Annotated in this window: 52 protein-coding genes (1 of these 52 running past the window's edge); 30 read left to right on the top strand and 22 right to left on the bottom strand. The window is 60.5% G+C overall.

The window, feature by feature from the left end:
* Positions 1–263, bottom strand: the 5' portion of a protein-coding gene (locus tag BHQ40_RS09280) for a response regulator transcription factor (protein WP_171905816.1). The gene continues 196 nt to the left of window position 1, outside the view; only the first 263 of its 459 coding nucleotides appear in the window; its start codon is at positions 261–263; its stop codon lies off the left edge, out of view.
* Between BHQ40_RS09280 and BHQ40_RS09275 the strand changes: the two genes are divergently transcribed.
* The gene (locus BHQ40_RS09275; RefSeq protein ID WP_083276814.1) at positions 262–822 is read left to right on the top strand and encodes a BLUF domain-containing protein; all 561 of its coding nucleotides are present in this window, start codon (positions 262–264) and stop codon (positions 820–822) included. The two genes, BHQ40_RS09280 and BHQ40_RS09275, sit on opposite strands and share 2 nt — an antisense overlap.
* Before the next feature lie 16 nt (positions 823–838).
* On the opposite strand, the gene BHQ40_RS09270 is transcribed toward BHQ40_RS09275, so the two are convergent.
* Positions 839–2,125, bottom strand: coding sequence for a Xaa-Pro dipeptidase (locus tag BHQ40_RS09270; RefSeq protein WP_070155138.1), 1,287 nt, complete (start codon positions 2,123–2,125; stop codon positions 839–841).
* A gap of 471 nt (positions 2,126–2,596) precedes the next feature.
* Between BHQ40_RS09270 and BHQ40_RS09265 the strand changes: the two genes are divergently transcribed.
* On the top strand, positions 2,597–2,794 hold the full coding sequence (locus tag BHQ40_RS09265; RefSeq protein WP_070155136.1) for a hypothetical protein: 198 nt from the start codon (positions 2,597–2,599) through the stop codon (positions 2,792–2,794).
* On the opposite strand, the gene BHQ40_RS09260 is transcribed toward BHQ40_RS09265, so the two are convergent.
* The 4 genes from BHQ40_RS09260 to BHQ40_RS09245 all read right to left on the bottom strand — a co-directional run bounded on the left by BHQ40_RS09260 (position 2,760) and on the right by BHQ40_RS09245 (position 4,680).
* A complete protein-coding gene (locus BHQ40_RS09260; RefSeq protein ID WP_070155135.1) occupies positions 2,760–3,269 on the bottom strand; it encodes a MarR family transcriptional regulator in 510 nt (169 codons plus the stop codon). The genes BHQ40_RS09265 and BHQ40_RS09260 overlap by 35 nt on opposite strands.
* A 32-nt stretch (positions 3,270–3,301) precedes the next feature.
* The gene (locus tag BHQ40_RS09255; protein ID WP_070155134.1) at positions 3,302–3,718 is read right to left on the bottom strand and encodes a hypothetical protein; all 417 of its coding nucleotides are present in this window, start codon (positions 3,716–3,718) and stop codon (positions 3,302–3,304) included.
* A gap of 48 nt (positions 3,719–3,766) precedes the next feature.
* A complete protein-coding gene (locus BHQ40_RS09250) occupies positions 3,767–4,144 on the bottom strand; it encodes a hypothetical protein (RefSeq protein ID WP_070155133.1) in 378 nt (125 codons plus the stop codon).
* Positions 4,145–4,218: 74 nt separating this feature from the next.
* Positions 4,219–4,680, bottom strand: coding sequence for a helix-turn-helix domain-containing protein (locus BHQ40_RS09245; RefSeq protein WP_070155132.1), 462 nt, complete (start codon positions 4,678–4,680; stop codon positions 4,219–4,221).
* Between the two features lie 238 nt (positions 4,681–4,918).
* Here BHQ40_RS09245 and BHQ40_RS09240 point away from each other — a divergent pair, with 238 nt between their 5' ends.
* Together BHQ40_RS09240 and BHQ40_RS09235 are read left to right on the top strand one after the other, a co-directional pair.
* Complete coding sequence (locus BHQ40_RS09240; RefSeq protein ID WP_070155130.1) at positions 4,919–6,490, top strand: flavin monoamine oxidase family protein; 1,572 nt, start codon at positions 4,919–4,921, stop codon at positions 6,488–6,490.
* A gap of 36 nt (positions 6,491–6,526) precedes the next feature.
* Positions 6,527–7,033 carry a RidA family protein gene (locus tag BHQ40_RS09235; protein WP_070155128.1) on the top strand — a complete coding sequence of 169 codons (507 nt, stop codon included), beginning with the start codon at positions 6,527–6,529 and terminating at the stop codon, positions 7,031–7,033.
* An 83-nt stretch (positions 7,034–7,116) separates the two neighbouring features.
* On the opposite strand, the gene acs is transcribed toward BHQ40_RS09235, so the two are convergent.
* From acs to BHQ40_RS09210, 5 genes are all read right to left on the bottom strand, one after another.
* Positions 7,117–9,060 (bottom strand): acetate--CoA ligase, encoded by a 1,944-nt coding sequence (acs, locus tag BHQ40_RS09230; RefSeq protein WP_070155126.1) that lies wholly within the window; start codon positions 9,058–9,060, stop codon positions 7,117–7,119.
* Between the two features lie 20 nt (positions 9,061–9,080).
* Positions 9,081–11,039, bottom strand: a complete 1,959-nt coding sequence (locus BHQ40_RS09225; RefSeq protein WP_070155123.1) for a TonB-dependent receptor plug domain-containing protein — start codon at positions 11,037–11,039, stop codon at positions 9,081–9,083.
* A gap of 219 nt (positions 11,040–11,258) precedes the next feature.
* The gene (locus BHQ40_RS09220; RefSeq protein ID WP_070155121.1) at positions 11,259–11,642 is read right to left on the bottom strand and encodes a response regulator; all 384 of its coding nucleotides are present in this window, start codon (positions 11,640–11,642) and stop codon (positions 11,259–11,261) included.
* Positions 11,639–14,128 carry a CHASE3 domain-containing protein gene (locus BHQ40_RS09215; protein WP_070155119.1) on the bottom strand — a complete coding sequence of 830 codons (2,490 nt, stop codon included), beginning with the start codon at positions 14,126–14,128 and terminating at the stop codon, positions 11,639–11,641. Before BHQ40_RS09215 ends, BHQ40_RS09220 begins: the two co-directional genes overlap by 4 nt.
* Positions 14,128–14,772 (bottom strand): response regulator transcription factor, encoded by a 645-nt coding sequence (locus BHQ40_RS09210; protein ID WP_070155117.1) that lies wholly within the window; start codon positions 14,770–14,772, stop codon positions 14,128–14,130. The genes BHQ40_RS09215 and BHQ40_RS09210 overlap by 1 nt, the downstream gene beginning before the upstream one ends.
* A gap of 123 nt (positions 14,773–14,895) precedes the next feature.
* Here BHQ40_RS09210 and BHQ40_RS09205 point away from each other — a divergent pair, with 123 nt between their 5' ends.
* From BHQ40_RS09205 to BHQ40_RS09180, 6 genes are all read left to right on the top strand, one after another.
* Complete coding sequence (locus BHQ40_RS09205) at positions 14,896–15,555, top strand: Hpt domain-containing protein (protein ID WP_070155115.1); 660 nt, start codon at positions 14,896–14,898, stop codon at positions 15,553–15,555.
* A gap of 125 nt (positions 15,556–15,680) precedes the next feature.
* On the top strand, positions 15,681–16,655 hold the full coding sequence (locus BHQ40_RS09200) for a hypothetical protein (RefSeq protein ID WP_070155113.1): 975 nt from the start codon (positions 15,681–15,683) through the stop codon (positions 16,653–16,655).
* 14 nt (positions 16,656–16,669) lie between these two features.
* Positions 16,670–17,143, top strand: coding sequence for a hypothetical protein (locus BHQ40_RS09195; protein WP_070155232.1), 474 nt, complete (start codon positions 16,670–16,672; stop codon positions 17,141–17,143).
* Between the two features lie 65 nt (positions 17,144–17,208).
* A complete protein-coding gene (locus BHQ40_RS09190; protein WP_253183306.1) occupies positions 17,209–18,306 on the top strand; it encodes a DUF11 domain-containing protein in 1,098 nt (365 codons plus the stop codon).
* Positions 18,307–18,370: 64 nt separating this feature from the next.
* Positions 18,371–23,377, top strand: coding sequence for a carboxypeptidase-like regulatory domain-containing protein (locus BHQ40_RS09185; RefSeq protein ID WP_253183305.1), 5,007 nt, complete (start codon positions 18,371–18,373; stop codon positions 23,375–23,377).
* Positions 23,378–23,909: 532 nt separating this feature from the next.
* A complete protein-coding gene (locus BHQ40_RS09180; protein WP_253183304.1) occupies positions 23,910–24,317 on the top strand; it encodes a pseudoazurin in 408 nt (135 codons plus the stop codon).
* A gap of 27 nt (positions 24,318–24,344) precedes the next feature.
* Here BHQ40_RS09180 and BHQ40_RS09175 read toward each other — a convergent pair whose 3' ends face one another.
* Complete coding sequence (locus tag BHQ40_RS09175) at positions 24,345–25,127, bottom strand: FkbM family methyltransferase (protein WP_070155109.1); 783 nt, start codon at positions 25,125–25,127, stop codon at positions 24,345–24,347.
* Positions 25,128–25,342: 215 nt separating this feature from the next.
* Between BHQ40_RS09175 and cysD the strand changes: the two genes are divergently transcribed.
* Genes cysD through BHQ40_RS09160 form a run of 3 tightly spaced genes read left to right on the top strand, consistent with a single transcriptional unit; the run spans position 25,343 to position 28,949 of the window.
* The gene (gene cysD, locus BHQ40_RS09170) at positions 25,343–26,272 is read left to right on the top strand and encodes a sulfate adenylyltransferase subunit CysD (protein ID WP_070155107.1); all 930 of its coding nucleotides are present in this window, start codon (positions 25,343–25,345) and stop codon (positions 26,270–26,272) included.
* Positions 26,272–28,206 carry a sulfate adenylyltransferase subunit CysN gene (gene cysN / locus BHQ40_RS09165; protein ID WP_070155105.1) on the top strand — a complete coding sequence of 645 codons (1,935 nt, stop codon included), beginning with the start codon at positions 26,272–26,274 and terminating at the stop codon, positions 28,204–28,206. The genes cysD and cysN overlap by 1 nt, the downstream gene beginning before the upstream one ends.
* A gap of 2 nt (positions 28,207–28,208) precedes the next feature.
* Positions 28,209–28,949: a 3'(2'),5'-bisphosphate nucleotidase CysQ gene (locus tag BHQ40_RS09160; RefSeq protein WP_070155103.1), complete on the top strand. Its 741-nt coding sequence runs from the start codon at positions 28,209–28,211 to the stop codon at positions 28,947–28,949.
* Positions 28,950–28,982: 33 nt separating this feature from the next.
* Here BHQ40_RS09160 and bktB read toward each other — a convergent pair whose 3' ends face one another.
* Positions 28,983–30,161 carry a beta-ketothiolase BktB gene (gene bktB, locus BHQ40_RS09155; protein WP_070155101.1) on the bottom strand — a complete coding sequence of 393 codons (1,179 nt, stop codon included), beginning with the start codon at positions 30,159–30,161 and terminating at the stop codon, positions 28,983–28,985.
* A 251-nt stretch (positions 30,162–30,412) separates the two neighbouring features.
* A complete protein-coding gene (locus tag BHQ40_RS09150; RefSeq protein ID WP_171905815.1) occupies positions 30,413–30,877 on the bottom strand; it encodes a polysaccharide biosynthesis/export family protein in 465 nt (154 codons plus the stop codon).
* A 402-nt stretch (positions 30,878–31,279) separates the two neighbouring features.
* On the opposite strand from BHQ40_RS09150, the gene BHQ40_RS09145 reads away from it, so the two are divergent.
* The 6 genes from BHQ40_RS09145 (at position 31,280) to BHQ40_RS09120 (ending at position 36,874) form a co-directional block, all read left to right on the top strand.
* On the top strand, positions 31,280–31,528 hold the full coding sequence (locus BHQ40_RS09145) for a hypothetical protein (protein WP_139139251.1): 249 nt from the start codon (positions 31,280–31,282) through the stop codon (positions 31,526–31,528).
* A gap of 105 nt (positions 31,529–31,633) precedes the next feature.
* Positions 31,634–31,840: a hypothetical protein gene (locus BHQ40_RS09140; RefSeq protein WP_070155095.1), complete on the top strand. Its 207-nt coding sequence runs from the start codon at positions 31,634–31,636 to the stop codon at positions 31,838–31,840.
* Complete coding sequence (locus BHQ40_RS09135) at positions 31,837–33,216, top strand: ATP-binding protein (RefSeq protein WP_070155093.1); 1,380 nt, start codon at positions 31,837–31,839, stop codon at positions 33,214–33,216. The genes BHQ40_RS09140 and BHQ40_RS09135 overlap by 4 nt, the downstream gene beginning before the upstream one ends.
* On the top strand, positions 33,213–34,601 hold the full coding sequence (locus BHQ40_RS09130; RefSeq protein ID WP_070155091.1) for a GumC family protein: 1,389 nt from the start codon (positions 33,213–33,215) through the stop codon (positions 34,599–34,601). The genes BHQ40_RS09135 and BHQ40_RS09130 overlap by 4 nt, the downstream gene beginning before the upstream one ends.
* Positions 34,601–35,494, top strand: a complete 894-nt coding sequence (locus BHQ40_RS09125; protein ID WP_070155089.1) for a cyclic di-GMP-binding domain-containing protein, MshE-related — start codon at positions 34,601–34,603, stop codon at positions 35,492–35,494. Before BHQ40_RS09130 ends, BHQ40_RS09125 begins: the two co-directional genes overlap by 1 nt.
* Positions 35,495–35,521: 27 nt before the next feature.
* Positions 35,522–36,874: a hypothetical protein gene (locus tag BHQ40_RS09120; RefSeq protein ID WP_070155087.1), complete on the top strand. Its 1,353-nt coding sequence runs from the start codon at positions 35,522–35,524 to the stop codon at positions 36,872–36,874.
* 119 nt (positions 36,875–36,993) lie between these two features.
* On the opposite strand, the gene BHQ40_RS09115 is transcribed toward BHQ40_RS09120, so the two are convergent.
* Positions 36,994–38,091, bottom strand: coding sequence for a glycoside hydrolase family 5 protein (locus tag BHQ40_RS09115; protein WP_083276812.1), 1,098 nt, complete (start codon positions 38,089–38,091; stop codon positions 36,994–36,996).
* A gap of 378 nt (positions 38,092–38,469) precedes the next feature.
* On the opposite strand from BHQ40_RS09115, the gene BHQ40_RS09110 reads away from it, so the two are divergent.
* The 6 genes from BHQ40_RS09110 (at position 38,470) to BHQ40_RS09085 (ending at position 44,831) form a co-directional block, all read left to right on the top strand.
* A complete protein-coding gene (locus tag BHQ40_RS09110) occupies positions 38,470–39,660 on the top strand; it encodes a glycosyltransferase (RefSeq protein WP_070155224.1) in 1,191 nt (396 codons plus the stop codon).
* A 183-nt stretch (positions 39,661–39,843) separates the two neighbouring features.
* The gene (gene rfbF / locus BHQ40_RS09105) at positions 39,844–40,617 is read left to right on the top strand and encodes a glucose-1-phosphate cytidylyltransferase (protein WP_070155085.1); all 774 of its coding nucleotides are present in this window, start codon (positions 39,844–39,846) and stop codon (positions 40,615–40,617) included.
* A gap of 6 nt (positions 40,618–40,623) precedes the next feature.
* Entirely contained in the window at positions 40,624–41,670 is a 1,047-nt protein-coding gene (locus BHQ40_RS09100; RefSeq protein WP_070155083.1) for an NAD-dependent epimerase/dehydratase family protein, read from the top strand.
* Positions 41,667–42,230: a dTDP-4-dehydrorhamnose 3,5-epimerase gene (gene rfbC / locus BHQ40_RS09095; RefSeq protein WP_070155081.1), complete on the top strand. Its 564-nt coding sequence runs from the start codon at positions 41,667–41,669 to the stop codon at positions 42,228–42,230. Before BHQ40_RS09100 ends, rfbC begins: the two co-directional genes overlap by 4 nt.
* Positions 42,231–42,246: 16 nt before the next feature.
* A complete protein-coding gene (locus tag BHQ40_RS09090; protein ID WP_070155079.1) occupies positions 42,247–43,560 on the top strand; it encodes an NAD(P)H-dependent oxidoreductase in 1,314 nt (437 codons plus the stop codon).
* Positions 43,561–43,694: 134 nt separating this feature from the next.
* Positions 43,695–44,831 (top strand): NAD(P)/FAD-dependent oxidoreductase, encoded by a 1,137-nt coding sequence (locus BHQ40_RS09085; RefSeq protein WP_070155077.1) that lies wholly within the window; start codon positions 43,695–43,697, stop codon positions 44,829–44,831.
* 31 nt (positions 44,832–44,862) lie between these two features.
* On the opposite strand, the gene BHQ40_RS09080 is transcribed toward BHQ40_RS09085, so the two are convergent.
* The 5 genes from BHQ40_RS09080 to BHQ40_RS26160 form a co-directional block, all read right to left on the bottom strand.
* The gene (locus tag BHQ40_RS09080; RefSeq protein ID WP_139139250.1) at positions 44,863–46,041 is read right to left on the bottom strand and encodes a glycoside hydrolase family 5 protein; all 1,179 of its coding nucleotides are present in this window, start codon (positions 46,039–46,041) and stop codon (positions 44,863–44,865) included.
* Between the two features lie 228 nt (positions 46,042–46,269).
* Positions 46,270–47,097 carry a sulfite exporter TauE/SafE family protein gene (locus tag BHQ40_RS09075; RefSeq protein ID WP_070155221.1) on the bottom strand — a complete coding sequence of 276 codons (828 nt, stop codon included), beginning with the start codon at positions 47,095–47,097 and terminating at the stop codon, positions 46,270–46,272.
* Between the two features lie 111 nt (positions 47,098–47,208).
* Entirely contained in the window at positions 47,209–47,766 is a 558-nt protein-coding gene (locus BHQ40_RS09070; protein ID WP_253183303.1) for a GNAT family N-acetyltransferase, read from the bottom strand.
* Positions 47,767–47,852: 86 nt separating this feature from the next.
* Positions 47,853–50,549, bottom strand: a complete 2,697-nt coding sequence (locus tag BHQ40_RS09065; protein WP_070155075.1) for a TonB-dependent receptor plug domain-containing protein — start codon at positions 50,547–50,549, stop codon at positions 47,853–47,855.
* Positions 50,550–50,596: 47 nt separating this feature from the next.
* Positions 50,597–50,893, bottom strand: a complete 297-nt coding sequence (locus tag BHQ40_RS26160) for a hypothetical protein (protein ID WP_171905814.1) — start codon at positions 50,891–50,893, stop codon at positions 50,597–50,599.
* Positions 50,894–51,391: 498 nt separating this feature from the next.
* Here BHQ40_RS26160 and BHQ40_RS09060 point away from each other — a divergent pair, with 498 nt between their 5' ends.
* Complete coding sequence (locus BHQ40_RS09060) at positions 51,392–51,763, top strand: UrcA family protein (RefSeq protein WP_070155073.1); 372 nt, start codon at positions 51,392–51,394, stop codon at positions 51,761–51,763.
* Positions 51,764–51,809: 46 nt separating this feature from the next.
* Here BHQ40_RS09060 and BHQ40_RS09055 read toward each other — a convergent pair whose 3' ends face one another.
* Positions 51,810–52,574: a competence/damage-inducible protein A gene (locus BHQ40_RS09055; protein ID WP_070155071.1), complete on the bottom strand. Its 765-nt coding sequence runs from the start codon at positions 52,572–52,574 to the stop codon at positions 51,810–51,812.
* A gap of 105 nt (positions 52,575–52,679) precedes the next feature.
* Here BHQ40_RS09055 and map point away from each other — a divergent pair, with 105 nt between their 5' ends.
* Together map and BHQ40_RS09045 are read left to right on the top strand one after the other, a co-directional pair.
* Positions 52,680–53,507: a type I methionyl aminopeptidase gene (map, locus tag BHQ40_RS09050; protein ID WP_070155217.1), complete on the top strand. Its 828-nt coding sequence runs from the start codon at positions 52,680–52,682 to the stop codon at positions 53,505–53,507.
* 80 nt (positions 53,508–53,587) lie between these two features.
* Entirely contained in the window at positions 53,588–53,803 is a 216-nt protein-coding gene (locus BHQ40_RS09045; protein ID WP_070155069.1) for a hypothetical protein, read from the top strand.
* A 124-nt stretch (positions 53,804–53,927) separates the two neighbouring features.
* On the opposite strand, the gene BHQ40_RS09040 is transcribed toward BHQ40_RS09045, so the two are convergent.
* On the bottom strand, positions 53,928–56,063 hold the full coding sequence (locus tag BHQ40_RS09040; RefSeq protein WP_070155067.1) for a TonB-dependent receptor plug domain-containing protein: 2,136 nt from the start codon (positions 56,061–56,063) through the stop codon (positions 53,928–53,930).
* A gap of 91 nt (positions 56,064–56,154) precedes the next feature.
* On the opposite strand from BHQ40_RS09040, the gene BHQ40_RS09035 reads away from it, so the two are divergent.
* Positions 56,155–56,685 carry a homogentisate 1,2-dioxygenase gene (locus tag BHQ40_RS09035; protein ID WP_253183302.1) on the top strand — a complete coding sequence of 177 codons (531 nt, stop codon included), beginning with the start codon at positions 56,155–56,157 and terminating at the stop codon, positions 56,683–56,685.
* Positions 56,682–57,671, top strand: coding sequence for a cytochrome c peroxidase (locus tag BHQ40_RS09030; RefSeq protein WP_070155064.1), 990 nt, complete (start codon positions 56,682–56,684; stop codon positions 57,669–57,671). The genes BHQ40_RS09035 and BHQ40_RS09030 overlap by 4 nt, the downstream gene beginning before the upstream one ends.

Genomic DNA, 57,671 nt, shown 5'->3' with positions numbered 1-57,671 from the left:
AGCTTCAGAGCGTCCGCATGCTGTTCAGCATTTCCCGAAATGACGACGATCCCGCGCACGGCCGATGTGAATTTCTCGATCAGGGGAAGCCCGGCGGCGTCGGGCAAATTGAGGTCGAGGGTAATGACATCAATTTGCTTCCCAGCAAGCGTGGCGGAAGCCTCCTCGAAGGACGCGGCTTCCGCCACGACTTCGATGCCGCGCTGATCGGCGAGGAGCAGCTTCACCATATGCCGGGCGACGGCGCAATCGTCGATTGTCATGACCCTTATCAACCGCATCTCGCCCCTTCCGCGTTACGATGGCGTTAACCATTGTGCGAATGCTGCGTTGCAAAAAAAGAGGCAATTAGACATTCGTCGTAAGGCAGACCGATCTGGATTTATTGATCTCGACTATTATGGTGCCGCCATGCGCACCGGTCTGAATTCATGGCTGTATATCAGCGAAAGCACCTTGAGTTTCGGCGAGACGCCTTCCGCAATAGAAGCAATCGTCAAAGTCTCGCGTTCGCGTAATGCGACACTGGACGTCACAGGAGCACTGCTCTTTTCCGGGACGCGGTTCGTGCAATTTCTGGAAGGGCCATTCGACAGCATTTCGGCGCTGCAAGCCAGCATCAGGAATGATGCGCGGCACAGGAATGTGACGACGTTAAGCGTCAGGGTTCTCAATGAAAGGCAGTTCGGCGGCTGGGCGCTCGCCTTTGAAGGCGAATCCGCTTTTGTCGAAAAGGTTCTGGATAAGGCGATGGCGCATCATCAGGCGGGGTCGCGTCAGGGCGTCGACAGCCTGCTCACCCTGTTAAAACGCTTTTCTTGACGGCTGCCCGCCACGGTCAGCGCACCACTTCACCGCCCTTCATGACATGATCGACATGTTCGAGCGCGCCGACATCCGCCAAAGGATCGGCGGCGACGGCAATCATATCGGCATAGCGGCCAGGCGCGATCGCTCCCACATCGGCGGACCACTCCAGCAGCTCCGCCGCTACCACCGTCGCCGCCTGGATCGCCTGCATCGGCGTCATGCCGTACCGGACCATATATTTGAACTGCCGGGCATTCAGGCCGTGCGGATAGACGCCGGCATCCGTGCCGAAGCTGATCTTCACGCCAGCCTTCACAGCCTTGCGGAATCCCTCTCGCTGCGCATCGGTGGTTTCCCGATTTTTGCGGAGATGATCCTCCGGCCACCCCTCTTTGGCGCCGATCTCATTGATATAGTCGCCATTATAGACATCCATGTCGAGAAACACGCCCTTGGCTTTTGCCAGAGCGATCCCCTCATCGTCGATCAGCGACGCATGTTCGATTGCGCGGACGCCTGCACGGATGGCGGCCTTGATACCTTCCGCCCCATGCGCATGGGCAGTAACCCAGCCGCCATTCGCCCTCGTGGCGTCAACGGCCGCGCGCATCTCCTCGTCCGTCAGTTCCTGCACGCCAGGTTCGGTTCCTTCCGCAAGAACCGCCCCGGTGGCGATCAGCTTGATCGAATTAACGCCATGCCGGAACAGATAATTGATCTTCAGCCGCGTATCATTGGCATTGGTAACGACACCCACGCGCATATCGTCGGGAATTTTCACGTCCGGGGCGAAACCAGTCACCTCACCGCCGCCGCCCGGAACGGTGATATAGGCGCCGACCACATTCATTCGCGGTCCCACTACGTCGCCCCGGTTGATCGCGTTGCGCAGCTCCACATCGCTGAACGCCCGGAAACAGCCCACATCATGCACCGTCGTAAAGCCCGCCATCAACGTGGCGCGCGCATTGCGGACGCCGACATAGGCGATTTCCTGCTGGCTGTGGAGCAACGGCTCCGCGACGTTGTTCGTCTGCCCCCAATCGGCAAGATGCGTGTGCATATCGATCAGACCGGGCAACACGGTAAAGGCGGACCAGTCGACAAGCTTCGCCCCTGCAGGCGGAGGCGCATAGGGCGTAACGGAAACGATACGGCCATCGTCAATACGGATAAGGCGGTCGGTCAGAACCTCTCCCTTTTCCGTGTCGACCATCCTGCCTGCCCGCACATACTGTGTTTCGGCAAAGGCGGGGCCGCAAACCAGGGCTACCGCCATCGCGGCCACAACGGCTTTTATGGGATATTTTGTCATGGCCGTTGCTCCATTCGCTCGCCTGCAGCACTCACCATACTGGTTAAACTATTGTCAGCAATGCGCTTTATCTGTTCGTCAATCCGATCCGGCTCTGACGGCGGTCATGGGTGTTACTATGAAAGGCCATGCCGCCTGCGACTGACGCTGCCGTCAGGCAGAGACTATACAGGCATTGGCGCGTTCAGATAGCTGTTCCGTTTCACCCGCCCGCCGCGCCCGGTCCAAACGCTGGCTGGCGTCAAGATCAGGAACGCAATCATCTATCCTTTCCTAAAGACCTTCACTTACGCATACGGCGCAAGCAGGGCGGCAATAGTGACCCAGTTTGCGACGTCGACCATCGTCTCATTGCTTTCGGCGCGCCGACATGGTTCTTGCGCACTATAAGGATACCAAAGATGACTCGGAAACCGGTCCGGCGCACAACGCCTTCCCCATCCGGCGTCAGCGACCATGGAGTTCCGCCAAATGGTGGGGATGGCAATATCGAACGACACCGCAGGCGGCGCGAAGCCGGAAGTGGCGGACATCGCCCGGCGGGCGGAGGCGATAGCATTGATGCTCGACGCCCTGGCCATGCTGGACAGCATGGGCGAACATCTGGCGGCATCGCATCTGAGCCTCGCGATCATCAGCCTTGGCGGGGAGCCGCCATTTCCTGAGTGACTGGCGCAGTTCCGCCGGAAATGCGGGCAAGATAGGCAGCCATATCGGCAAATGCCTGTGGCTCAATGTGGATGAAAAAGCGCCTGCGGTCTTCATGGTCGGCAGTGCGGCCGATCAATCCCGCGTCAGTCAGATGTTTGATCCAGCGCAGCGCCGTGCTGGAGGGCACCCGCGCGGCAACGCAGAGACTGCTGACGGACACCCGTTTCCTTTCGGCCGCGGCGACGAAAAGGTCGAGCAGGATATGCCAGGCCGGATCAGAGAAGGATGCGGGACCGAAAAACGCGCCCCGCAGATCGCTTTCCTTCAGCAACCGGCGCGCGACAAGCGCCAGATTGCTGCCCTCGCCATCTGTGAAGATTTTCGATCGCCGGTCGCCATCGCCGCCCTCGCGCGAGATGCTGTCCATATCGTCCAGCAAATTGCGCAGACGCGCTCTGGCCTGCGCAATTTGCGCGGGATTACCGATATCCACTTCATTATCCTTCTAAACTTTGGCGACCCGGCCTATGCGCGCCTGAGTTCGGCGCGACGGTCCAGCAATGTGCCGACCACCATCACGAACAGCATGGGTACGCCCCATATGCTGATCATCGCGTAATAGGCCTGACCGAGAACCACTGGCGACAGCATGATGGCGAGGTGCGCCGCAACCGTGTTGAGTTGAAACGCCGCACACCAGATCGGCCACCGCCTCGTGCTCAGGAGAGCTATGACCAGCAGGCCGATAAATACCATCAAATCCACCAGGAAAAGCACAGGGATGGCCTTGCCGTAGGATGGCATCAATTTGCTGAGCGCCCAGGACATGGGCCATGTCGACAGCAGGATGCCGCCGCCCCATCGTCCCGTCCGCCCGCCATAAAGGGCGGCGTAGAGGCACGAAACGACCACCGCGATGGTGAAAGCGATTGGGACGATCACGGCTTGACCGGACCATGATATGCCGAGCCGGTCAAGCCGAATTATCCCCTATGCCACAGCCTGCAGATGCGGTTCATTCACCTGGCTGTTCGGCGGGGGCAAGCATCCCCAGTCGGTTTCCGCCTGATTGGTCTGCATGCGTATGCCGGTCGCCGTGCGATGCGCGGTGATAAACTCCTCGCGGCTTTCGATCATGGTCGACGCGCATTTGTTGAGGCCGTTGAAAAGCTTCTGCCCCTTTTCGGGCGCAAGTCCGATGTCGCGGGCGGTTTCGATCATATTGGCGTTCAGCCGGAGGGTCTCGACGACGGCGGCGTCCAGATTTGCGTAGATAGTCTTGATCTGATCAGTCAGCGCCTTCCCACGGCGATAATCCAGGTGAAGTTCGCTCTTGGCCGAACGATTGGCCCGTTGGATCTGAGGCATGCAAATTCTCCCTCGCGCCGACGCATCGGCACGTCAAATGGATCGACGATGTGGTGGTCTGGATGGGTTTCGGATCAAGAAACCATGTAGTTGATCCAATACCCGGCGGCGACCAGAGCGCCGACAGAGCCGGCAGAGATCACCGCAACACGCAGTATTGCGAATATTTTCTGGTTGATGGTCAGGTCATGACGGTCTCCCCCTATGGGAGGGAGGAAAGGAACCGGCGATCGCCGTAATTCCTGTCCACCCTCGCCCCCAGCAGATGGGTCCATAATGGGGGAAAGGGGAGGTTCGGCAATGGGTGCCGCTTGGCTACCCGAAGTCTGGGGATGCGCATTTTCATAAGCCGCCAGCATTCGCGCGGCCTCACCCCGTGACGAAACGCGCAACGTCTTGATCGCTGCTTTCAAATGCTGGTCAACGGTGAGCGGTGAAATGCCCAACAGGCGAGCAATGCCCTTCGAGTTATGCCCGGAAACGACCAGACGCAGGCAGTCGCGCTGTCTCTCGGTGAGTTGCTCTATATCATCCACCCGCAGGCCGTAACAAATCCCGGCATCGAAATCGATCCGCTCATTGCGCCGTTGCGGCCGTTACGGACATGATGTTTTAAGGAGGAAATCACCATTCTCGCTGCTGCTTGACCGCTCATTAACCACGCACTAGCCTCGCTGTATCAACCGGTTCGAGGGGCGTAACGGGTATGATTCCATCCAAGCAGACAGGTGTCGCCAGCAAGCAGGCGGAACAGCTTTTCAGGGGGGTGGGCGCATGAGCATCACCCGCCGCGATTTCCTGAACCAGGTCGCCATCGCTGGCGGCTATGCCGCAACCTTTTCCGCCATGCAGGCTCTGGGCATGATCCCGCGCGCGGAAGCATCGACCCTGCCCTCAATGCCCGCCGATTTCGGCAAGGGGCGCAAAGTCGTCATTGCTGGCGGCGGAATAGCGGGCCTGACCGCTGCCTATGAACTGCGCAAGGCGGGATTCGAACCTATCGTGCTGGAGGCTGCGAAGCGCCCCGGCGGACGCAACTGGACAGCGCGCAAAGGCACGACGGTCGAATTCATCGACGGTACGAAACAGGAATGTTCGTGGGAGGAAGGGCATTATTTCAACATGGGCCCGGCCCGCCTGCCGTCCATCCACAAGCATGTGCTGGGATATTGTTCCGAACTGGGCGTCGAACTTGAAGTCGAGATCAACACATCCCGCTCCGCGCTGATGCAGTCGGCCGCGATGAATGGCGGCAAACCCGTTGAACAGCGCCGGGTGATGCATGACACGCGCGGGCATCTTGCGGAGTTGCTGGCCAAGGCCATTGATCAGCACACGCTGGACGACCTCATGACGCCGGAGGAGCTGAAGAAGCTGCGCTATTTGGTCAAGGGCTTCGGCGACCTTGACGCAGACATGAAATATAAGGGCACAGAGCGCGGTGGATATGCGGTCGCGCGCGGCGCTGGGCCGGTTCAGCAGAAATTCCACACGCCTATTCCTTTGTCGGAACTGCTTGAAGCCGACATGACCAAAGGGGAATTTTACGAGGAACATATTGATTGGCAGGCGACGATGTTCCAGCCGGTCGGCGGCATGGACCGCATCCCATACGCCTTTGCCGCATCGCTGGGCGATATCGTCCGCTATGAGTCCCCGGTGAGCGAGATCCGGAACACCGCCAGGGGTGTGGAGGTAACCTGCACACAGAGCGGCAAACCGGTGAAGCTGCACGCCGATTTCTGCATATGCACCATGCCCGCGCCGATCCTGAAAAGCGTAAAGGGCCTTTCTCGCCAGACGATCGCCGCCGCCACTGCGATCAAGGCGAATGCGCTTTACAAGGTGGCGTGGGAAGCGCCGCGTTTCTGGGAAAAGGAAAATAACATCTATGGCGGCATCTCTTTCCTGAAGGAGATGGTCGACCTGGTCTGGTATCCCAGCGCGAAGCTTTTCTCTGACAAGGGCGTAATCGTTGCCGGATTCAATCTTGAAAGAGAGGATGACGGTTCGCTCACTCCATTCGGGAAGCTCGACATGAACGGCAAGCTCGCGGAATCTCGCCGTTCGGTCGAAATTCTCCACCCCGGCCATGGCGGCGACCTGACAAAGCCGATCTACATCAACTGGGCGCAGATTCCATATCAGTTGGGCTGCGTTGGCCAGACCGATTTGCCCGGCACTGAGGGCGCCTACGCGCAGCTTAACGAACCGGACGGACGGGTCTGGTTCGCGGCGGACTGGCTAAGCCGCCTCACCGGATGGCAGGAGGGGGCCATTCTTTCGGCTCACCGCGCCATCGCCGGTATCGCTGGCCATGTGAAAGGAACCGCGGCGGCAGCATGATGCTGAGCCGCCCAAACCCGGCAAGGAGTTTTTGGGATGAAGAAGGCATATATTGTTGCAGCGGCACTGGCCGGCCAACTGGCGTTCGCGGGCCAAGCCTCAGCCGCGGGCATAGAACGCCACACCAATCCGCCGCCCGCGATCATCCTGGACGGCGTGACCATTCCACCCAATTCCGAAATCGTGATCCTCAGCGGCGCGATTGCTTCCCCCATCGAGGAGGGGAAAACCGACAGTTTTGAGGCGTTCGGCGATACGCACACCCAGGCCGTCAACACCTTCACCAAGATAAAGGCTTCGCTGGCGAAAATCGGCTATTCCATGTCCGACATCGTGAAGCTGACCGTGTTCGTCGCCGGGGACCCGAAACTGGGCGGCAAGATGGATTTTGCCGGGTTCAACGCCGCCTATAAGGAATTTTTCGGGACGCCCGAAAACCCCAACCTCGCCGCCCGCTCCACAGTTCAAGTGGCGGGGCTGGCTGGTCCCTATTTCCTCATCGAGATAGAGGCGATCGCTGCAAAGGCTCCCGAAGGGAAATAGTCTGCGGGCGAGAGTTGCGCCCAGAACATCAGGGAACATCGAGTAGCGGCGCACAATCGGCGCCGCTACCTTCATTTCATGTCCTAACCTACGCGGTTCGCCACCAGATTATCGACAACCGACGGATCAGCCAAAGTCGAGGTGTCGCCAAGCGCTTGCGGAGAGATTTCCCCCTCCGCAATTTTGCGCAATATCCGCCGCATTATCTTGCCGGAACGGGTTTTGGGCAAGCCGGGCGCGAACTGCACGACATCCGGCGTTGCGATTGGGCCAATTTCCGTACGAACCCATTTGATTAGCGCTTTGCGCAACTCCTCGCTCGGCTCCTCATTCGCATTCAGCGTCACATAGGCGTAAATGCCCTGCCCCTTAATGTCGTGCGGCATGCCGACCACAGCGGCCTCCGCGACAGTTTCATGAAGCACCAGCGCGCTTTCCACCTCGGCCGTGCCCATGCGATGGCCGGACACGTTGATGACATCATCGACCCGCCCGGTGATCCAGTAATAGCCGTCAGCATCGCGCCGCGCGCCGTCCCCGGTCGTATATTTGCCGGGGAAAGTCGAAAAATAGGTCTGGAAGAAGCGATCATGATCGCCATAGACCGTCCGCATCTGGCCCGGCCACGACCGGGCGATGACGAGGTTGCCCTCACAGGCGCCATCGAGGATCTTGCCATCGCCGTCCACGATCTGTGGTTCGACGCCCGGCATGGGCAATGTTGCGCTACCCGGCTTGAGATCGGTCGCGCCGGGCATCGGCGCGATCATCGCTGCGCCTGTCTCGGTCTGCCACCAGGTGTCGATGATCGGGCAGCGCCCCTCACCCACAACGCTATGATACCAGCGCCAGGCTTCGGGGTTGATCGGTTCGCCCACCGTGCCGAGCAGGCGGATCGAAGACCGGTCCACCGAGGTAACGAAATCATCGCCCTCTTTCATAAGCGCGCGCAGCACGGTCGGCGCGGTGAACACCGTATGCGCCTTGTGCCGTTCGGCGACTTGCCAGATACGGCTTGGCGTCGGCCAGTTCGGCAACCCTTCATACATCAACGTCGTCGCGCCATTCGCGAGCGGACCGTAAACGATATAGGAATGGCCCGTCACCCAGCCGATGTCGGCCGCGCACCAGTAGACGTCGCCCGGCCTGTAATCAAAACACAGCTCATGCGTCAGGCTAGCCCATAGCAGGTAACCGCCAGTCGTATGCAGGACGCCTTTCGGCTTACCGGTCGAACCGGACGTATACAGGATAAAGAGCGGGTCCTCGGCGGACATAGGTTCAGCGGGGCATTCAGAAGAAACCTTTGCGGTTTCTTCGTCAAGCCATAGGTCGCGGCCCGGCTCCATCACAATCGCGCCGCCGGTCGCCTTCACGACGATCACCTTCCGCACCGAATTGCAATGCTTCAGCGCCTCGTCGACATTGGTTTTCAGCGGAACCTTCTTGCCACCGCGCCGGCCTTCGTCGGCGGTGATAACGATATTGGAATCGCAATCCGTAATCCGGCCGGCAAGCGCTTCCGGCGAAAACCCGCCAAACACGACGCTGTGTATGGCGCCGATGCGCGCACAGGCGAGAAGCGCGAAGGCGGCTTCCGGAATCATCGGCATGTAGACGGTGACCCGGTCGCCCTTCTTCGCGCCCGCGCCTTTCAGCACATTGGCGAAACGGCAGACATTTTCATGAAGCTCGCGATAGGTGAAGATACGCGGCGTTTCGCTGGGATCATCCGGCTCCCAGATAATCGCAACGTCATCAGCGCGTGTCGCCAGATGCCGGTCGATGCAATTGGCGGACACGTTAAGCACGCCATCGGCGAACCATTTGACGCCGAAATCGCCCTCGGCAAAGCTGCTCTCATTCGCCCTGGACGGCGGCGTCACCCAATCGAGACGGCGCGCCTGCTCCAGCCAATAGCCCTCACCATCGTCAAGCGAACGGGCATGATCGGCAGCGCGGCGATCCTTCGTCATCGAAGTGCCAGAGGACCATTCTGCGGGCACTGGAAAAAGATCTTCGGACATTTGCTGCTGCTACTCCTGGCCTAATAAGAAAATCCAAAACCAATCCACAATGTGCGCGGCGTGCCCAGATCCATTGATCCTCCGACATTGCGCGTCACGACAGTCGCGTCGAAAAGATTCTCTCCCCGCGCCGTCAGGGTCATGCCATGACCGAGCGGCAGTTTTACAACAGCATCCATCGTGAATGCATCCGGCAATATGTCGGTCTGCAGGTCATCCTCATATTGCTTCGCCACATAGCGTAGCGTGGTTGAGAGAGACGGTCCTGTTTCCGATTGCCAGGCGATAGTCGCGCTGGCGGCATGGCGCGGGGTCTGTGACGGGCGGAGGCCGTTGAACAACTGCCCCGGCGCCTTCACGGTGCTGTGGCTGTAGGCATAGGAGCCCGACAGAGACAATGCTGGCGTCAGGTGCGCGTTCGCCGTCACCTCCACGCCCTTGGCGACGATGGCGTCGACATTCTCGCGGATGCGGGTGATAGCGTCGATCGTCCGGTTGGAGATAGCGTTGTCCAGCCGGTTATAGAAGGCGGTGACGCCAAGGCTCACACCCTTCACCGGCGTCAGGTCGACGCCGGCCTCCACGCCCTTCAACTTCTCCGGCACCAGCGCTGCGTTCGCCCGCGTTGTGATCGGAAAGACCGTGAACGGGCGGTAGAGTTCGTTGAGGGTCGGCAGCCGGAAGCCGGTATAGCCCGCACCGCGCAGCGCCACCGCATCGCTCAGCCGAAGCAGAGCGCCAGCGCGGCCGCTGAACTGCCAGTCGCTGCGGTCGGCATAGCGCGTATCGCCGGTGACGGTTCCGGCCGGGTTGCGCGTTTCGAAGAAGCCGTCAGTGATCGTCCATCGGTCGGCGCGCGCACCGCCGGTCAGGATCAGGCGGCCGATCGTCCAGTCATCCTCGACGAAGAAGCCGGTGGTGCTCTGCTTTCCGCCCGCATGGCGACGCGCCGTCACCGGATTGGCCGCGAGATTGGCGTTATAGGCGACCTCATACATATCGCCGTTCGACAGGCGCGTATCGACGCCCACCCGCAGGACATGCGCATCCCCGATGGGCGGCCGGATTTCAATCTTGCCGCCCAGACCCGTCGAAGGCGTGTTGCGCTGGTCGAGCGACTTACGGAAAGTTGACGAGCTGATGACGATGTTACTGAAATTACGCGCCTGGATATAGGCTAGGGCATCCACCTTCCACGGCCCACGCGCGACGAAGCGGATGCTGCCATCCTGGCCCTGGCTCATGCTGTCCGCGCCTGCGAAGCGCAGTGTACGGTCGTCATGAAAAACTAGACCTCGAAACTGAACCTCCATGTCGGGGGCGAGTGGCGCGACGGCGCGCAGGCCGACCGACCAGCCATCATAGGCAGCGGGCGCGGTGGCGGCGACGCGCTGATCGCGCGGTGTTGTCAGGAAGCCATCGCCGCGGTCCCACCGGCCCGACAGCGAGATGAAGCCGTTGCCGACATCGGGCGTGAAGCTTGCCGAAACTTCGGTCGCGTCCTTGCTGCCGTAGAAGGCGCTGCCGGATACCGTGGGAAGCTCCTCCCGCGTGGCGCTCGCCAGCTCGATCGATCCGGCAACCGCCCCGGCGCCGAATGCGCCGACACCACCACCGCGCGTCACCCGCACCATGGAAAGCCGGTCAGGGACCAACGCGCTGAACGGGATATAGCCGAAGAAAGGATCGGCCATCGGAACACCGTCCAGAATCACCAGGGTACGGCTGGACGCATTGCCTCCAAGGGCGCGCAAGGTCGCGCCCTGCGCCGACGGGTTGGCCGAACGGCTGTCCGAACGGCGAAACTGCTGGAAGCCCGCAACATCGCCCAGCACGCTTTCAATCCGGCCGGATGCGGAATTGGTCAATCGATCACGATCTATCGTCACTGACCCATAGGCGGGCGTGCCGGGGGGCAGAGGCAGGCCCTGGCCAAGCACCACGATGTCCGAGCTTGTATCGACCGGCTCCTGAGCCATTGCGGAGCAAGAAACGGCAAAGCCTGAAAACAGGCAGAGAATTGCTGGCAAACTATCGGCCGGTTTCATCATTATCCTTACTGCTCCTCCCCTGGCCCTCCCCCTTACGAACGAAGGCAGCGCCCGTCGATAGGACACTGCCTCCAAACGCCATATTGTTCCTTGGGTCATGAAGCCGGTCGGCGACCCGCTCATTCGGGCACGGGCAGCGCCCAATTGCTACCGCTCGGAATATTCCCGCACGGTCCTTGCCAAGCTCATAGGGTCAAAGGGCTTGCTTATCACACCGATCGCACCGGCATCGACATAGCGGTTCATGTCGTCCTGCCGCGCGCTTGCCGTCACGAAAACAACGGGTACGGCGCGAACATCCTCCCGCGCCCGCATCGCGCCGAGCATATCCATGCCGGACATGCCGGGCATCATCATGTCGATCAGCGCAATGTCGGGAATCCAGCCATCGCGACCAAGCAGTTCAAGCCCCTCATACCCGGATTCGGCCAGTTTGACGTCCATGGCCTCATCCAGCCCCAGCGCCATTTCCACGATGATCCTGATATCCGGTTCATCATCCACATAGAGGATTTTCAGCCGTTCAGTCATAGGCCCTCCTCTCCCTTCCGACGCTCCACGATAGACAGCACAGTTTCGACAAGATTTGGCAACGAGCGTTTGGATTTCGTCAGCACCGCCTCAACATCCCGCGCCAGCGCCAATCCACCATCCTGTGCGGAATAGATGATGACGGGCGTCGCAGGCCCCTGCCGCGCGTTCAGATCAGCCAATATATCATGACCCGATCCATCCGGCAGAGCCAAATCTATGATCGCTATGTCCACCCGGTGCTCCGCAAGAAATGCACGGGCGGAGGCCACGTCGGTCGCCTGGGCTATCCGCGCAAGGCCGCTCAGCGCCTTGGCGGTGATTTCCAGCAGATCGCTGTCATCATCCACATGCAGCACCAGGGGGATATGCCCGGAGGTACGTTTGATGGCGGACTCGATCGCGTCACTCAGGCGCGCGGATTGTATCGGCTTTTCTATCCAGTCGATAATGTCGAGCGAGGCTGTCTGCGCCGCCTCCAGCGGCGGATCTTCACTGGAGATCGCGATGACCGGCAAATTCCGGGCGCGGGGATGCGACCGTATCACTCCCAAAAGGGGCAATGCGTCATCAGCGGCAAACTGAAAATCCAGGACCATCGCGACGTAGGACCGGCCCTCAATCGCCGCCAGCGCAGCCTCCGGTGAACTGACGGCATCCGCGCGGATCGCGCGCTCGGCGAAACCAGCGCTTATCGTTTCTGCGCCAACCGCATCGGCATAGACCAGCAGGCGGGGAGCACCGTTCAGGTCCTCCTGCCCGGTCAGAACATTCCATAGAGGAATGTTGAAGGCAAAGACGCTTCCTCCGCCAGCCGCATCCTCCAGCCAGATGTCGCCGCCATGATTCCGCACAATCTCACGCGAAATCGCCAGGCCAAGGCCCGTACCCTGCGTGGCGGAGGTCGAGGAGCCCAGCCCCTGAGCGAAGCGGGTAAACAAACGCTCCCTGAGACCGGGTTCAATGCCAGGTCCCTGATCCGCGACCCTGATGTTTGCATGGCTTCCCTGCGTTCCGCAGAGCACCGAGACAGTGGACCCTTCCGGAGAAAATTTTACGGCATTGGACACCAGATTGGTAACAACCTGTATAAGACGATCGCCATCGCCGCGAACGATGACGGGAGCATCGTTATCGCCAATCTCTATGCGAATATTCCGCGTGGCCGATAGACCGCGCATCGCATCCGCCGCCTTCTCCACGATCGTCCGAAGATCAAGCGGCTGGAAATCGAACGTCATCTGGCCGGACTGCAGTTTCTCAACATCCAGCAGATCGTTCACGATGCGGATAAGCCGGTTCGCATTGCTCTCCGCAATGACCACCAATCGCTGCGCGCCTGGCGCAAGCTCCTCCGCGACACCGCCGCGCAGCAGCCCCAAAGAGCCGACAATGGACGTAAGCGGCGTGCGAAGTTCATGGCTTACTGTGGACAGGAACTGGTCCTTCATCCGTTCGATTTTCTCTCGCTCGGAAATATCGCTGAACGATGTGACGATATGGATGCCATCCTCCAGAGGCATGACGCCCAACGTGATATCCACAGGCACGACGCTGCCATCGCTTCTGCGCGCCCCGACATTCGGGCGGGAGGGTTCGGCTATATGATCGCCGGTAACGCCCAGCCGGTCCAGAAAGGCCCCCTCTCCCGGCGCGATATTGGCGATGATGGAGATATCCCTGCGCAAAAGGTCCGTGGAGGGATAACCGAACAGATGTTCAGCCGCTGGATTGAGGATTTCCATGCTGCCGCTGGGATTGATCAATATCACCGGGCTTGGCGTATTCTTGAAGATCGCGGTCTGGCGGGTCAGGTGATCCATCGCTTGCCGCTGCGCGGTATAGCTGTCCCGGCGGCTTGCCCACAGCATATAGGCGATGATGAAGGCAGCCAATGAGGCAAGCGCCACGCCACCCCATATGATTTCAAGGGTGTGGACCGTCCGGTTGCTTTCCGATTCCAGATCCTGCGCAAGCGCCGCATTCCTTGCCATCACCATCTTGGACACATGCGTACGCAGCGCGTCCATAAGCTGCTTGCCGCGGCCATCCATGACCACGCTCGCCGCAGCATTTAGCCCCTGCCGCTGCCTGACGTCGATGACCCGCTTCATCTCGACAAATTTCTGGTCGATCAATTGGCGCAATATCTGGAGATCTCGCGCCGTTCCCGGCTCGTTTTTCAGTAATTGGCTGAGGTTGGCCAGCGTGCCGTCCATTTCGCGGAGCGCCTTATTATAGGGCTGCAGGAAATCGGGATTGCCGGTGATGACATAGCCGCGCTGACCGGTTTCTCCGTCCTTCATTTCCGAAAAGACCGATTCAATCGCCAGCCGCTGCCGGAAGGACAGATTGACGGCAGCGGTCGTATCCGCTGTGCGCCGATATTCAGTGCCAAACCATAACGCAGTCGAAACGAGTGCAATCGAGATAAGAGCGGCCACAAGCAGATTACGCCAGAGATTAGGCGTTCCACCGGCCATCATCACGTGCCCTTGTCCTCCGGATTGAAGAAGGCTCGAACCGCCAACATCGCCTGAAGCCGGTTATTAACCTCTAGCTTCCTGAATATTGCAGTCAAATGTGCCTTTATGGTTGCTTCGGAAAGATCCAGGTCGCCCGCAATCTGTTTGTTGAGATGCCCGCGCGCGAGCGCTGAAAGCACGCGCATCTGGGCGGTGGTAAGGCTCTCAATCCGTTCCTTCAGCTTTGTGAGGTCCCCTGTCGTCCCAAGATTCGCAGGGAAAACGATCTTCCCATTCAAAAGGGTTTCGATGGATCGCGCCAATTCATCGAGCGGCTGGGTTTTGGAAAGAAAGCCGGCGGCGCCGATAGCGCGCGCGGCAGTGACAATCGCCTCCTCATCATGGGCGGAAATGATGGCGATGGGCGTCGTGCCCAATACATGCTGCATCCGGAAGAAGCCGGAAAAGCCGTCACTGTCAGGCAACCGGTAATCCAGCAGCATCAATCGATAGGCTTTGTGCGCGCGTACCGCGCTTTCCGCCGCCTCTATGCTGTCGACCGCATCGACAATCATGCCCGGAAAGCGCGCACGAATTGCTATCTGCAATCCTTCGCGGACCAGCGGATGATCATCCGCCAACAATATTCGCCCCTCACGCACCATATTTTTGACCGCCTCAGCAGGTAGTGCCGCTTTTTCAAAAACATGCTCCCTTGACGAACGCCTGTCGAGGATTAATCAAGCAGATCGAACCAGAATGGCACTACTGGTGATTTTGAGGCGACAATGAGCCATCAAAGCGCGCTTACCGTCTTGAGCCATGACGACACACTGCAGCAGTGGATTACTGGCGTATTGGCGCCTTTCGGATGGTCGTGCTTGCAGGCTTCGAATAGGGAGGTTGCGGCGGCCCATGCAAAGGACGGCGCGGCGATCATCCTGCTGGACGGCGCTGCAGGCGCAAAAACCATAGCCGCTGCGATCACCGAAATACGCGCATTGCCAGGTTTCGCTGCTGGAATACCCGCCATTTTGTATGCGGAGGCCGATTTTGAGCCTGTGGGCGGCCTGAACGATCGGATCGATCCACCGTTGGACCAGGCCCGGTTCATGACCATGCTGGAAAATTGGAGCGGGCCAGTGGCGGACCATGCCTTCCGGGATGCCGAAAACCCGCAATATCGGATGGTCCGGCTGGCTGGACGGAAGCGCGCCGCTTCGCTGTTTGCCGGTTTCGCCCGCTCGCTTACGGAAGCGTTGAATGCTCTGGACGAGGGACAGAATATCGGGCGTATCGCGCATAATATTGCGGGCATGGCGGGCACCATGGGATTTGCCGCGCTAAGCAAACAATGGTCCACGGTCGATCATGGAGATTTGTCGGCCCTTCCGGCCGCCCATGAAGCCGCTCGCAAAGTGCTCGAAAGCCTCAACCGGAACGCGTAATCCCCTGTAAAAAAGGAGCAGCGAACTAGACGTTAGTCGAACTGTACCCTTTTTGTTCCAATTGTTGCTGAATTTGTTAACTCCGAAAGCCCCTTCATTCCCCGGTATTCCAGCGGGAACATTGAATGCGGGCGGTTATAACAGGGAAATGGCGGCAAAGGGCGCATGCTTCGGCATTCTGCGCGGCCTTTTTGCTGTGCGCCGCGTCCCCGCTCCACGCACAGGCATCGGCCGGCGCCCAGATCACCAATGTCGCATCGCTCCATTTCGCCGTGGATGGCGAGAACGCCAGCATTTCCTCAAATCTGGTCGCCACGCGCGTTGGCGAGATATTGGATGTCAGACTGCAGGCGCTGGGCACCGGCACGGTTGAGGTATCGACCGGGGAGGCGGATCGCGGCATTCCCTTCCTGCTCACCAACAGCGGCAATGGCAACGAAGCCTTTGTCCTGAGCGCCACGGCGGGCGGCGCGGCATTGCCCGCCAGCACTTTGTTCATCGATGCCGACCGCAACGGCGAATTCGATCCGGCGATCGATACGGCCATTGGCGCTGGTGGAACAACGCCGGGCATTGGCCCCGGCGCAACCCTGCAACTTCTCGTCATCATCCCCGCGTCGAATCAGGCCGGTGCGGGGGTCATCTCGCTTCACGCCCAGTCCGCCACGGGCACCGGCGCACCCGGCACGACCTTCGCCGGGCGTGGCGACAATGGCACTGACGCAGTTGTCGGATCGACGTCTGCGGCCGCCACAGCGGAAACCCCTTTCACTGCGACCGAAGCCGACGCCAGCGTCGTCAAGTCGCAGCAGGTCGTCGCGCCCGATGGAACCTCCTCCCCCGTGTCGGGCGCGACGATCACCTATCGGCTGGAAGTCATTACCCGTTCCGCAGCGCGGCTGACTGCGGCGCAACTGTCCGACCCCATTCCTGCAGGCACAACCTATCTGCCCGGATCGCTCAGCATTGACGGCGCAGCGCTCAGTGACGCCGCCGATGCCGACAATGGCCGTTTCGACGGCTCCTCCATCCTTGTTGCCCTTGGCGACATTGATCAGCCCACGACCCGCGTCGTGACATTCCAAGTGAAAATCCAATGAACAGGATATCCATCATGCGCTTTCCAATTGGCCTGTGCACGGCGCTCGCCGCACTGACGGCGACAGCCCCGGCCTTTGGCGCCGGACTGACCGTTACCAACACCGTTTTCTCGCAGCAGCGATCGACCGCCCCCGACGGCACGACGAAGATCGCACTGACCCCCGCCACACGGGTCACGCCGGGCGACCGCGTTGTCTATCAACTCGCTTACCGCAATGGCGGGGCGCAGCCGATCGAGGGCTTGACCCTCAACAATCCACTACCGGATGCGCTGACCTATCGCGGCCCGGCGCAGGGATCGCCCGCGCCCGAAGTATCGGTAGACGGCAAGACCTACGGCCCTCTCGCGACGCTTAAAGTGCGCGGCGCAGACGGCGCCTGGCACGCTGCGCGGCCGGAAGATGTCACCCATGTCCGCTGGCGCATCGCCAACGCCCTGCCCGCAGGCGCGGCCGGCAAAGTCGCTTTCGAAGCCGTTCTGAAATGACCGAACGGGTCTTCCCCACATCCCAACCACGTAGCGTCGCATCGATTGTGAATCAGGAGGTTTCAGTGTTCAAGGCAATCACACAGATTGCAATGCTGTCAGCGGCGGCCGCCATTTCGGCCTGGAGCGGCGCAGCACAGGCGGCCGGCACGACTGCCGGCACCAGCATCGCGAATACAGCGAGCGTCACCTATACCGTCGGTGGCTCCACCCAGACGGCGCAATCAAACACCGCAACTTTCCTGGTCGACCGCAAGGTCAACCTGACGGTTACGGAAGTCGGCGGCACGGCGACCTCTACTGCGATCGGCGCAACGGATCAGGTCACCACGTTTCAGGTCACCAACCTCACCAACGCCGTGCAGGATTTCATCCTGACGGCGGAGCAGCAGGTCATCTCCATCCCGATGCTGGGGACCGACAATTTCGACGTCACCAACATGCGCGTGTTCGTCGATTCGAACGGCAACGGCACCTATGATGCAGGCGTCGACACCGCGACCTACGTGGACGAACTTGCACCGGACGCCTCGGTAACCGTCTTCATCGTCGCCAATATCCCGAACACGCCCGGTGCGGACGTTGCGATCGTCTCACTCGTCGCACAGGCGGCGGCGGGCGGTCAGGGCGGGACTCAGGGCGCCGCGTTGACTGCGACATCCCTGCTGACCGCAGATTCGCCGACCACTGTCGACATTGTCTTCGCCGATGCCGCCGGTCCCTACATTGATCCGGCGCGCGACGGCAAAGGCCGCGCCTTCGACAGCTACAAGATCGCGACCGCCGCCATTTCCATGACCAAGACGGCAACGGTTGTCAGCGATCCGTTGAATCTCGGCATCAATCCGAAGGCGATCCCCGGCGCAGTGATCGAATATTGCCTTACCGTCAGCAATGCCGGTCCCGGCACCGGAACCGGCGTGGTTCTGGCCGACGCCGTGCCCTCCGGGACCACCTACATCTCCAATTCGCTGACGGTCGGAACGCCGGGTATCGCGGGCGCCTGCACACTGCTCGGCACGACGGAGGATGACGACACCAGCGGCGCTGACGAGAGCGATCCCTATGGCGGGTCGTTCGACGGAACCACGGTCAAGGCGAACATTCCGACGCTCAGCGTGAATGTGCCGCTCGCCGCCTCCTTCCGCGTCACCGTCAACTGACGAATCGCAAAGGCATGGTCTGGTCCCCGGCGCATTCGACGATGCGCCGGGGACGGAGCGGATAATGCGAAAACTCCTCCATCTTCTCCGCGTCGTCGCTGCCCTGATGGGCCTGGCCGCGCTCCTCATCACGGGGAGCGCGTTCGCGCAGACGCGGATCGAGAATGTGGCGACGCTAAGCTTCGGCACGTCTGGGGGTCAGAAAAGCATTCAGTCCAATCGTACCTCTTTGGAACTTCCGCGTACCAAATATCCAACCAAATTGAGCTTCCGCCGTCTTCCGGCGGGATATCAGATCAATTATCCCACGCTAAAGTGCGAAAAGGATCCTCTGCGGTTCACGCCGAACAGCCTCGATGCGGACCAGTTGGCCAGCGCATCCCCCCTGAAATCGCTGGACATCGACAATCCCCTAGTGATCGTCCTCGAAAACAAGGGCGATAATCACAATCCGGCCGCGCGCGAGACATCGACGGTGATCGCGGAAAGCGGCTCCCGCCAGAGCCAGATCGTCCTGATGGAGACGGGCAACGACACCGGCATATTTGCCGGAGCGATGCCGCCGAACAGCCGTCGCACGGGCATCGCCAACGAATGCGACATCACGCAGGGCAAGAAATCTCAGCTCACCGTCTATTATCCGGGCGACGAGGACAGCTTGGCCTCCTCCGGCTCGCTGTTGATCGATCCCGAAGGGCATGTTTTCGATTCCCGTACCGCCGCGCTGATCGACGGCGCCATCGTAACGCTGATCGACGATGCAACCGGCCTTCCCGCCGCACAGGTTTATGGCGACGATGGCGTCAGCACCTATCCGAACCGGGTGGTCACTGGATCGATGGTAACGGACGCCGGCGGGTGGAACTATTATTTCGAAAAAGGCACATTCCGCTTCCCGCTCGCGCCGCCTGGACATTATAGGTTAAAAATCGAGCCTCCGGCTGGTTATACTGCTCCTTCGGTGGTGAAACCGGAGGAAATTGCGTCTCTCCAGGGACCGGAAGGCGCCTTCATCATTGTCAATGCCTCCTATGGAGGCTCCTTTGAATTGAAAGACCCCGATCCGGTCAGGATCGACATACCGCTCGACCGGCCAACCGGTTCAGAAATAACCCTAGAGAAAACCGCATCGGTTCGTCAGGCGTCGCCTGGCGATTTTGTGCAATATCGCCTGCGCATGACAAACCGCAGCTCAGCGAGCGTTGCCTATGCGCCAGCCATTGACGATACCCTGCCCAGGGGACTCCGCTACAAACGCGGTTCAACACGCGGCTCTGCGGAGCCGGAGGTGTCAAGCGACGGCCGAACGCTGCATTTTGCCGGTGCAGACCTTCCCGCCGGTGAAGCGCGCGACATCCGCTATGTTGTCGAGATCGCGCCGGGCGCGCCCGCGGGGGAAGCGCTCAATCGCGCGGTCGCCATCAGCAATGGCGCAGCCAGCAACGAAGCGAGCGCGTCTGTCCGCATCAAGTCGCTGCTGTTCACGGACGCCCTGACGATCATCGGAAGGGTTACTGAAGGGGATTGCGGCGATCCGCTGAAAGACCGCAAGGGCGTTCCCGGCATACGCCTGATCATGGAGGACGGCACCTTCGTGATCACCGACCGGGATGGCCTCTACCATGTCGAGGGCGTACGGCCCGGCACCCATGTTGTCCAGATCGACCAGCGCAGCATCCCCGCCACGCATGAGGCCGTCGCCTGCGACAGCGACACGCGTCAGGCAGGCAGCGCCATCTCCCGTTTTGTCGATGCGGGCGGCGGCAGCCTCAATCGCGTCGGTTTCCAGCTTCGCCGGACGGGCAAGGCTGCGGACCCGAAGCTGAGCGCCCTCCCCATCGAGGCGCTTGCCGATGCCGATGCCGCCGGGAACAAACCCGATTGGCTCGCTGGGCAGACGCCGGGCATCGACTGGCTGTTCCCGCTGGCAGATCACAACCCGCGCGCGCCCGCCCTGCGCGCCGTCATCAAGCATCTGCCCGGCCAGCGCGTTGCGCTGCGCCTCAACGGCGCTATCGTCGATCCGCTGACCTTCGACGGCACGGACACCAACGACGCGACCGGCGTCGCCGTGTCGGTCTGGACCGGCCTGCCGCTTGGCGAGCGTGACAATGTGCTCGATGCGCAGGTGCTGGACGCCTCCGGCGCGGTGGTTCAGACGCTCCAGCGGACTATCCATTACGCCAATCAGGCGGTCCGGGCGACCTTCGTGCCGGAAAAGTCTCGCTTGGTTGCTGACGGCCTTACCCGCCCGCTGATCGCCGTGCGCCTGACCGACCGCGACGGCAAACCCGTTCGCGCGGGCACGATGGCCCCCTTCTCGGTCGACCAGCCCTACACCGCCGCGCAAGAGGCTGAATTGCAGCAGGGCCGCCAACTCGCCGGTCGCGAAAAGACGAGCGCCACCGCCCGCGTGGTTGGGGATGAGGGCATCGCCTTCATCGCGCTGGAACCCACCACCCAGGCAGGCGCAGCCCATGTCACTGTCACGCTGCAGGATCAGGGCATCACCCAGACCAGCGAGTTCCGCCCCTGGCTGGCCGCATCGATGCAGGATTGGGTCATTGTCGGCTTCGGCAAGGGCACGGTCGGCTATGACATGCTCAAGTCCCGCTCCAGCGCTCTACCCAAGGGCGAACGCAACCAAGTTGTGACGGACGGACAACTCTCTTTCTACGCCAAGGGTCAGGTTAAGGGCTCCTGGCTGCTCACCATCGCCTATGACAGCGACAAGAAATATGATCCCGACCGCGGCCTGCTGGGCACGATCGATCCTGATCGCTACTATACTGTCTATGGCGACGGCAGCCGCCAGATGTTTGACGCGGCCACCCGTCGCAAACTCTACCTGCGGCTGGAGCGCCGGGAATTTTACGCCCTGTTCGGCGATTTCGAAACCGGCTTGGTCGACACCAAACTGACCCGTTACAGCCGGACGCTGAACGGCGTGAAGGCCGAATATCAGGGCAAGCGGATCACCTTCAACGGCTTCGCCGCCAATAGCGACCAGCTCTATGGGCGCGATGAAATTCAGGGCAACGGCCTGTCCGGCCCCTACCGCCTCTCCGGCCGCGCCATCGTGCCCAACACGGACAAGATCCGCATCGAGGTGCGCGACCGCTTCCGGTCCGAACGGATCATCGACAGCAAGCAGCTCACCCGCCACATCGATTATGACATCGATGCCGACGCGGGCACGATCCGTTTCCGCGAACCGATCCTCAGCCGCGACGCTGATCTCAACCCCATTTTCATCGTCGTTGACTATGAAACCTATGGCGGCCGCTCGCGCAAATTCGCCGCTGGCGGCCGCGTCGCCACCCGCTTTGCCGATGGCAAGGTGGAGGTCGGCGCCAGCCTGATCCGCGACGAAACCATCGGCAGCGCGACAGTCGGCGGCGTCGACATCAAGGCGCGCGTCACCCCCAACACGGAAATCCGCGCAGAGGCGGCGTCGGGCGGTGGCGGCGGCATCGGCGAGGGCCGCGCCTGGCTGGCCGAGGTGGAGCATCATGGCCGCGTGATAGACGGCACCGCCTATGTCCGGCAGCAGGGCGAGACTTTCGGCGTTGGCCAGCAGAATGGCGGCGAGACCGGCACCCGGAAATTCGGTGTCGATGGCCGCGCTCGCCTGTCAGACCGGATCAGCATCGCTGGATCGGCCTGGCATCAGGACAATCTGGAGGATGCGGGCAGCCGCACCGCAGGAGACGTCCGCGCCGAATATCGCCGGGACAAAGGGCTGCTCTACGCCGGCGCGCAGATTGCGTCCGACACCACCCTGTCTGGCGAGAAACGCGAGTCAAAATTGCTGATGCTGGGCGCAACCCAGCGCTTCTTCGGCCAGAAGCTGGAGATCAAGGGCGAGACCCAGTTTGCCCTTGGCGGCGCAGATGACAGCGTTGATTTCCCCGTTCGCCACACGGTCGGCGCGGCCTATGAAATCCGCAACGGCATCCGCATACTGGCCGAGCATGAGATCGCGGAGGGCGACAAGTTCAAGGCGCACAGCACGCGCTTCGGCTTCGATGTCGCCCCCTGGACCGGCGCGAAGCTGCTCAGCACGCTCAATCAGGAAGCCATTGGCGAGAATGGCCCGCGCACCTTTGCGCAATATGGCCTCAGCCAGTCGCTGCCGATCGGCAAGAGCTGGACCATCGACGCAACGCTGGACGCCAGCAAGACGGTGAAGGGGCGCATTCCGACCGGCGATATCATCAATCCTTTCCACCCCGCCGCATCGGGCGGATCGCTCGGCCAGGAACAGATCAACGGCGATTATCAGTCCGCCACGATCGGCGGCACTTACCGCGCAGACCGCTGGTCCTGGAATGGCCGCCTGGAATATCGCACCGGCAGCGAATCCGATCGTTGGGGCGTCACCACCAATGTCCTGCGCACATTGGGCGAGGGCAAGACAATCGCCGCCGGACTGCGCATGTATAAGGTGAAGGACAAGGACGGGGCCGTTGCCTCCTTCGCCTCCGCCGACATCGCCATTGCCTATCGCCCGCTGGACAGCCGCTGGTCGCTGTTGGAGCGTTTTGAACTCCGTCACGACCGCGCCGACGCTGGCATCTCCAATAATAATGCGCTTGGCGTACCCTCCTTCGCTGACGGTGACCAGACGACCACAAGGGCGATCAACAACATCGCCATAAACTATCGTTCCGGCGACGAAGGCGCTGGGCACGGGCTGGAGGTCAGCCTCTATTATGGCGCGAAATATGTCCGGGGACGCTATGCCGATGATGTCTATGATGGCTTCATCGACGTGATCGGAACGGAAATCCGCAAGGATATCGGCAAGCATTTCGATGTCGGCTTCTCTGGCAGCATGCAACACGCCTGGAAGGACGGCGCGAAATCGTTCAGCTTCGGCCCGTCGGCCGGCGTTTCCCCGGCGCAGAATGTCTGGATAACCGCAGGCTATAATATCAGCGGCTATCGCGACCGCGATTTCGAAGCCGACCGCTACACCCGCCAGGGACCCTATGTGACCATGCGCATGAAGTTGGATCAACTCTCGCTGCGCGCTGCGTCGAGAATGGTGACCGGAGCAAACCGGTAAGCCCGCATAAGGGTGTGTCAGTCTCTCGATTGAGCAGCGCTGCAGCAGGTTAGCGCAACTGGTCCGCCGCATCTGACAAAGCTCAAGGCCGACGGCTGTCGAACCTCGCTTATCTGCAGAACCGCTGCCTTATGGTCACGCTCCTGATGCGCAGTCCAAAGAGCCGATGCCCATTATCGAACAATCTCATGCGAATAACCAAGGCGGCACAGATATGCTGTTGCACCATATAGGCTCTTATGTTGTCCACACCTTCAGTGGGTTAAAAATAACCAGAACCGGAAACAGATATATTCGGATAAATTTTATATAGTGTATTATCCATATAGGACTTTTCCTCATGGCGGCGAAGCCATTTCCGGCTTCCCAATATTCCGATTAATGCAAAGCTGTAACCTGCCAAATCCTGCTTGTCCCGGCGGACATGGCCTGTTCATCTGCTAGGGTGGAAGAAATCCGCACAGCCAGATTCGTCGGCTGGCAACAGGAGAGATAAATGCGAATTTCATCATTGGGGATCGCGAGCGCTATAATGCTTCTGGCTGGCGCCAGCCCCGCTTTCGCCAAGGACATAAACGTCCAGATGAAGAATCAGGGCGCGGATGGAGTGATGGTTTTCGAACCGTCATTCGTGAAGGCCGCCGTTGGCGACGTCATCCATTTTCTCCCCACTGACCCATCGCACAATGCCGAAACAATGCCGGACATGCTGCCCGCTGGGGCCGCGCCGATGAAGGGCATGATGAACAAGGAGGCAGTGCTGAAGGTCACCAAGCCCGGCCTGTATGGCATCAAATGCCTGCCGCATTATGCGATGGGCATGGTCGCGCTGATACAGGTTGGCTCAGCCACGCCGGCTGACCTCACGAAAGCCAAGGCAGTGAAGCTGCCGCCCTTTGCCGCAAAGCGCATGACAGCCAACCTGGCCAAAGTGAAATAGACGGGCCGCAGCCCCGCCGCATTAGCCTCAATTCGCGTACCAGCATGCCGGAAGGACGACTTCTGGCAGATGCGGCTCTGTGGTTGCGTCCAGAGGATGCGGGAAAGGCCCCGTTGAAGGGGTAAAGCTGCCCCGATCCCTGCGCAGAAAGGTAAACTCCATGACCGGCGGGATGGCGATCCCGCCGCGGCTGACTGCGGTCAGTGAATTGTTGGGGTGGATGTGAACGATATGGTGCGTTCTCAGCAGCCGGTCGAACACGCCGCCAATCTCGCTGAGACCGAAGGGCGTATGCATGTTCCCCAGATGATGAAATTCGATCGTCATGATCCGGAAGCGGGATAATAGATCATCGGAGATAGCGCTTAATACACGGTATTCCGCCCCCTCAATATCCATATCGAGCAGCAGGTCCTCGCCAGGGCGGATGTCACGGCAGAGGTCGTCCATGGTGATGCGATCATCACCCGTGAAGGAATCGACCGATTTCTTGGTGAAGGTAAAGCGATCGTGCCGGGCGGGTGGGCCATCCGCCGCCGCATCGGCGATGAGCACGTCCAGCCCCAGGTCGGCAACGGCTTCGTCAAAGGTGCATTCGATCCATACGCCCGGCGAAATGCATGCCTTTATGCCTTCCAGATCATCCGGGATCAGATATCCGCCGCCATTCGCACCGCCAAGGCGGCGCAAGGGAATGGATGATTGCATCGGCCGCATGCGCCGGACGAGCGCCGCCACTTCGCCAAGTTCGGCCGTACGCTCGGACCAGAACCCTTTTTCGAGCATGAAATTGCGGGCTTGACGGAGCATCGGCCGGGCTTTCCATAAGCAGGTCAGGAAATGATGACCCGCTCATGCGGAATCCGGCGGCGTTTCGAAAGCGTTTTGATGCCGCCCTTCTGCGGCATCTGTATCAACTTAGGTCACGGCTAGGATAGTAACAGTTGGCCAAAGTTTTTCTTATTAGATGTTTGTAAGACGATCCTGATAGTGGCCGCTGACAGTTTCCCAGAAGGTTGCCGCTCATGAATTCCGTTTCCGCCGTCCCGTCTCCCTCGTCGCTGACTCACCTGCAGCGGCTGGAATCAGAGGCGATCCACATCATGCGGGAAGTCGTGGCGGAGGCCGAGCGGCCAGTCATGCTCTACTCCGTGGGGAAGGACAGCGCCGTGATGCTGCATCTGGCGAAGAAGGCCTTCTATCCCTCACCCCCGCCCTTCCCCCTGCTTCATGTCGATACGACCTGGAAATTCCGCGACATGTACGCGCTCCGCAACAAGGCGGCCGCTGCGGCGGGCATGGAGCTTCTGGTCTATCAGAACCCGGAAGCATTGGAGAAAGGCATCAACCCCTTCGACCATGGTCCGCTTCACACCGATATGTGGAAAACCGAAGGGCTGAAGCAGGCGCTGGACAAATATGGCTTCGATGCGGCCTTTGGCGGCGCGCGGCGGGACGAGGAAAAGAGCCGGGCGAAAGAACGCATCTTCTCCTTCCGGACCGCGTCGCACCGTTGGGATCCCAAGGCGCAGCGGCCGGAGCTATGGCATCTCTACAACGCCCGGAAATCCAAGGGCGAGAGCATGCGGGTATTCCCCATCTCCAACTGGACCGAACTGGACATCTGGCAATATATTCATCTGGAGGGGATCGAGATCGTTCCGCTCTATTTCTCCGCGCCGCGCCCCACGGTCGAACGGGACGGCATGTTGCTGATGGTTGATGATGACCGCTTCCGCCTGAAGGAAGGCGAAGTGCCGGTGGAACGCTCGATCCGCTTCCGCACGCTGGGCTGTTATCCGCTGACCGGCGCTGTCGAGAGCGAGGCGAAAACCCTGCCGGAAGTGATCCAGGAAATGCTGCTGACCACCACATCGGAACGGCAGGGCCGCGCTATCGACCGCGACGCCGGGGACGCCAGCATGGAGAAAAAGAAGCAGGAGGGGTATTTCTGATGAGCGAGACCCTCACGCCTGAGCCAATCTACCAGACGGATGCGCTGATCGCAGCGGACATCGACGCCTATCTGGACGTGCACCAGCACAAGACGATGCTGCGCTTCATCACCTGCGGGTCAGTGGACGACGGCAAATCGACGCTGATCGGGCGCCTTCTCTATGACAGCAAGATGATCTTCGAGGATCAGCTCGCCGCGCTGGAGGCGGACAGCAAGCGCGTGGGTACGCAGGGGCAGGAGATTGATTTCGCCCTCCTGGTGGATGGCCTCGCCGCCGAACGGGAACAGGGCATCACCATCGATGTCGCCTACCGCTTCTTCGCGACGGAGAAACGCAAGTTCATCGTCGCCGACACGCCGGGACATGAACAATATACCCGCAACATGGTGACCGGCGCTTCGACTGCCGACCTCGCCATTATCCTGATCGATGCGCGCAAAGGCGTTTTGACCCAGACCCGTAGGCACAGCTTCCTCGCGCACCAGATTGGCATCCGCAACATTGTCCTGGCGGTGAACAAGATGGATCTGGTCGATTATGATCAGGCTGTTTTCGACGGGATTTTGAAGGACTATACCGAATTTGCCCGCTCGATCGGCATTTCCAGTTTTGTCGCCATGCCGATCTCCGGATTCAAGGGCGACAATATAACCGGCCTGAGCGCAAATACGCCCTGGTATTCCGGGCCCTCGCTTATGCAGCACCTGGAAACGGTGGAGGTCGACGCCACCATCGATGCGCGCAAGCCATTCCGCATGGCGGTCCAATGGGTGAACCGGCCGAACCTGGACTTCCGGGGATTTTCCGGCCTGATCGCCAGCGGATCGATCCGCCCTGGCGATGCCGTGCGCATCCTGCCGTCCGGCAAGACGAGCACGGTCAAGCGGATCGTGACGCTCGGCGCTGATCTGGACCATGCGATTGCGGGGCAGTCCGTTACCCTGACGCTGGCCGACGAAGTGGATTGTTCCCGCGGAGACGTCATTGCCAGCGCCGATAGCCCGCCGCAGGTCGCAGACCAGTTCGAGGCGACGATTGTTTGGATGGACGAGGCGGAGATGCTGCCCGGCCGCCCCTATTGGATGAAGATCGGCGCACAGACCGTGACCGCGACGGTCCAGCAGCCCAAATATCAAGTCAACGTCAACACGATGGAGCAGTTGGCGGCAAGGACTTTGGACCTGAACGCCATCGGTGTCGCCAATCTGTCGACGGACCGGCCGATCCCTTTCGAAGCCTATGCCGATAATCGCGATCTTGGCGGGTTCATCCTGATCGACAAGATGACCAATGCCACAGTCGCGGCGGGCATGCTCCACTTCTCCCTGCGCCGCGCCGACAATATCCATTGGCAAGCGGTGGACATTACCAGGGAGGCGCACGCCGCGCAGAAGGGGCAGTCGCCCAAGCTGCTCTGGTTCACGGGGCTGTCCGGGTCGGGCAAGTCGACAATCGCCAATATCGTTGAAAAGAAGCTCCATGCGCTTGGCCGCCACACCTTCCTGCTCGATGGCGACAATGTGCGTCATGGGCTTAACAAGGATCTGGGCTTCACCGACGCCGACCGGGTGGAAAATATCCGCCGCGTTGGCGAGGTCGCCAAGCTGATGACCGACGCGGGCCTTATCGTCATCACAGCCTTCATCTCCCCCTTCCGCTCGGAGCGCGAGATGGTGCGGCAGATGTTGCCGGTGGGCGAGTTTGTGGAGGTGCATATCGACACCAGCCTCGCCGAAGCGGAAAAACGGGACGTGAAGGGTCTTTATGCAAAGGCGCGGGCAGGACAGCTCAAGAATTTCACCGGCATAGACAGCCCCTATGAGGTGCCCGAAAAGCCCGAAATCCGTATCGACACGAGCAAGCTGGATGCCGAAGCCGCCGCCGACCTGATCGTGGAGCGCGTCATCGGGATATGGAGTCCCGACCTTTGAGCATGGGCGACGCAGAACTAGCGGCCCATCTTGCGGAGACCGCTGGCCGCATCCTGATGGAAGTCCGCGCATCGGGCATCTTCAGCCCCAAGGCGCTGGGCAAGGCGGGGGACCTGACCGCAAACCAGTTCCTTGTGGCAGCGATCAGGGAAGCGCGCCCGGATGACGGCCTGCTGTCCGAGGAGAGCAAATGCGACGGCTCCCGCCTTTCCAAATCGCGGGTGTGGATCATCGATCCTATCGACGGGACACGCGAATATGGGGAGGCGCGATCCGATTGGGCCGTGCATGTGGCGCTGGCGGTGGATGGCAAACCCGTCATCGGCGCGGTCGCCCTGCCCGGCCTTGACGGCGGGATTGTGCTGAGAACGGATCGGCAAAGGGCGTTGCCGGCTGGCGCGCACCCGCCGCGTATGGTCGTGTCACGCACCCGGCCTGCACAAGAAGCCCTTGCAGTGGCCGAGGCGCTGGGCGCGGAATTGATCCCGATGGGGTCGGCTGGCGCAAAAGCCATGAGCGTTGTGCGGGGCGAAGCGGAAATCTATCTGCACACGGGCGGCCAATATGAGTGGGATAGCTGTGCGCCTGCCGCCGTGGCTGCCGCTCACGGCCTGCATATATCCCGCGTCGATGGATCGCCGCTGATCTACAATCAGGAAGACGTGTATATGCCCGACCTTCTGATCTGCAGAAAGGAATGGGCCGATCGGGTTCTGGAACTGGTCAGCGCCCCGGCCGCCTGACTGGCGGGCCGGTGACGCTTGCCAGACCAATGATCAAACGCGCTCGATCACCATCGCAATACCCTGGCCGCCCCCGATGCACATGGTGATCAGACCATAACGGCCGCCCGTGCGGGCAAGTTCATAAGCCGCCTTCACGGTCAGGATAGCTCCCGTGGCGCCAACCGGGTGCCCCAGCGAGATGCCCGATCCGTTCGGATTGACCTTTTCAGGATCAAAACCCAGCGTCTTGGACACGGCGCAGGCCTGGGCAGCGAAAGCCTCATTCGATTCAATAACGTCCATATCAGACAGTGACAGACCCGCCCGCTCAAGCGCGATCGGCACCGCCTTTATGGGACCGATTCCCATCACATGGGGATCGACACCCGCATGGCCCCAGCCAAGGATGCGAGCCATCGGCTTAAGGCCCCGTTCTTTCACTGCCTTGCCGGACGCGAGCACCACCGCAGCCGCGCCATCGTTGATGCCGCTGGCGTTGCCCGCCGTTACCGAGCCATCCTTTTTGAAGGCCGGGCGGAGGCCAGCCAGGCTCTCGGCCGTCGTTTCCGCGCGAACATGCTCATCCGCATCAAACAGACGAACGCCCTTGCGCTCCTTGATCTCAACCGGAAGGATCTGATCGGCAAAACGGCCCTCCGCCTGAGCGCGCGCGGCGCGGGCATGACTGTCTGCGGCGGCCACATCCTGCGCCTCACGACTGATATCATATTCCGCCGCCACATTTTCCGCGGTGATCCCCATATGGAACCCTTCGAACGGATCGCTGAGCGTCGCAATCAGGGCGTCCACCATCTCGATGGCGCCCATTTTCTGGCCAAAACGCGCGGCCGAGACGTAATGAGGCGAACGGCTCATCACCTCCGCGCCACCGGCGACCGCAATATCCGCCTCTCCCAGAGCGACCATTTGCGCCGAAGATATGATTGCCTGAACCCCCGAACCGCACAGGCGATTGAGCGTGAGCGCAGGCGCTTCCACAGGAATCCCGGCCTTGATGGCTGCGACCCGCGACATGTAGGCGTCCTGGGGAACGGTGGGAATGACCTGACCCATGACGACATGCTGAACGTCGGTTGGTTGAACGCCGGCGCGGTTGACCGCCTCCGCAATCACCTTCGCGCCGAGGTCCGCTGGAGCAAAATCCTTGAGGCTGCCGCCAAAGTCGCCAATGGCCGTGCGAACGCCCGAAACAATGTAGATTGGTTCCATCTCTGCCTTTTCCTCAAGGTCTGCAAAACGGGGATGCCCCAAAGCCGGACTCGGCTCGGACACCGGAAAGACCGCGAACTGCGATATTCATCGCCCGTAAGATACTACGGATATGGAGAGTTTTTGCGGCAATGCAATCCGACACGGGCATGGTAACCGCGTGGAAGGAAACCATCCTCCCCGATCGAGCGATGCCGGCAAAGGAAACGGCCCGCGCCTTATCCAGCGCGGGCCATTTCATCATAGATTAATCAGAAAATGCGTTCGCCGATACGCACGGTGTCGCCAGGGAAAATCGGCGTCGCGGCGGTGACCGAAATCTCGACTTCGGTGGCGGTGCCCGCCCGGCGTACGAAAATCTTGCGCTGATTGGCGCGATAGGTAAGGCCGCCCGCAGTCGCAATCGCGCTTACAGCGGTAAGCCCGGCCTGATAGGGATATGCGCCCGGCTTCTGAACTTCGCCCAGAATGTAGAATGGCCGGTACTCGATGACTTCGGCGCTGACGTTCGGATTGACGACATAGCCGCCATTTTTGAGCTGCGCCGCAAGATTCTGCTGGAATTGATCAAGCGTCAGGCCAGCCGCCTTCACCTGCCCAACCAGCGGGAACGCGATGACGCCGCTGTCGGAAACCAGGAACTCGGCGCTCAGATCCGTATGGCCGAATGTGATGACTCGCAGCTTGTCGCCAGCGCCCAGCTTATATTGCTGCATGGACCCTGCAGTCACTTCTGTTGTCGAGGATGGTGGCAGAGTACCTGATACACAAGCGGAACAAATCGCAGCCAGCAAGACCACGGTTCCGGCTCTCCAGTAAACACTCCCCGCCTGTTTCGATGTCGCTTTAAGCATTTGATTTACCCATTCCCGATATTTGCTACAGCAGCATCCTTATTGCACTGCGTTATCATGCGGTGCAATAGATTGCGGCGCGATGCGCTAGGTAGCAGGGACATGTGTCATTCCTGAACATGACCCTCAATCTGGCGTGTTCAGCTATACACCCGTATCTTGTTCGGGCATGAGGCGACTATTGCATGACCGGAGCCAAATGTGCAGTGCACAAATATGGCAAGGCTGCTATATTGTAATAGGGCCATAATATTGGGGGGCCAGATGGCAACTATGAAGTTTTCGGAGAAAGTCAGCAACCTAGCGATTGCTGGTGCGGCGCTGGTGCCGGTACCCGCCTGGGCGCAGGTGATGACGAATCCCATCCCGGTCCTGCCTAGCGACTATCCCAGCGAACGCGTCAGCGTATCCGAACGGTATCGCCCCGAATTTCAGGCCAGCAGCATTCCGCTTGGCGCTCTCACCGTCCTGCCCCAATTTGAATTCGGCGTGAATCTGGTCGGACGGCTCTAAGGGAATTGAGGGCCGCGCAGACGGCCCCTTTTTCTGTTTCGGGCAAAGCTATGATAACCGGTCGCACGCGGAGAAGAATGCCTTTCGTTTAGGAATTGTCAGTCGATGGCTGCGACAAGTGTGAATACCAAGAAGACTGAAAGCGGCAGTTATCATCCGTCGCATGGACATTTCAGCGATTCGGACTTCCGCACTGACGGGAGCCGTGAGATGTTTCCGCTGTTTTCTGGGTATTCCGGGCGCGCCACGCCGATCAGTGGTGCGCCGGTGGGTTTCGAACGCTGGATAGTAAAAGGCCTGTATCAATCATGAGCTGGTTCTCCGATCTCTTCAGCCGCAAGAAATCCTCCCGTTTTGAGGAGGAAGTCCCCGCCGAAGCCGCGGAAACGACGGAGGATGAAGCGTCGACCACAGCCGACAGCCCTCCCGCTTTTCCCGAATTCAAGCTGGGCGCAGGCGCGAAGGTCACGGAATTTCCGGCGCCTTTCGTGCCGGAACCTACCGAGATCACGCGCACAAGCCCGCTGGAATCGGCGCGTAAGCGCCAGCGCGTTTCGCTGGCCTTCGACGTGTCTCAGCCCGTCAGTTCGCGAGACGCCCTGCGCGGCCGCGATTCGAAGCTGACCGCGCTGCTCAGCGGCACGCTCTATGGCGGCAACCACGCCTTCATTTACGGCCCTCGCGGTTCGGGCAAAACCTCTCTGGCGCGCGTATTTGGCGATTATGCCGATGAAGAAGGCGCAGTCGTTCTCTACATGGCCAGCATCGGCAGCATCACTTTCCCGGAACTGATGCTTCCCTATGTCGAACAGATCCCGAAAACCTGTTTCGACCCCAGGGACCAGCAACTGCTCGAAGATGCGATCGATCAGGCGCGGACGAACTGCAGCGCCCGAAATCTCGTCAATTATCTCGCTGAAATCAAATATTCCCGCGTAATCTTCATCCTCGACGAATTTGACCGGATCGAGAATATGGAGACCCGGTCGGAGGTGGCGTCGCTGCTGAAGCTGAGTTCGGATGCGCGTTTACCGGTGTCGTTCCTGCTGGTGGGCATTGCGTCCGACGTGCCGGCCCTGATCGACGCTCACCCTTCGCTCCGCCGTCACGTTACACCGGTGTCCATCGAGCCTCTGACGGACGAGGAAGTCTGCACGATCCTGGACATCTGCGCGAATATCAGCGGATTAGTGTTCACGACCGACGCCAAGAAGAAAATCGCCGAGCTTGCCTGCGGGTCGCCCTACCACGCCCGTCTTTTCGGGATGCACGCCGCCTGCGTCGCGCTGGACGATAATGTCGCCACCGTTACGGTCGGCGCTGTCCTGGGCGGTATCGAGGCCGCGTTCGCCGAATGGAATGAGTTCAACACCGACGACGCCGACCTGTTCAAGCAACTGGCCCAGGCAGAGGCGGACCATCCGGAAAGCCTGGCCGATTTCGCGCGGAAAGCGGCGCATCGCCGGGGGTTGGACGTCAGCGACATCAAGGAATTGGTGATGTCGGAAGCGGCGTCCGGTTCCGTACGGGACCTTTCGACCGCTGCGGCGCGGCTGAGTTCGGCCATAACGAGCGAGGGCGACCTCGTGGTATTCAAAGACAGCCTGGCACCACAGTTCCTGCTAGTCGCGCTTGAGTTGACTCAGCCCCAGGGAACCATGCCGTCCTATGCGAGGGAACAAGCATGAGAAGTTTAACGGATTGGTTCGAGGTCGTATGGTTCCGGCGGAAGGTGGTGGCGATCATCACCGCCGTCATCGTCGCATTGATGGCGGTATATCTGATTTTTGCGCCGCGCACCTATCAGGCGTCGGCCAGCCTCTATTTCGACAAGTCCGCGCCCGATCCGCTGAAAAGCGAGAATAATGGCCAGCAGCAGGACAATCGTCTCGCAACCGAGGCGGAAGTCATTCGCAGCTCGAAGGTCGTGCAGCGCGTCGTCCAGTCCATTCCTGCGGCTGAGCGCAAGGAATATGAAGCGAAATGGGGCAGCCAGAGCAAAAGCGGTCAGCCTTTTGACGACTGGCTCCGCGCCAAGCTGCTGTCGGCGATCTCCGTGACGACGCAGGCGGATACCAAGGTTCTGGCGATCAATGCTGTCGCCGCTGAGCCGGACAAGGCGGCCGAACTCGCCAACCGTTTCGCGACCGGATATGTTGATGCGCAGCGCGAGTTGAGCACTGGCCCGGCCCAGGCCTACGCCAAATTCCTGTCCGGCAATATGTCCGCAGCGCGCAAGGATGTGGAGCGGGCCGAGGGCGCGCTCAGCAGCTTCGTGAAGGCGACCGGCATCTCCGGTGATACGCAGGCCAGCGCTGGCGCGCTCGCCGCCACCGTGTCGCAATTGGCCGGCTCCCAAGCCGCCGCCGCCGGCGCCGCCAATATGGGCGGATCGGATGCCCAGGGCGTCGCCGATGCGCAGAATACGGAGACGGTTCAGCGCCTGAGCACTGAATATGCCACCAAGGCGGCGCAAGTCAGCCAGTATGAGGCCACGCTCGGCCCCAATCACCCGACACTGCAGGCGGCTGAAGCTGAGCTGGCGACGATCAAGGCGCGCCTCAATGCCGAACGCCGGAGCGCCACGGACGCCTTTGTCCGGTCTCGCCAGGCGGCCATCGCGGCTGAAAGCGCCGCCGCCGCCGCCCGCGCGGGTCAGTTGCAGAGCGCAGCAAACGCACAGCGGTCGCAACTGGTTGAAATGTCGAGCAACCTTGGCAAATTCGCCACGTTGCAGCAGGACCTTGCGACCGCCCAGCAGCGATATAATGACCTGAGCAGCCGCGCCTCGCAGATGCAGCTTCGTGGCGCCCTGCCATTGGCCAACGTATCGCAGCTCGACACGGCAAAAGCGCCCGACCGCCCGACCAGCCCGAAAGTTGGCCTGCTGTCGATGCTCGCCGTCATGATGGGCCTTGCGATCGGCGCTGGTGTCGCCATCCTGCTCGAATATCTCAATCCGAGGGTACGGACGCTCGCGAATGTGGAGAAACTGATCGGCGTGCCCGTCGTCGCCCGTCTCTCCCTGCCCCGCGAGACTCCCCGTATGCTCACCGATGCGAGTGCAAACTGATGCGTCTTCGTTCTTCCGCCAGCAACAACCTGCCGAACAATCTTGAGGTCGGCCGTCAGTCCCGGAAGGACTGGCGCCGCCTGGGCGAAGTCCTTGTCGGCCTGGGCGCCCTGCGGGACGATCAGGTGGAATCGATCCTTGATCACCAGTCCAACACCGGCAAGCTGTTCGGCGAAGCATCGGTTGAAATGGGCCTCGTCACGCCTGCGATGCTCCGCATTGCGCAGGAGCGTCAACATGGCGTGAAGGTTCTCTCGCCGGATGATGAGTCGGTCGATCACCGGGTTATCGCGGCCTTCGACCCGCATCATGAATTTGTCGAGCGCATCAAGGTCATGCTGCTCAACCTGGGCATCATGCTGAGCACCCAGGGCGCGGCGAAGATCGTATTGGTGTCCGGCGTCGAGGCGGCCCGCGAATCCGCGCTCGTTGCCGCCAACCTGGCCGTCGTCTGCGCACAGGGCGGCACCCGCACATTGCTGGTCGACGCCAATCTGGATCAGCCGGTGCACAACCATCTGTTCCGTATCAACAACCGCAGCGGCGTAAGCACCCTGCTGGCGTCGACGGACGCGCCGCTCCGCTTGGCCATGCAGACGGCGATCGACAATCTGTGGGTCATTCCCGCTGGTCCGTCCCGCCCTGACGCGTCCGCCCTGCTGGAACGTGAGCAGCTCGTTCATCGCCTGCTTCCCGCGATGGAGGATTTTGACGCAGTGATCATCGAATGCGGATCGCTGCTCGCACCACTCGTGGCCCGTGCGGCGATCGGCGTCCATGGCGCGATGCTGGCCGTCCGCGAGCATGAGTCGTCGATGAATGATTTGCGCGCGCTGGTCGACATGATCACCCTGAAGGGCGTTCCGCAGACGTCCGTGGTGATGATGTCCTGATCAGGCGCTTCGGGAGGCAATGATATAATGCGGCGCTCCACTCAACCGCCGATCATCCGCTTTTCGGAACAGCCGGTATCCCCGCTCAACACCGCAGCAGCGGCGGCGCGGGATACACGATATCAGTTCATTCTTGGCGCGCTCGCCGTGATGGCCGTTTTTTATAACGGCCTGCTTGCCATGGCTGGCGCTGCGGGACTGCCGATCAGCGCGACCTCCGTGCTGATCATAGAACCAGTCATTCTGGCGTCCGCCCTGCTCGCCATTCTGCGGATCAGCTTCACCAGAGATGATTTGCCGAGTCTATTGCTGGCTTTTTCCTTTCTGGCGATCACGATCTATCTGTCCGCGATCAACGAGGTGTTTTTCCCCGACACCATGCGGAATATGGCGATTATCGCCCTTTTCACGATGCTGGGATTGCGGGCGCGGCTAAGCACACTGAACATGGCGGTGCTGGTTACGACGATCCTGACGGCAGTCGTGCTTGTCATCGAAATTGTGGACACGCCGCTGTACGTCCAACTGTTCGAACCGGCGCAATATTTCTTCAAGACTCGTGGGCTTGAGATTCCCGATTGGGACAAGAGCGGCCTTTTCGGCAATGCACTGGGTTTCAAGGAACGATTCAGCTTTGGCCTGACCGCGCACCGCACCTCGTCCATCTTCCTGGAACAGGTGTCGATGGCGAATTTCGCGGCCTTCCTCACAGTCTATCTGATGAGCCTCTGGCCCAAGCTCGCGGCGTGGCGGAAAATTTTCTTCATCGCCGTGATTGTGGCGATTCTGGTCACGAACAACACCCGCACGTCCCTGATCCTCGCGGTGATCGCACCTGCCGGATATTTTCTGTATCCGCGCATGCCGCGCTATCTGAACGTCATGATCGCGCCCCTGTTGATCGCAGTGGCCTGGTTCATCGAGGACCCGAACAGGCCATATGCGGACGACTTTGCAGGTCGCCTCTCTCTGACGATTCGAACGCTGCAGAAACTGGATCTGGAAGGCGCGCTCGGCCAGAAGATCATGGAATCTTATGCTTTTGTGGACAGCGGCTATCCCTATTTCATCTACGCCGCGACCCTGCCCGGCCTCATTCTGCTATGGATGTTCATCTCTTTCTATCTCCCGCAGAGCACAGCATCCCAGAAACGCTTCGCATATTCGGCGGGCCTGTTTATCGCCTGTTCGCTCGTGGTCGCAGGCACGTCTATCTTCACGATCAAGGTCGCGAGCATGCTGTGGTTCCTGGCGGGCTTCATGCGCTCGCAAAGGGATGAAGTTGAGCCGGGACAGGAAGTTACAGAGCAAGGGACCCCAACCCCCATGCCTATGCCTTTGACGCCCAGACGTCCGGCGATCGCCGGCATGTTGCGATAGCCTGATCCCGTGCGACGCCTCGAGTGATTTCGAGTGAAATGGAACATTTCGCGGCTCGGAAATCACGAGATAACAAAGGACTAGACCGAGATTTTGATTCAATCAAAATCGAACAAGGTCTAGCGTTGCATGTAGCGTTGCAGCACCGCCATTTGCGGCTTCTGCCGACCGTCATCGCCGGGCTGAATGCTCATCGGGTATCCGCCCCACCATGCGCCCGCCGCCCAATAGCTCCATCCCGCCCATACATCCGTATTGGCGTTGATGTAGGTCATCATATTCTCAAGCGCCTTGAGGCAAACAGGGCTTGAGGTCGCGCCGAATTCGCCAAGCAAGGCGCGCGCCTTGTGCGCCCGCAGCCATTGGGTCGCCTCCTCCAGCCTGCGGCTCCCCGCTTCGGCATCCAGGCATTTGTCCTGCGTGCCGGAGCTGTCGGGGTCGAGATATTGGTGCATTTCAAACAGATAATTATTGCCCGGATCCTGGAAATCCTCGAACGCCGCGGCGTTGGAACCCGATCCGCCCTCTGTCCAGCTATGCGCGCCGGTCCAGCGCGTGCCGGAAATCAGGAGCATATTGGTTGCTCCGGTTTTCCTTATGGCGGCGACGGCCTGATCGTTGATCTTTCTCCATGTCGGCGCGTCAATGTCGAACGGCTCATTCATGATGCCAAAGGCGATTTTTGGCGACCCCTTGTAATGCTCTGCAAGGCGGGTCCAAAGATCGGCAAGCATCGCGCCGCCATCCTCTGCCTGATCCAGCCGCTTGCCCCGATATCGGGCATAATTATGAACGTCGAACAGGATGGTCTTGAAGCCTTCGGCGCTTCTTATGCTTTCGTCGACTGCCGCCATTTCCTGTTCGGAAAGCGGCTTGAACGGCTCAGGCTGAATGCGCTCCCACAATACCGGCAGCCGGAGCATATCGAATCCCTGCGCCGTAAACAGTTCGGCCTCCGCTCTGTCGGGATAGATATAGTCCGTGCCGAGACGGCCGGGCAGCTTCTCCGGCGCGAATGACCCTCCGGCAAGGTTGATGCCGTAAAGCGGTTGCTTCGCGGAACCCGGCGGAGCAGTGACGCCAGGCGAAGTCGCGATGGTGCTCGCGGCGACAAGGCATGACGTGACGACGGCCAGGCCAAGCCCGATGGCGTAGTGCCGCCGATCAACAAAGCTCCATGTGCCGGGAGGGCGTCTTCCCGCTGATTTTCCAGGCATTTTCTTCCGTTCCAACAGCTTAGAAATGCCTTTATTCTGTCCTTCGTCCGCTCCCAGCGCAACCCGTCAATCAACACCCGGCTATGTCTAGATTCAGGACAGCGTAACCCTGCCGTAAACCAGTAAATGCCGTTGACCCGCATCCTGCGACGATTTAGCATTTGCAGCATTGGACAGATGAATGATCCAAGCGTGATATTTTATATTCTTCACAATTTTCGACCGGGGGGCGGTTTTGTGAAGCTGGTTTTGGGCACCAAGGTCGCCACGGCCCTATCCCCCGGCTTGTAAGCCCCGGTTGACGCCGGGAAAGGACGTCTGGCGCATCGCGCCTGCAACAAGCCGCTGGGTTAGCGGTGGGTCTGAAGGGACGGTGTGGTGACTGCGCGATCTGTTTTGCTGTCGTCAAATTACAACGCCTGGCCTGAGGTATTCAACGGTCAATGCTATGCGTTTTTGAACGTCGTAGCGGGTGTCGAAAATGCCGACGTGCTCGCCCCTCCCGGCGCCAAATATACGGCTGGCCGCGCCATTCGGCCCAGTTTCTCCTATCTGTTTGGAGAATTATTCTACCGGTCGCAGTCTCAATTGTTGCGAAAGCTCGGCAAGGCGGGGCAGTCGAACATGCAGCCCGTGCATGTCGATCGCGACTATGATCTGTTTATGTTCATGTGCCAGTTCCCGGTGGAACTGACCGCGCTCGGCCGGATCGAAAACTGGCGCAAGCGGTGCGGCAAGGCTGTGGCCTTCATTCTGGAAACATGGTCGCATGTGCATGAGTCGACCAAGACCGAACTGGCTCTGTTGAACCAGTTCGATCATGTGTTTGTGCTGAACCGGGAAAGCATCCCGAACCTGCGCAAATATGTGACTGTCCCGATTTCGTTTCTGTCGACGGCGACTGATTGCCTCCTTTCCACGCCTTTCCCGGAAAACCCGGAACGCTTTGTCGATGTGTTCAGCATGGGACGCAGGTCGGTGCCCATCCATGAGAAGCTGGTCGCGTTGGCGGGAGCCGACAACAGCTTCATGTATTCGCATGACACCAGCAAGCAGGGCGCGATCACCAACTGGCATGAGCATCGTTTGATGACCGCCAACACGATCAAGCGCAGCAAATATTTCATCGCCTATAATCATGCGGTGGTGGACCCCAGCAGCGAGAGCAAGAATTTCAAGGAACAGGCGCTGTCCACCCGCTATTTCGAGGGTGCGGCTGGCGGCTCCGTGGTCCTGGGTTCGGCCCCCGGCTGTCAGGAGTTTGGCGAATATTTCGACTGGGAAGATGCGGTGATCGACCTTCCGGAGGATGTTGCCGACCTGCGCGGCTTCCTGTCCGATCTCGACGCGCAAACGGAACGCATGGCGCTAGCGCGGGTCACCAACGCGGCGCAATGTTTGAAACGGCATGACTGGGCGCATCGCTGGGCGCTGATTCTCGATACGCTGGGGCTGGAGCACACGGTGGAACTGGAAAGCCGGTTGGACAAGATGGCGTCGATCGCCCTTGCAGCGGAAAAATCGATCGGGAATCCGACAACACAACGCAGCCAGATGGCGCTTGGATAAGAGCCGACGCACGCATGGCCGTTTCGCTATCGCAAAAAATAAACGTCTTCGGGTTAGCGCGGGAGAACAGACGCAGCGAATCGGAAACGGCAAAAGCCGGGCCGTTATGCTCCCTGATGAATTTGGATCATGGGTGGAAAAGCCCAGCCCGAATGAAGTCGATTCAAGATTGAGGAAAGCGTAGTGAAAGCAGTCATTTTTGCCGGCGGCCTTGGCACCCGGATTTCCGAGGAAACGTCTGTGCGTCCAAAGCCCATGGTGGAGGTCGCGGGCCGCCCCATCCTCTGGCACATCCTCAAAATCTATTCCCATTACGGGATCAACGATTTCGTGATCTGCCTCGGTTACAAGGGCGAGGTCATCAAGGACTTCTTCGTAAATTATCACACGATGCTGTCCGATATGACGGTGGACCTGTCGAACAACACGACAACGCTCCATTCCAACCGCGCCGAACCGTGGAAGGTGACGCTGGTCGACACCGGTCCCGACACGATGACCGGCGGCCGCCTGAAGCGCGTCTATCCCTATATCAAGGATGAGGAAGCCTTCTGCCTGACCTATGGCGACGGCGTTGCCGACATCGACATTCCCGCTTTGCTGGCGCTCCACAAGAAGGAAGGCCGCCTGGCGACCGTCACCGCCGTTCAGCCTCCGGGCCGCTTCGGCAACCTGCATATCGAGAATAATCAGGTCACCGGCTTCCGCGAGAAGGCCAAGGGCGGCGACGGCCTCATCAACGGCGGCTTCTTCGTCTGCAGCCCCAAAGTGGTCGAGACGATCACTGACGATACGACGGTTTGGGAAGAAGGTCCGCTGGAGACCCTGGTCGCCCAGGGCCAGATGAGCGTGTACCAGCATGACGGCTTCTGGCAGCCGATGGATACGCTGCGCGACAAGAATTACCTCGAAGGTTTGTGGAACAAGAAACAAGCGCCCTGGCGCGTGTGGGAGTAAGATAGAATGCGTATCCTGATCACCGGAAACATGGGCTATATCGGCCCGGTCCTTGCCCAGCACCTGCGCAAGCGCTTTCCCGACTCTTTCCTGGTCGGCGTCGATCGCGGCTGGTTCGCAAGCTGCCTGTCCGATCCGTCGCGCCTGCCGGAAGCCGTCCTCGACCAGCAGTGGTTCAAGGATGTCCGCGACCTGACCGTCGAGGACCTGAAGGGTTTCGACGCCGTGGTCGCCCTTGCGGCTATCTCCAACGACGCTATGGGCAAGCGCTTCGAACTCGTCACCGACGAGATCAATTGCAAGGCGGTCCTCTCGACTGCGAAGCTCGCCTCAGAGGCCGGCGTTGACCGCTTCGTCTTCGCATCGAGCTGCTCGATCTACGGCGCAGCCGCCGACGGTCAGCCCCGCACGGAAAGCAGCCAGGTCGCGCCGTTGACTGCCTATGCCCATTCGAAGATCGACACGGAGAAGGGCCTGGCCCAGCTCGAAGGCGACATGACCGTGACGGCGCTGCGCTTCGCGACCGCCTGCGGCGCCTCGCCCCGCCTGCGCCTCGACCTGGTGCTGAACGACTTCGTCGCCGGCGCCGTCGCCAGCAACACCGTCGACGTGCTGTCGGACGGCACGCCCTGGCGCCCGCTCATCCACGTCCGCGACATGTGCCGCGCGATCGAATGGGCGATCATCCGCGACAAGGAAGAGGGCGGCCAGTTCCTGAAGATCAACGCCGGTTCCGAGCGGTGGAACGTCCAGGTCCGCGACCTCGCCAACGCCGTGGGCAAGATGATCCCCAGCGCCAAGGTCACAATCGCGACCTCGCCGCCCGCCGATAACCGGTCGTATCGCGTCGACTTCTCGCTATTTGAGAAGCTGGCGCCCGACCATCAGCCGCTCGAAACGCTGGAAGGCACGATCGCCGAACTGCGCGACAATTTCGTCAAGGCCGGCTTCAACGACGCCAATTTCCGCCAGTCCAACTTCATCCGCCTGAAGATCCTCAACGGTCTGTGCGATGAGGGCGTTCTGGCCCCTGACCTGAGGCTGGCTGCATGAAGTTCCACGAAACGCCGCTGAATGGCGTCTATGTGATCGAGCCGGAACAGCGCGGGGATTCCCGCGGCTGGTTCCAGCGCATCTTCTGCGAGAAGGAAATGGCGGAGGCGGGCCTTGAAACCCGCTTCGTTCAGGCCAACAATTCCTTCAATGCGGAGGCGGGGACCCTGCGGGGGCTGCACTATCAGCTTCCCCCCTCGCCAGAGGTGAAGATCGTCCGCTGCATCAAGGGCGCGCTGTGGGACGTGATCGTCGATCTGCGGCCGACGTCGCCCACTTATCTCAAGTGGCATGGCGTCGAACTGACGGCGGAAAACCGGCTGGCCTATTATGTGCCGCGCGGCTTCGCCCACGGTTTCGTCACGCTGGAGCCGGACACGGAAACGCTCTACCTCGCCAGCGAATTCTACAATCCGCAGGCCGAGCGCGGGCTGCGCTGGAATGATCCGAAGATCGGCATCACCTGGCCGCTGGATGGCGCGATCATTTCGGAGAAGGATGCCAATTGGCAGGATTTCAACCAGGAATATCACGGCGTGGAGCTGATGAAGGGGCTCTGACGCAAGGGAGGTACTTATGGGTAATGTAGTCACCGACAGGCTGCTGAAGGAGCGCGAAGCCGAGGGCCGTCCGATCAAGGTCGGCATGTACGGCGCGGGCTTCATGGCCAAGGGCATCGTCAATCAGATCGCGCACTCCGTGCCCGGCATGGTGCTGGCGGTGATCTGCAACCGCAATCTCGACAAGGCGAAGGCCGCCTATGAGCAGGCTGGCCAGGAGTGGGTCGAGGTCAGCTCCGTCAAGGAGCTGGCGCAGGCGATCAAGGACGGCAAGCCCGCCATCACCAGCGATCCCGCGATCCTCTATGAAAGCGACGATCTGGACTGCCTGATCGACGCCACCGGCGCGGTCGAATATGGCGCCGACATCACGCTGGGCGCGATTGCGCATGGCCGTGACATGGTGACCATGAACGCGGAACTGGACGCGACGGTCGGCTGCCTGCTGAAGAAGAAGGCGGACGAGGCCGGTGTCATCTTCACCGCCACCGACGGCGACCAGCCGGGCGTGGAGATGAACCTCTATCGCTTCGTCAAGTCGATCGGCCTCACCCCGCTGATGTGCGGCAACATCAAGGGCCTGCAGGATCCCTATCGCAACCCGACCACGCAGGAAGGCTTCGCCAAGCAGTGGGGCCAGGACCCCTATATGGTGACCAGCTTCGCCGACGGCACGAAGATCAGCTTCGAGCAGGCGATCGTCGCCAACGGCACCGGCATGTCGATCCTGAAGCGCGGCATGACCGGATACGACCATCGCGGTCATGTCGATGAACTGACCAGCATGTACGACATTGAGGCGCTGAAGGCTGTCGGCGGCGCGGTCGATTATGTCGTCGGCACCAAGCCGGGACCGGGCGTCTATGTCCTCGCGACGCATGACGACCCCAAGCAGAAGCATTATCTGAACCTGTATAAGCTGGGTGAAGGCCCGCTCTACAGCTTCTACACCCCCTATCATCTCTGCCATTTCGAGGTGCCGCTGTCGGTCGCCCGCGTCGTGCTGCTGCGCGATCCGGTGCTCCAGCCGCTCGGCGCGCCGCTGGTCGAGGTGGTCGCCACCGCCAAGCGCGATCTGGAAGCAGGTGAGACGATCGACGATCTGGGCGGCTACACCACCTATGGCCAGTGCGAGCGGGCCGATGTCACGGCGCAGGAAAATCTGCTGCCGATGGGCGTCGCGGTAAACTGCGTCCTCAAGCATGCGGTGCCGAAGGACAAGGTGCTCACCTATGACGATGTGATCCTGCCGGAAGGCCGGACCATCGACCGTCTGCGTGAGGAACAGGCCAAACTGTTCGGCCTGGGCCAGCCGGTTCCGGCGGAGTAAGGCTTAAGCGCCTTCCACTATACCGTTCGGGCTGAGCTTGTCGAAGCCTTGTCCTTCTTCCAAGGAGGGGCAGTCCTTCGACAAGCTCAGGACGAACGGCTATTTGAAAAGCTGTATTTCGTGGCCGTTGCTCAATGACCGAAAAAGTGGATGTCATCATTGCCGGGGCCGGCGTGGTCGGCCTTGCCGTCGCCCGCGCGCTGGCGATGGCGGGGCGCGAGGTGCTGATCCTCGAAAGCGAGGGCGCATTCGGTCAGGGGACCTCATCCCGCAACAGTGAGGTAATCCATGCTGGCGTATTTAATGCGCCGGGCATGCTCAAATCCTCGCTCTGCGTGCGGGGTCGCCAGCTTCTTTATCGCTATTGCGAGGAGCGGCACATCGATCACAAGAAAACCGGCAAGCTGATCGTCGCGACCGATCCGGAGGACCTGCCGCAGCTCGACTGGATCGAGGATGCGGCATCGAAACAGGGGTTGGAGCCAGAGGCCGCGCTCTATCGCCTGACTGCGGAGGAAGCGAAGGCGCTGGAGCCGAACCTGCGCTGCGCCGCCGCCGTCATGTCGCCGTCCACCGGCGTCATCGACGCGCACGGCTATATGACCGCCCTGTTGGGCGATGCGGAGGCGGAAGGCGCCTCACTGGTGCTGCATTCGCCCGTCGAACACGTCATTTTGGGCGAAGATGGGCATCTGGTGTCGATCGGCGGGAGCGATCCGATCGAGTTGAAGGCAAACCTGTTCATCAATTCGGCTGGGCTTTCAGCCTGCGCGCTGGCGGCGCGGACGCAGGGCTATCCTGCGCATCTGGTGCCGGAAGCGCGCTTCGTGAAAGGCAACTACTTCACCCTGACCGGCAAGACGCCTTTCACCCGGCCGATCTACCCTCTGCACCAGGGCGGCACCTCGCTGCATCAAGGCGGGCACTCGCTCCATATCACCATTGATCTGGACGGCCGCGGCAAGTTTGGACCGGATTCCGAACCGGTTGCGCAACCGGAATATGAAGTCGATCCGGCGCGGGCCGAAAAATTCTATGACGGCATCCGCAAATATTGGCCCGGCCTGCCCGACGGAGCGCTGGAGCCGGGCTATGCCGGCGTCCGTCCCAAAATCGTGTCGCGGGACGGGGCGCCGGTCGCCGACTTCCTCGTCGAAGGACCTGGCGACCATGGCATTCCGGGTCTGGTCAATCTGTTCGGGATTGAAAGCCCCGGGCTGACATCAAGCCTGGCGATCGCTGAAATGGTGACAGCAAAGCTGGCGCGCTGACCGGATTTCGCCAGGCACATCTCTGCGCGTCCTACTTGTTCACATATTCAAGCAGATATTTCATATGCGGCGTCGGCGTCGCCGTGTTCGGCCATGCCAGCGGAAGCGTGCGGAAAATATAGCTGGAAGGCCACCACGAGCCTCCGCCCCATGCGGTCCAGCCCCGGAACACGCCGGATGCCTCCATCCGGTTCAGCATATCGCGATATTCGATGCCGCACTGGGTGCCGGAGGTCGCGCCCATCTCCCCCATGAACAACTTCACGCCGCCCTTTGACTTGGACCAGTTGATGACTTCCGCCACGCGGGCGCCCGAACCGGCCACACAGGTTGCAGAGGTGCCGCTGGAGTCCGCATCAAGATATTGGTGAACCTCCAGCGCGAAATTGTTCGCAGGGTCGGTGAAGCCGTTATAATTCGCCGCATTTCCCGACGAAACCCATGAATGCGCGCCGGTCCACGCCGTGCCCGGCACCAGCAGCTTGTTCCACAGCCCCGCAGCGCGAATATCGACGACGAGTTTCTTGACGATCGGCCACCAGGTCGCTGCGTTCATCGTGTGCGGCTCGTTCATCAGACCCAGCCACACACTGCCATTGTAGCGATATTCATAGGCCAGTTTGATCCATGCGTCGGCAAGCGCAGAGCCTGGAACCTGTGTGGTGCCGACATTGGCCATCGTCTGATAGTTGGAGCCTGTCGCCCGCTGGCCATAATTATGCATGTCCAGCACGACGATCGTGCCGCGCGCCGTCGCATTTGTGATGACCGTGCGGATCGCCTGCTGATCCGCGACGGACAACGCGCCATTCAATGTCGGCTGGATGCGTTCCCACTTGAAGGGCACACGAATGATCTTGAAGCCGAGATTGGCGTAATAGTCGATCTCCGCCTTTGTCGGATAAATATAATCAGTGTTCATCCGTCCAGGCGCATTGCTGCCGAACTCGGCGCCCGCGATATTGATCCCCCGCAGCATGGGATAGACCGCCGTGGCCGCAGCGGCTGCGGATGCCACGGTTGCAGCGGCGTCATCGGAAACAACCGTGCTGGACGGCGCGACGGAGGGCGCCGGCGCGGCGATCGCCACCTTCTCTGACGACGCGCCCATTGGCGCGACCTGCACAGCGCCGCCATCATCGCCGCCGCAGGCCGAAAGGCTGAGCATGATGGCCACCAGAGGCAGGCCCGATACTTTCATGAAACGCATAATATCCCCGTATAGCGACCCGAATGATGCTGGACGGACGCCGCTCTGTTGCGGCGGCGCGTCTGCTCATTTCTAAGCCTTCAAGGGACCAGATTTGATGTAAAGAAAAGCCGCCCGCGGCGTCTTTGCCGCAGAAATAGCTCGAAAGCTGGCGCTCCGTTCGCCAGGCGAGACGAACGGAGCACGAACAGGGAACATTAAAGCACGTTTAACCTGGGATAAGATCGATCACATCTTGAGTGCGTTACGGAACATCACGAAGGCGATGAATATCAGGTAGACGCCGAACACCCGCTTCAACAGGGGAGCAGGCAGGCTGTGGGCCGCGGCGACGCCCCACGGCGCGGTGATGATCGACATGCAGGAAATGGCGATCACTGCCGGAATATTCACATAGCCCAGCGAACCCCAGGGAAGTCCCCCTTCCTTCAACCCGATGATCGCAAATCCTATGGCGCTGGGAATGGCGATCAGAGTGCCGATACCCGAAGCTGTAGCGATGGCGCGGTGAATGGAACGGCCGCACAGGGTCATCACCATGATGGCGATGGTGCCGCCGCCAATGCCGAGCAGGGCAGAAAAGGTGCCAAGCCCGCCCGCAATACCCATGCGCGCGACACCCGACGGCATATCCTGACTGATCACCTTGCCGCCAATCTTCGGCAAAAGGAAATTGAGCGACATCAGGAACACGCCAACGGCGAAGATCATAGTGAGCACATGGCCATCGACCCGCCCCGCCAGCAAAACGCCTATGCCGTCGCCCACGACAATCCACGGTGCCCAGGCGCGCAATATCTCAAACTCCACCGCGCCGCGCTTTGCGTGCGCAAGCAATGAGCGAATGGAAGTGACGATGATCGTGGCCGCCGAAGTGCCGATTGCAACGTGCGCGATCGCTTCAGGCGTGCCGCCAAGCAACGGCAACACCACGAACAGCGCAGGCACGACAACAAAACCGCCGCCGATGCCGAATATGCCAGCGGCGAAACCGGCGAAGAGTCCGGCTCCGAGCATAGCGGCCAGCGGGATCAATACCGTAGAAAGATGCGCCATATCCATCAGAACTGACCCCCGGCGCGAACCCGACAGGTCCGATATCCAACAACGCTGCGACTGGCGCTCCGCGACATGATTGCGCGCGCCCTTCCCGATTGAAGCATTAGACTAAAACCCTTTTGGCTCGATGATTTTCTGCATGAGGATGATCGGCACGCCACTATCAGTTAGACGAGCGACGTCCTGAAACCCGCAAGCGTGGTAGAGGGGCGCCCCGGCCAGCGTCGAGGTCAGTTCCAACCGCGAGAAGCCCTCCTTTCGAGCCCCCTCCTCGCATAAGGCAAGGATCATCCTGCCAATGCCCCGCCGTACATAGGCCGGATGCGTATACATGGCGCGGATTTTGGCAGGCTCGGTCCTGGGATCGAGAAGGCGGTCATCGCGCTTTGCGGAAGCGTTGTGGCCATAGGGCGTCGCACGGCGGCTCCAGCCACCGCAGCCGGCGATCGCGCCATGCAGTTCAATGATGAAATAGGTGCCGTCGTCGATCAACCGGGTGTCCAGCCCCATGATCTGGCGGCTGGCGACGATCTGACCGGGCGTCAGGAAAGATTTCTGCAAATCACCGATCGCGGCGTCAATAACGGTGGAGAGGGCGGCTATATCCCCGCGCGTGGCCGTACGATGCGTGAACGCCTCATGGGGAGAAGCCATATCATCGGTCATCTTGACCCCGGCCCTATGCCGTTACGCGGCATAACAAAAAAGGAGGGCGGCCCCGCAGGGCCGCCCTCCCCCATAATATAGTCCGATCAGAACTTGAAGCCGGCCTTCAGGTACCAGAAGCCGCCGTTGAAGCCGAACGGCGAAGCATCCGGATAGACGTCGCCGGTGAAGCGGCCGCCAGTGGTGGCATAGACCGGACCCAGGCCACCGGCCCGGTTGTCGAACTTGTCCGGATAGTTGTCGAAGATGTTCTGCGCACCGGCAGTCAGCGTGAACATGTCGTTGAACGAATAGCTCACTTCGAAGTCGAACACGAATTCGCTGCTGAAGCTCTGCTCGACGAAGGTTGCGCCATTAAGGCCAGCGCCATCATCATAGAGCTTGTATTTGCCGTACCAGTTCATGCGGCCGAGCACCGAGAACGGGCCGCTGGACCAGTTTTCCGTCAGCACAACGCGCGTCTTGGGCAGCGTGCCTTCCAATTGCTGGATGCGGGTGTCGCTGATCACCTGACCACCCGAAATCGGGTCGACGCCAACGCGGATCACCTTCGTCTTGTTATAGTTGAAGGCGACCGTTGTGCTGAACGTGCCCAGGCTGTCCGTGACCAGACGATAGTTGCCCACCACGTCGACACCCTGCGTGCGGGTATCGAAGGCGTTGGTCAGGAACTGCACCTCGTTCACCGTGGCGTAGTTGGCCAGACCTAGAGACTGCAGCGTCGGGCGGTCGGCATCCTCGATAACGCGAGAGCCGGTCGTCCCGATGCGGTCCTTCACCTTGATGTTGTAATAGTCGATGCTCAGCGAGACGCCCGGCGCCGGCGTGAACACACCACCGCCGGAGAAGCTGACCGACTCTTCCGGCGTCAGCGGGATGGCGCCCAGATATTGGGCGACCGGGCTGGCCACCGGCAGCGTCATGAACTCGATCGCGTTCGGGTTACCCGGATTGAACGTGGTCGCGATGCTGCTGGTGTTGATCTGGCCCGGCGTCGGCGCGCGGAAACCCGTGCCGACCGTGCCGCGCAGGGCGAGCACGTCAGGAATGACCGCATAGCGCGCCCGCACCTTGCCGACCGTCGAACTGCCGAAGTCCGACAGATGTTCGTAACGGCCCGCAATGCCCAGGTTGAACTGTTCGGTGATATCGGCTTCCACGTCGATGTAGAGGCCCTTCGAGTTGCGGCTGCTCTCACCCGCGATCGCCGGACCATAGCCTGGGAAGCCGTTAGCGCCGACCGGCAGGGCAACGGAAAGCTGGCTGCCGTCAGCATTCAGAACCGGCGTGCCGTCCTGATGGAAGACCAGATTGCCGGTATAGGGTCCGATCGCATAGGAGGCCGGGTCGCCGAGGCCCAGTTCATAGGACTCCCGGAAATACTGGCCGCCGAACGCGATGTTGATCGGGCTGGCGAAGCCGACTTCCCAGGGATAGCTGAAGTCCGCGTTGAACAGCGTTTCGCGCTGTTCCAGCTTGCCGAGATAGAAGGACGTCGGCGACGTGATGCCCAGCGAAGGGTTCATCGTGCCGTTCATCGTATATTTCAGCGTCGACTGTCCGTAGCTGCCCGAAATATCATAGTTCAGGCCAAAGCCGAGCGTGCCCTTGTAGCCCGCCGTGCCGGAGATGTCGTCGATCTTGCCGAAGAAGATCGGCGTGAAGCCGCCGGAGTAGACGCAGCTCCAGTTCTGAACCAGCGGATCCGAACAGGTCGAAACCTGCGTATAGTCACGCGTGATCGGGCTGTATCCGTTTGGAGCATAGACGTTGCCGCCCGCCGCGCCGCTTTGGATGCCAGGCAGCGTATTGTCGAAGTCGGTGAAATAGTCGTTGAAGATGCCATTCTTGCCGAAGTTGGTCGAATTAACCGACTGGCGGTAGTTGAAGCTTTCTTCCTGGAAGCTGTGTCCATAATTGCCGAAGAAATAGACGCTGCTGTCGTCGCCCAGATCGAAGCCGCCGTTGACGAAGAAACGGTAGGATTCAAGCTTGGGATTGCCATAGCGTTGTGCCAGCGCCGGAACATTGATGGTGGGCTGCTCTTGTGACAACTCCAAAGCGCCTGGGCGGGTGACGCCACGGCTGGTCTTGCCGGAGTTCACATATTCGCCGCTGATGTTGATGAAGCCAACCTCACCCAGCTTGAAGCCGCCATTGAGGGCGACCTGATAATCCTTGCCGTCGCCTTCATAGAATTGGCCGTAACGGGCGTAGCCGGAAAACCCGTCACTTCCGTCCTTGAGCGACATGTTGATAACGCCCGCGATAGCGTCGGAACCATATTGCGCCGACGCGCCGTCGCGCAGAACGTCGACTTGCTTGATCGCGATCGCCGGAACCTGCGCAAGGTCAGCGGAATGGGCGCCAGCCGACTGTGCGTTCGCGCCGATCTGCACCAGCGCGGAGCGATGCATGCGCTTGCCGTTGATCAGCACCAGCGTCTGGTCAGGCGCGAGGCCGCGAAGGTTGGGAGGACGGACGAAGGAGGAGCCGTCACCAATGGCGTAACGCGCCACGGAGAAGGAGGGAACCAGGTTCTGGATGACCTGATTCATGTCGGCCGAACCCTGCTTGGTCAGTTCCTCGCCGCTGTAGACGTCGATCGGCGTCGGCGAGTCGAGAACTGTACGGTCGGTACGGCGCGTGCCGGTGACGATGATAGCCGCGCCGGCTTCATTGTCTGCCGCCTGCGGAGAGGCGCTCTCCTGCGCAACCGCCGGAACGGCGCTGCATAGCGCGACTGCCATCGCGCCACTGGAAATTAGACCCACGAATTTCATTTTGGCCCCCTGTTTTTTACCGTTGTTGGAGCCTCTCCCTGATCACCTTATTTTTTGTTTGCCCTGTTTAAAAATCCCTCTGCAGCGCCGGTTTTCGTACCGTCCTGCGATGCCCAATGATCCGCTTTCTTCCCTCCCATTTGCGGCGCATTGCGAAATGGTCTTGCGGTTTCAACGAAGGCTGCGCGCAATCCCGCCATAAAAAATGGGCTGCGGAAGAAAAAAATTTTACGGATGAAAAAAAATGGCCGCGCGCGGCAGAGCAACGAAAAGCGCCTCGCGCACGCGAAAAGCCCAGGCGGCGGCCCGGCCTGAACAGCACGGAACCCCTGCGCAAAACCCACCCATGAAAATCGGCTTCAAATGGTTTCATTAAAAACCCGAACACACTTGAATATTGCAGGTAAATTTTTACACGATTCCTCTCACCCGTTCCGCACATAGACAGAACAAGCAGAGATAATTTTGAAGTTATTCAAGAAAATTCAAATTTTTATATTCAGATTTACACTGAATATCGCATAAAAAATTTGCAAATCACCGCATGCTTTGGAAAGCATCTCAACTTTCCAAACCATTACCATTCAATTGAGCATTTTGTGCTTATGCGAAAGCTGACACATGATTCGTTGTCACGCAAATGAAATTTGCGTGTGCAGTTGCACAATGTTCAGCGAGCGGCGCCACATCCTCTACGGAATCCAGCGTTTGGAAACATGTGGAACGCTTGAAAAACTGCGGCGGAACGCCCAATAAAGGCCATGCCCGGTCCCTCCGGGCGTCCGTAACGCTATTTCACTTGGGGTATTGTCCAAAGGGCGAACCCTGTCAGGAGGATGCCAATGACTATTTCTCGCCGCTCCGCCGGAGCCTTGGGCCTTCTCGCCCTCGCCACTCTGGGTTCCGCTACGGCAGCTTATGCCCAGTCGGACCTGGTGGTTGAACCGACCGCCGACGCTGGCTCCATCACACGTACCATGAAGGTCGATATTTCGGATATCAACCTCGGCACCGCTCAGGGCCGCGAGAGGCTGGAACGCCGCGTCACTTTCGCCGCCAAGGCGGTGTGCGATTATAATGGCAGCTATGGCCTGCGGCAGCCGCGCGACTATTATGCCTGCTTCGACGAAGCAAAGGCTGGCGCAATGAGCGATCCCCGCGCCGTACAAACTGCTGCGAACGGCTATCTCGTCGTCGCTTCGCGCGGACACTGATAACCCCCGAGATGGGCGGTCCAGCTTTCGGACCGCCCGTTTCCGGTCAGATGCCGTCTTGCGTCACTGGCCATCCCGCCGCTTCCAGTCCGGCTGTCAAAGCCGCCATGCAAGCGTCCAGGGACTTCCGGTCAGTTGACCGGATCACGAAATTCGCGCCGACCTTTCCCTCCCGGAAGAAAGGGTAGCTGCCGATCTGGCAGCCCTCATGCGTGCGTTCTGTCTCACGCAGCAGTTCGGCCACTTCGCTTTCCGGCACCCAGCAGCCAATCTGCGCGGACAGCAGGGGTAGCCCCCCTTCCAATTGACCGCTGAGGCTTTCCAGCATCATCGCAGTGATGTGCGGCACGCCGGCCATGATGAAGATGTTGCCATGGCGGATGCCTGGCGCCCCGGACATGCGATTTTCGATCAGGCTCGCGCCCGCCGGGACGCGCGCCATGCGCAGCCGCGCTTCGGTCAGGCCGCCGCGCGTCTCATAATATTCCGCGAGCACCGCCCGCGCCGTCGGATGGATTTCGACTCCCACGCCCAGGGCAACCGCAATGGCGTCCACGGTTATGTCGTCATGCGTCGGACCGATGCCGCCGGTGGTGAACAGATAATCGTTGCGGGCGCGCAGGATGTTGACGGCTTCCACGATGGCGTCGGTATCGTCCGCGACAACCCGCACTTCCCGGAGGCGGATGCCTTGGACATTCAGCCATGCCGCGATCTGCGACACATTGCGGTCCTGAGTCCGCCCGGACAGTATCTCGTCGCCGATAATGATCAGGGCGGCGGTCCAGATGCGGGCGGCGTCGGCGGTCATGGGCTGCGCCATAGCGGCTGAGGACAGGCCTGCATAGTGAGCTATCTGGCCGCATGGGAAAATCCGGCACTCGCAATTCCGGCCTTTTCGCCCTATAAAGAGCCAATGACCCAATATATGACGATGACCGCCGACGCGCCCGTGTCGCGCTCGACCGCTATCAAACTATATGACGAAGCCGGCTTTGCTGGGATGCGAAAGGCGGGCCGGCTGGCGGCCGAGATCCTGGATGCGCTGGCCCCTCATGTCGTCCCCGGCGTGACAACCGGAGAGCTGGACGACATTGTTCGCCGCATGACGCTGGAGGGTGGCGGGGTTCCCGCGACGCTTGGTTATCGCGGCTTCACGCATAGCTGCTGCACGTCGATCAACAATGTGATCTGTCACGGCATCCCCGGCGATCGCGAATTGCGGGAAGGCGATATCGTCAATATCGATGTCACGCCGATCGTGGACGGATGGCATGGCGACACCAGCCGCATGTATATTGCCGGGGATGCGCCAGTGAAGGCGCGCAGGCTGGTCGAGATAACCTATGAATGCCTGATGCTGGGTATTGAGCAGGCCAAGCCTGGAAATACCCTGGGCGACATTGGACACGCCATCCAGCGTTATGCCGAGCGCCACCGCTATGGCGTGGTCCGCGATTTCTGCGGCCATGGCCTTGGCCGCGTATTCCATGACTCGCCGGAGGTCGTGCATATCGGGCGGCCGGGCACCGGGCCGGAACTGCGGCCTGGCATGTTCTTCACCATCGAACCGATGATCAACACCGGCAAGCCCGGCGTGAAGATGATGGAGGATGGCTGGACGGCCGTCACCCGCGACCGGTCGCTATCCGCCCAGTTCGAGCACAGCATCGGCATCACCGAGACGGGATGCGAGATCTTCACCAAAAGCCTGACCGGCCGGGACTGCCCGCCCTACAAATAGGCGTATTGGCCACCGGGTGCCGCCGCGCCGGAACCTTCGTGACGCCCGGCGATTTCCTTCCCCCAAAGAGGAGAAGGATTATGGCCGAAACGCAGGAACGGATCATCGTTGAGAAGCGCGGCGGAGGGGCGGCCCTGCTGATCGCCCTTCTGCTCGTCGTCATTGTCGCGGTCGCCGCCTATTTCCTGGTAGCACAGGAAAACAGCAAGGATGCAGCGGTTGAAGGCGCCGCCCAGTCGGTCGGCCAGACCGCCGACAAGATCGGCGGCGCGGTGGACGACGCGACAGGAAAATAGCTTGAAACCCTGACGATAACGCTCGCTGAACTGGACTCCTGCGAAAGCAGGAGTCCAGTTCAGAGGTCGGTCCGGGGCTCCTGCTTTCGCAGGAGCACGGTGCATATGCCGCTGGCGAACCGCCTCAATATCGCGCGCGCAGGCTGGCGAAGAAGCTGCGGCCCTGCTCCGGGAAGCCATCGCTAAGAACATAATAATCGTTGAACAGATTGCGCGCGCCAACACCGATATCGATGCCCTCCGTTACCGCGAAATCCACACGGATATTGGCGATCGCATAGCTGCCCGTCCGGTAGTAGCGGGTCACCGCCGGCGCCGCGACATTATAAGTGTCGAGCGTCGTGCGATCCGAAGCGACATCCACATTCGGCACGATTTTGAGCTGCTCAATGGGCGCCCAGGATAGATAGACGAAGCCCTTGTGCGATGGCACGTCCGTCAGGCGGAATATGGGCACGTTCGCTGTGACCTGCGGATCGGCGCCAATATCGAAAGAACGATGCGTATAGGTATAGTTGGCCCCGAATTCGACCGAAGGCGTCAGGTGCGCGCTGAGCGCCAGTTCCACCCCATAATAATCGGCCGAACCGAGGTTCCGGCGCTGGCTGGTATTGGCCGGGAAATTGTCCGGCCGCACGGAGACGATGGCGTCGCTAATATGGCTGTAGAACAGCGCGCCCTCGATCCGCGCGGGGCCGAACTGGCGCGATCCGCCAAGCTCAAAATTGGTCGCGCGTTCCGGGTTAAGGCCGGGATTGGAGGCCGCATTGCCGAACTGCGTGCTGAACCGTTCGAAGATGGTCGGGAAGCGCGCGCGCGATGAGACGCTGGCATGAAGGCTGGTGCCTGCATCCGGCATCCAGTCAACCCGCCCCTGCGCATTGACAGCGTCCACATTCTTCACCGGATAGCGGAAGAAGGTGGCCGATGAGAGGCCGACAACGCCGGTAAATTCCTCCGCTTTCTGGGTGTCGCGCCAATCATAGCTGACGCCAGCCGTCAGCGTGAGCGCAGGCGAGAGCGTGAAGCGGTTTTCCGCCGCGATGCTGTATGTGTCCTCAACCGTGGCCTGTTTCGGCTCGGTATAGGTCAGCGGCGCGGCCGTGCGGAAGGATTGCTGCCATTCCACATGCTTATCGCGCCGGTAATGGGCCGCGATGCTGAAGCGATAGGCATCACTGAGATCCACGTCCAACTGCGCCGATCCGCCCCATGCCTCATCCGCATAATAGCTGTTGAACGCGCGGCCCAAGGTCTGCGTCGATTGGGTGGCGTTATCGAAAGACCGCAGCAGATTGTCGAACCTGTTGCGATAGGCGCGGGTCTTTAACGTGGCCTTGTCGCCCAGCGCCGTGGTCGACAGGAAATAGATATTCTCGATGTTCCAATAGGGCCAGGACCAGAAACGCGGATTTGGCGCGCCGGCGGGAAGCGGCGTCGAGATAGGATCGGTTATGTGGAGCGGCGCATTCTTGCTGCCCTCCTGCCGCGTATAGCTGATCGCATATTCGTCGGTGGCGTTGGGGGTGAAGCCGATCTTTGCGTTCACGCGCCAGTCGCGCGTGTCGGAAAAATCGCGCGCGCCGCCATTTTCCGCCGATCCCGGAGCCGGATTATAGCCGCCCGGAAGGTCCCAGTGATCAACCACATTGCGCGTATAGGATGCCTGCGCATACCACAGCTCCTGCTTCGTCCCGAGCAGGGCAAAGACGTTATAACCGCCATAATCGGCATCGCTGTCCAGATTGAGCGTTCCCCGCGCCTCCCCCTCAATCTCCTTGGTCGGCTTGCGGGTGACAAGATTGATTGCGCCGCCCATGGCCCCCGGACCGTCAAGGACCGAAGCATAGCTTTTCGCTATCTGGATCTCCGCAATGTCCGGGGTCAGAAAGCGGCCAAAATCGAGCCGGTTGTCGGCTGGCAGGTAGACGCGAATGCCGTCGAGAGAGAGCGGCACCTGAAACCGGTCAAAGCCGCGCACAAAGATAAGCCGCTCGTTGCGCGAACCGCCGCTGTTCGACGAGGAAACGCCGGGCATCAGGTTCACCGCTTCATCAAGCGTGTTGCGGTTGAAGGTGTAAATCGCTTCTGCGGACAGAGCAGAGCCGTTGATCGTCAAATTGTCCGGCCGCGGCGCTGTGACGATGATCTGCCCCAGGGTGAACGCGCCGCTCGCCTGATCACCGGCCTCGGCGGCCTGCGTGACCCGTGATGCAATGACCATCGCTATGCCCGCGGCCATGCTGGTTGAAATACGCATGAAACCCTGTTCCCCTTCATATTCGAAACTGCTTGTACGGCATGATTCGCTGTATATGGCCGTATATAGTTCAAACGCTTGGAGAAAAGCCGTGCCGCGCAAATTTCTGATCGCCCTCGCCTTCGCGGCGACGCCACTCCACGCTCAGACAATGGATCAGATGGATCATGCGCATGCGGCGCAATGTGCGCAGTCGGTGGCGCTTCCCCCTGAATTGAAGGGATGGACGCAGCCCGTCTCAATTGACGCGGCCAGCAATGCAAAGGGATTGGCCGCCGCAGAAATAAGCATTGGGCAGGCGGCGCGGGCAAATCTGCAGAACACCCCTGAAATCAGCTACATCGCGCGCCCGGAAAAGCCCGGCGGTTCGGTGAGCCATGGCGGCTTGTTCCGTTTTACCGTGAAGGAAGCGGGCACATATCGCGTGGCGCTTGGGTCCGGCGCGTGGATCGACGTGCTGGAAGGCAAGAGCGCTATCCAGTCGACCGCACACGTACATGGACCGGAATGTTCGGGCATTCGCAAGATGGTGGATTTCCCCCTGAAGCCCGGCCGCCATGTCCTGCAGATCGCCGCCAATGGCGATGCGACCTTGCCGCTGATGATCATCCGGGTGCCGTGAAAGGCAGGCTATTCGCCATTGCCCTTGTCGGCCTGACGCTGGCGGCAACCGTTCCCCATAGCTGGCAATGGCGCATCCCGCGCGGAACAGCCCCGCCCCCCGTTCCGGCGAACAATCCGATGAGCGCCGCAAAGGTCGAACTGGGGCGGCGGTTATTCTATGAAGCGGACCTGTCGATCAACGGAACCATGGCCTGCGCGACCTGCCATGAGCAGAAGCGCGGCTTCGCCGATGGCAATCGCACAAGGCCGGGAGTGCACGGCGATCCCGGCCGTCGCAATGTGCCGGGCCTGGCGAATGTCGCATGGCGGCGACATCTCACCTGGGCGGACACGGGCCTGAACCAGCTTGAAGCACAGGTGGCCGTCCCCTTGCTCGGCGATCATCCCATCGAACTCGGCATGAAGGGTCAGGAGGCGGAAATCGGCCGCAGGCTTGGCAAGGACGCCTGTTACCGCGCCATGTTTGTTCGCGCTTTCCCCGAAACCAGTGGCCGGATCGATCTTGCGAATGTCGCGGCCGCGCTAAGCGCGTTCCAGCGCACCCTGACATCCTTCGACAGCCCCTATGACCGCTTTCTGGCTGGCAGCATGTCGGCGCTAAGCCCGGCGGCGCGCAGGGGGTTACAGCTATTCAATGCGGCGGGCTGCCGGAATTGCCATCAAGGGCAGGACCTTACCAACGACAGCCTGCACGCATTGCCGGTGAGCCCGACGCCGGACCTGGGCCTGTTCGAGAAAACGGGCGATATAGCGGACAAGGGCCGATTCCGTACGCCATCGCTGCGCAATGTGGCTGTCACTGCCCCCTATATGCATGATGGATCGACAAGCACGATGGCCGAGGCGATCCATATGCATCGCGTTTCGCTTACCGGCGCGCAGATGGCGGACATGATCGCGTTCATGGAAAGCCTGACGGACCAGAAATTCCTCACCGATCCGCGCTTTGCCCTGCCCGCAAAGGCGTGCAGGCGGAATTTATGA

Source organism: Sphingobium phenoxybenzoativorans, from assembly GCF_001757355.1.
GTDB lineage: Bacteria > Pseudomonadota > Alphaproteobacteria > Sphingomonadales > Sphingomonadaceae > Sphingobium > Sphingobium phenoxybenzoativorans.
This window is presented reverse-complemented; position numbering and strand designations above follow the sequence as displayed.

Bases quoted from the DNA above. Each gene is read 5' to 3' on its own strand.
- BHQ40_RS09185 (WP_253183305.1), top strand. From the start codon at position 18,371: ATGCGAAAACTCCTCCATCTTCTCCGCGTCGTCGCTGCCCTGATGGGC.
- BHQ40_RS09120 (WP_070155087.1), top strand. From the start codon at position 35,522: ATGCGGCGCTCCACTCAACCGCCGATCATCCGCTTTTCGGAACAGCCG.
- BHQ40_RS09125 (WP_070155089.1), top strand. From the start codon at position 34,601: ATGCGTCTTCGTTCTTCCGCCAGCAACAACCTGCCGAACAATCTTGAG.
- BHQ40_RS09065 (WP_070155075.1), bottom strand. From the start codon at position 50,549: ATGAAATTCGTGGGTCTAATTTCCAGTGGCGCGATGGCAGTCGCGCTA.
- BHQ40_RS09240 (WP_070155130.1), top strand. From the start codon at position 4,919: ATGAGCATCACCCGCCGCGATTTCCTGAACCAGGTCGCCATCGCTGGC.
- BHQ40_RS09045 (WP_070155069.1), top strand. From the start codon at position 53,588: ATGGCCGAAACGCAGGAACGGATCATCGTTGAGAAGCGCGGCGGAGGG.
- rfbC (WP_070155081.1), top strand. From the start codon at position 41,667: ATGAAGTTCCACGAAACGCCGCTGAATGGCGTCTATGTGATCGAGCCG.
- BHQ40_RS09070 (WP_253183303.1), bottom strand. From the start codon at position 47,766: ATGACCGATGATATGGCTTCTCCCCATGAGGCGTTCACGCATCGTACG.
- BHQ40_RS09195 (WP_070155232.1), top strand. From the start codon at position 16,670: ATGCGCTTTCCAATTGGCCTGTGCACGGCGCTCGCCGCACTGACGGCG.
- BHQ40_RS09055 (WP_070155071.1), bottom strand. From the start codon at position 52,574: ATGACCGCCGACGCCGCCCGCATCTGGACCGCCGCCCTGATCATTATC.
- BHQ40_RS09270 (WP_070155138.1), bottom strand. From the start codon at position 2,125: ATGACAAAATATCCCATAAAAGCCGTTGTGGCCGCGATGGCGGTAGCC.
- BHQ40_RS09040 (WP_070155067.1), bottom strand. From the start codon at position 56,063: ATGCGTATTTCAACCAGCATGGCCGCGGGCATAGCGATGGTCATTGCA.
- BHQ40_RS09060 (WP_070155073.1), top strand. From the start codon at position 51,392: ATGACTATTTCTCGCCGCTCCGCCGGAGCCTTGGGCCTTCTCGCCCTC.
- BHQ40_RS09265 (WP_070155136.1), top strand. From the start codon at position 2,597: ATGGTGGGGATGGCAATATCGAACGACACCGCAGGCGGCGCGAAGCCG.
- BHQ40_RS09175 (WP_070155109.1), bottom strand. From the start codon at position 25,127: ATGCTCCGTCAAGCCCGCAATTTCATGCTCGAAAAAGGGTTCTGGTCC.
- BHQ40_RS09150 (WP_171905815.1), bottom strand. From the start codon at position 30,877: ATGCAGCAATATAAGCTGGGCGCTGGCGACAAGCTGCGAGTCATCACA.
- BHQ40_RS09160 (WP_070155103.1), top strand. From the start codon at position 28,209: ATGGGCGACGCAGAACTAGCGGCCCATCTTGCGGAGACCGCTGGCCGC.
- BHQ40_RS09220 (WP_070155121.1), bottom strand. From the start codon at position 11,642: ATGACTGAACGGCTGAAAATCCTCTATGTGGATGATGAACCGGATATC.
- BHQ40_RS09090 (WP_070155079.1), top strand. From the start codon at position 42,247: ATGGGTAATGTAGTCACCGACAGGCTGCTGAAGGAGCGCGAAGCCGAG.
- BHQ40_RS09205 (WP_070155115.1), top strand. From the start codon at position 14,896: ATGAGCCATCAAAGCGCGCTTACCGTCTTGAGCCATGACGACACACTG.
- BHQ40_RS09250 (WP_070155133.1), bottom strand. From the start codon at position 4,144: ATGCCTCAGATCCAACGGGCCAATCGTTCGGCCAAGAGCGAACTTCAC.
- BHQ40_RS09140 (WP_070155095.1), top strand. From the start codon at position 31,634: ATGGCTGCGACAAGTGTGAATACCAAGAAGACTGAAAGCGGCAGTTAT.
- cysN (WP_070155105.1), top strand. From the start codon at position 26,272: ATGAGCGAGACCCTCACGCCTGAGCCAATCTACCAGACGGATGCGCTG.
- acs (WP_070155126.1), bottom strand. From the start codon at position 9,060: ATGTCCGAAGATCTTTTTCCAGTGCCCGCAGAATGGTCCTCTGGCACT.
- BHQ40_RS09075 (WP_070155221.1), bottom strand. From the start codon at position 47,097: ATGGCGCATCTTTCTACGGTATTGATCCCGCTGGCCGCTATGCTCGGA.
- BHQ40_RS09080 (WP_139139250.1), bottom strand. From the start codon at position 46,041: ATGCGTTTCATGAAAGTATCGGGCCTGCCTCTGGTGGCCATCATGCTC.
- BHQ40_RS09130 (WP_070155091.1), top strand. From the start codon at position 33,213: ATGAGAAGTTTAACGGATTGGTTCGAGGTCGTATGGTTCCGGCGGAAG.
- BHQ40_RS09235 (WP_070155128.1), top strand. From the start codon at position 6,527: ATGAAGAAGGCATATATTGTTGCAGCGGCACTGGCCGGCCAACTGGCG.
- cysD (WP_070155107.1), top strand. From the start codon at position 25,343: ATGAATTCCGTTTCCGCCGTCCCGTCTCCCTCGTCGCTGACTCACCTG.
- BHQ40_RS09215 (WP_070155119.1), bottom strand. From the start codon at position 14,128: ATGATGGCCGGTGGAACGCCTAATCTCTGGCGTAATCTGCTTGTGGCC.
- BHQ40_RS09115 (WP_083276812.1), bottom strand. From the start codon at position 38,091: ATGCCTGGAAAATCAGCGGGAAGACGCCCTCCCGGCACATGGAGCTTT.
- BHQ40_RS09275 (WP_083276814.1), top strand. From the start codon at position 262: ATGACCCTTATCAACCGCATCTCGCCCCTTCCGCGTTACGATGGCGTT.
- BHQ40_RS09180 (WP_253183304.1), top strand. From the start codon at position 23,910: ATGCTTCTGGCTGGCGCCAGCCCCGCTTTCGCCAAGGACATAAACGTC.
- BHQ40_RS09145 (WP_139139251.1), top strand. From the start codon at position 31,280: ATGGCAACTATGAAGTTTTCGGAGAAAGTCAGCAACCTAGCGATTGCT.
- BHQ40_RS09135 (WP_070155093.1), top strand. From the start codon at position 31,837: ATGAGCTGGTTCTCCGATCTCTTCAGCCGCAAGAAATCCTCCCGTTTT.
- BHQ40_RS09100 (WP_070155083.1), top strand. From the start codon at position 40,624: ATGCGTATCCTGATCACCGGAAACATGGGCTATATCGGCCCGGTCCTT.
- map (WP_070155217.1), top strand. From the start codon at position 52,680: ATGACCCAATATATGACGATGACCGCCGACGCGCCCGTGTCGCGCTCG.
- bktB (WP_070155101.1), bottom strand. From the start codon at position 30,161: ATGGAACCAATCTACATTGTTTCGGGCGTTCGCACGGCCATTGGCGAC.
- BHQ40_RS09210 (WP_070155117.1), bottom strand. From the start codon at position 14,772: ATGGTGCGTGAGGGGCGAATATTGTTGGCGGATGATCATCCGCTGGTC.
- BHQ40_RS09200 (WP_070155113.1), top strand. From the start codon at position 15,681: ATGCGGGCGGTTATAACAGGGAAATGGCGGCAAAGGGCGCATGCTTCG.
- BHQ40_RS09225 (WP_070155123.1), bottom strand. From the start codon at position 11,039: ATGGCTCAGGAGCCGGTCGATACAAGCTCGGACATCGTGGTGCTTGGC.
- BHQ40_RS09085 (WP_070155077.1), top strand. From the start codon at position 43,695: ATGACCGAAAAAGTGGATGTCATCATTGCCGGGGCCGGCGTGGTCGGC.